General features: G+C 60.8%; 54 protein-coding genes and 3 pseudogenes (1 of these 57 cut by a window edge). 32 read left to right on the top strand and 25 right to left on the bottom strand.

Going from position 1 to position 52,584, the window contains the following annotated elements:
• Nucleotides 1-261: 261 nt before the first annotated feature.
• Complete coding sequence (locus AC0L2C_RS03345) at nucleotides 262-579, bottom strand: hypothetical protein (RefSeq protein WP_027151066.1); 318 nt, start codon at nucleotides 577-579, stop codon at nucleotides 262-264.
• A 145-nt stretch (nucleotides 580-724) separates the two neighbouring features.
• Nucleotides 725-1,618, bottom strand: a complete 894-nt coding sequence (locus AC0L2C_RS03340; RefSeq protein WP_023799875.1) for a branched-chain amino acid aminotransferase — start codon at nucleotides 1,616-1,618, stop codon at nucleotides 725-727.
• A gap of 240 nt (nucleotides 1,619-1,858) precedes the next feature.
• On the opposite strand from AC0L2C_RS03340, the gene AC0L2C_RS03335 reads away from it, so the two are divergent.
• The 4 genes from AC0L2C_RS03335 (at nucleotide 1,859) to AC0L2C_RS03320 (ending at nucleotide 5,801) form a co-directional block, all read left to right on the top strand.
• Complete coding sequence (locus tag AC0L2C_RS03335) at nucleotides 1,859-2,392, top strand: MarR family winged helix-turn-helix transcriptional regulator (RefSeq protein WP_031255243.1); 534 nt, start codon at nucleotides 1,859-1,861, stop codon at nucleotides 2,390-2,392.
• Nucleotides 2,379-3,098 carry a response regulator gene (locus AC0L2C_RS03330; protein ID WP_023799877.1) on the top strand — a complete coding sequence of 240 codons (720 nt, stop codon included), beginning with the start codon at nucleotides 2,379-2,381 and terminating at the stop codon, nucleotides 3,096-3,098. Before AC0L2C_RS03335 ends, AC0L2C_RS03330 begins: the two co-directional genes overlap by 14 nt.
• A gap of 52 nt (nucleotides 3,099-3,150) precedes the next feature.
• Complete coding sequence (locus AC0L2C_RS03325; RefSeq protein WP_091598380.1) at nucleotides 3,151-4,563, top strand: ATP-binding protein; 1,413 nt, start codon at nucleotides 3,151-3,153, stop codon at nucleotides 4,561-4,563.
• 152 nt (nucleotides 4,564-4,715) lie between these two features.
• Nucleotides 4,716-5,801, top strand: coding sequence for a glycosyltransferase family 4 protein (locus tag AC0L2C_RS03320; protein ID WP_473522684.1), 1,086 nt, complete (start codon nucleotides 4,716-4,718; stop codon nucleotides 5,799-5,801).
• Between the two features lie 230 nt (nucleotides 5,802-6,031).
• On the opposite strand, the gene AC0L2C_RS03315 is transcribed toward AC0L2C_RS03320, so the two are convergent.
• The 4 genes from AC0L2C_RS03315 to AC0L2C_RS03300 all read right to left on the bottom strand — a co-directional run bounded on the left by AC0L2C_RS03315 (nucleotide 6,032) and on the right by AC0L2C_RS03300 (nucleotide 8,303).
• Nucleotides 6,032-6,475: a YybH family protein gene (locus tag AC0L2C_RS03315; protein ID WP_023799881.1), complete on the bottom strand. Its 444-nt coding sequence runs from the start codon at nucleotides 6,473-6,475 to the stop codon at nucleotides 6,032-6,034.
• Nucleotides 6,476-6,810: 335 nt separating this feature from the next.
• Complete coding sequence (locus AC0L2C_RS03310) at nucleotides 6,811-7,170, bottom strand: tRNA-binding protein (protein ID WP_023799882.1); 360 nt, start codon at nucleotides 7,168-7,170, stop codon at nucleotides 6,811-6,813.
• A gap of 18 nt (nucleotides 7,171-7,188) precedes the next feature.
• Entirely contained in the window at nucleotides 7,189-7,689 is a 501-nt protein-coding gene (locus tag AC0L2C_RS03305) for a type III secretion system chaperone family protein (RefSeq protein ID WP_006202532.1), read from the bottom strand.
• 311 nt (nucleotides 7,690-8,000) lie between these two features.
• Complete coding sequence (locus AC0L2C_RS03300; protein ID WP_027151060.1) at nucleotides 8,001-8,303, bottom strand: accessory factor UbiK family protein; 303 nt, start codon at nucleotides 8,301-8,303, stop codon at nucleotides 8,001-8,003.
• Between the two features lie 175 nt (nucleotides 8,304-8,478).
• On the opposite strand from AC0L2C_RS03300, the pseudogene AC0L2C_RS03295 reads away from it, so the two are divergent.
• The 7 genes and pseudogenes from AC0L2C_RS03295 to AC0L2C_RS03265 form a co-directional block, all read left to right on the top strand.
• Nucleotides 8,479-8,616, top strand: a pseudogene (locus tag AC0L2C_RS03295) (type II toxin-antitoxin system ParD family antitoxin); the annotation flags it as partial.
• 126 nt (nucleotides 8,617-8,742) lie between these two features.
• Nucleotides 8,743-9,618 carry a prolipoprotein diacylglyceryl transferase gene (gene lgt / locus AC0L2C_RS03290; RefSeq protein ID WP_473522683.1) on the top strand — a complete coding sequence of 292 codons (876 nt, stop codon included), beginning with the start codon at nucleotides 8,743-8,745 and terminating at the stop codon, nucleotides 9,616-9,618.
• A gap of 72 nt (nucleotides 9,619-9,690) precedes the next feature.
• Nucleotides 9,691-10,779 carry a class I SAM-dependent methyltransferase gene (locus AC0L2C_RS03285; RefSeq protein WP_473522682.1) on the top strand — a complete coding sequence of 363 codons (1,089 nt, stop codon included), beginning with the start codon at nucleotides 9,691-9,693 and terminating at the stop codon, nucleotides 10,777-10,779.
• Between the two features lie 97 nt (nucleotides 10,780-10,876).
• Complete coding sequence (gene pgeF / locus AC0L2C_RS03280; protein ID WP_473522681.1) at nucleotides 10,877-11,671, top strand: peptidoglycan editing factor PgeF; 795 nt, start codon at nucleotides 10,877-10,879, stop codon at nucleotides 11,669-11,671.
• Nucleotides 11,671-12,822 (top strand): M24 family metallopeptidase, encoded by a 1,152-nt coding sequence (locus AC0L2C_RS03275; RefSeq protein WP_023799888.1) that lies wholly within the window; start codon nucleotides 11,671-11,673, stop codon nucleotides 12,820-12,822. Before pgeF ends, AC0L2C_RS03275 begins: the two co-directional genes overlap by 1 nt.
• Nucleotides 12,823-12,876: 54 nt before the next feature.
• Complete coding sequence (locus AC0L2C_RS03270; protein WP_023799889.1) at nucleotides 12,877-13,506, top strand: hypothetical protein; 630 nt, start codon at nucleotides 12,877-12,879, stop codon at nucleotides 13,504-13,506.
• Nucleotides 13,507-13,673: 167 nt separating this feature from the next.
• Nucleotides 13,674-14,609 carry a ribose-phosphate pyrophosphokinase gene (locus tag AC0L2C_RS03265; RefSeq protein WP_023799890.1) on the top strand — a complete coding sequence of 312 codons (936 nt, stop codon included), beginning with the start codon at nucleotides 13,674-13,676 and terminating at the stop codon, nucleotides 14,607-14,609.
• Nucleotides 14,610-14,705: 96 nt separating this feature from the next.
• On the opposite strand, the gene AC0L2C_RS03260 is transcribed toward AC0L2C_RS03265, so the two are convergent.
• Nucleotides 14,706-15,572 (bottom strand): AraC family transcriptional regulator, encoded by an 867-nt coding sequence (locus AC0L2C_RS03260; protein WP_473522680.1) that lies wholly within the window; start codon nucleotides 15,570-15,572, stop codon nucleotides 14,706-14,708.
• Nucleotides 15,573-15,691: 119 nt separating this feature from the next.
• Between AC0L2C_RS03260 and AC0L2C_RS03255 the strand changes: the two genes are divergently transcribed.
• Entirely contained in the window at nucleotides 15,692-16,954 is a 1,263-nt protein-coding gene (locus AC0L2C_RS03255) for an MFS transporter (protein WP_473522679.1), read from the top strand.
• Nucleotides 16,955-17,033: 79 nt separating this feature from the next.
• On the opposite strand, the gene AC0L2C_RS03250 is transcribed toward AC0L2C_RS03255, so the two are convergent.
• On the bottom strand, nucleotides 17,034-17,459 hold the full coding sequence (locus AC0L2C_RS03250) for a TetR/AcrR family transcriptional regulator C-terminal domain-containing protein (RefSeq protein WP_473522678.1): 426 nt from the start codon (nucleotides 17,457-17,459) through the stop codon (nucleotides 17,034-17,036).
• 245 nt (nucleotides 17,460-17,704) lie between these two features.
• Entirely contained in the window at nucleotides 17,705-18,295 is a 591-nt protein-coding gene (locus AC0L2C_RS03245; protein ID WP_473522787.1) for an ArsR/SmtB family transcription factor, read from the bottom strand.
• Here AC0L2C_RS03245 and AC0L2C_RS03240 point away from each other — a divergent pair.
• The 6 genes from AC0L2C_RS03240 to AC0L2C_RS03215 all read left to right on the top strand — a co-directional run bounded on the left by AC0L2C_RS03240 (nucleotide 18,248) and on the right by AC0L2C_RS03215 (nucleotide 22,755).
• Nucleotides 18,248-18,424 carry a hypothetical protein gene (locus tag AC0L2C_RS03240; RefSeq protein ID WP_287171660.1) on the top strand — a complete coding sequence of 59 codons (177 nt, stop codon included), beginning with the start codon at nucleotides 18,248-18,250 and terminating at the stop codon, nucleotides 18,422-18,424. The genes AC0L2C_RS03245 and AC0L2C_RS03240 overlap by 48 nt on opposite strands.
• A 68-nt stretch (nucleotides 18,425-18,492) precedes the next feature.
• Nucleotides 18,493-18,996: a DUF2938 domain-containing protein gene (locus AC0L2C_RS03235; RefSeq protein ID WP_473522677.1), complete on the top strand. Its 504-nt coding sequence runs from the start codon at nucleotides 18,493-18,495 to the stop codon at nucleotides 18,994-18,996.
• Nucleotides 18,997-19,314: 318 nt separating this feature from the next.
• The gene (locus tag AC0L2C_RS03230) at nucleotides 19,315-19,956 is read left to right on the top strand and encodes a 50S ribosomal protein L25/general stress protein Ctc (protein WP_287246385.1); all 642 of its coding nucleotides are present in this window, start codon (nucleotides 19,315-19,317) and stop codon (nucleotides 19,954-19,956) included.
• Nucleotides 19,957-19,978: 22 nt separating this feature from the next.
• Complete coding sequence (gene pth / locus AC0L2C_RS03225) at nucleotides 19,979-20,704, top strand: aminoacyl-tRNA hydrolase (RefSeq protein WP_473522676.1); 726 nt, start codon at nucleotides 19,979-19,981, stop codon at nucleotides 20,702-20,704.
• 97 nt (nucleotides 20,705-20,801) lie between these two features.
• A complete protein-coding gene (gene ychF / locus AC0L2C_RS03220) occupies nucleotides 20,802-21,905 on the top strand; it encodes a redox-regulated ATPase YchF (protein WP_128177042.1) in 1,104 nt (367 codons plus the stop codon).
• 97 nt (nucleotides 21,906-22,002) lie between these two features.
• The gene (locus tag AC0L2C_RS03215; protein ID WP_128169723.1) at nucleotides 22,003-22,755 is read left to right on the top strand and encodes a DUF5131 family protein; all 753 of its coding nucleotides are present in this window, start codon (nucleotides 22,003-22,005) and stop codon (nucleotides 22,753-22,755) included.
• Here AC0L2C_RS03215 and AC0L2C_RS03210 read toward each other — a convergent pair.
• On the bottom strand, nucleotides 22,710-23,627 hold the full coding sequence (locus tag AC0L2C_RS03210; RefSeq protein WP_287171585.1) for a three-Cys-motif partner protein TcmP: 918 nt from the start codon (nucleotides 23,625-23,627) through the stop codon (nucleotides 22,710-22,712). The two genes, AC0L2C_RS03215 and AC0L2C_RS03210, sit on opposite strands and share 46 nt — an antisense overlap.
• A gap of 314 nt (nucleotides 23,628-23,941) precedes the next feature.
• Between AC0L2C_RS03210 and corA the strand changes: the two genes are divergently transcribed.
• The 3 genes from corA (at nucleotide 23,942) to AC0L2C_RS03195 (ending at nucleotide 26,008) form a co-directional block, all read left to right on the top strand.
• On the top strand, nucleotides 23,942-24,916 hold the full coding sequence (gene corA, locus AC0L2C_RS03205; RefSeq protein ID WP_287073469.1) for a magnesium/cobalt transporter CorA: 975 nt from the start codon (nucleotides 23,942-23,944) through the stop codon (nucleotides 24,914-24,916).
• Between the two features lie 127 nt (nucleotides 24,917-25,043).
• Nucleotides 25,044-25,541, top strand: a complete 498-nt coding sequence (locus tag AC0L2C_RS03200; RefSeq protein WP_128177047.1) for a MaoC family dehydratase — start codon at nucleotides 25,044-25,046, stop codon at nucleotides 25,539-25,541.
• Entirely contained in the window at nucleotides 25,538-26,008 is a 471-nt protein-coding gene (locus tag AC0L2C_RS03195; RefSeq protein ID WP_287260236.1) for a MaoC family dehydratase, read from the top strand. Before AC0L2C_RS03200 ends, AC0L2C_RS03195 begins: the two co-directional genes overlap by 4 nt.
• Before the next feature lie 161 nt (nucleotides 26,009-26,169).
• Here AC0L2C_RS03195 and AC0L2C_RS03190 read toward each other — a convergent pair whose 3' ends face one another.
• From AC0L2C_RS03190 to petA, 4 genes are all read right to left on the bottom strand, one after another.
• Entirely contained in the window at nucleotides 26,170-26,715 is a 546-nt protein-coding gene (locus AC0L2C_RS03190) for an adenine phosphoribosyltransferase (RefSeq protein WP_419694439.1), read from the bottom strand.
• 228 nt (nucleotides 26,716-26,943) lie between these two features.
• Nucleotides 26,944-27,816 (bottom strand): cytochrome c1, encoded by an 873-nt coding sequence (locus tag AC0L2C_RS03185; protein ID WP_287137019.1) that lies wholly within the window; start codon nucleotides 27,814-27,816, stop codon nucleotides 26,944-26,946.
• An 89-nt stretch (nucleotides 27,817-27,905) separates the two neighbouring features.
• Nucleotides 27,906-29,210 (bottom strand): cytochrome b, encoded by a 1,305-nt coding sequence (locus tag AC0L2C_RS03180; protein ID WP_128177051.1) that lies wholly within the window; start codon nucleotides 29,208-29,210, stop codon nucleotides 27,906-27,908.
• 17 nt (nucleotides 29,211-29,227) lie between these two features.
• Entirely contained in the window at nucleotides 29,228-29,788 is a 561-nt protein-coding gene (gene petA, locus AC0L2C_RS03175; protein WP_027151039.1) for a ubiquinol-cytochrome c reductase iron-sulfur subunit, read from the bottom strand.
• A gap of 348 nt (nucleotides 29,789-30,136) precedes the next feature.
• Between petA and AC0L2C_RS03170 the strand changes: the two genes are divergently transcribed.
• From AC0L2C_RS03170 to AC0L2C_RS03150, 5 genes are all read left to right on the top strand, one after another.
• Entirely contained in the window at nucleotides 30,137-30,907 is a 771-nt protein-coding gene (locus tag AC0L2C_RS03170) for a DUF2189 domain-containing protein (protein ID WP_473522675.1), read from the top strand.
• A gap of 37 nt (nucleotides 30,908-30,944) precedes the next feature.
• Nucleotides 30,945-32,108 carry an HAD-IC family P-type ATPase gene (locus AC0L2C_RS03165; protein WP_473522674.1) on the top strand — a complete coding sequence of 388 codons (1,164 nt, stop codon included), beginning with the start codon at nucleotides 30,945-30,947 and terminating at the stop codon, nucleotides 32,106-32,108.
• On the top strand, nucleotides 32,105-32,371 hold the full coding sequence (ccoS, locus tag AC0L2C_RS03160; RefSeq protein WP_123148495.1) for a cbb3-type cytochrome oxidase assembly protein CcoS: 267 nt from the start codon (nucleotides 32,105-32,107) through the stop codon (nucleotides 32,369-32,371). Before AC0L2C_RS03165 ends, ccoS begins: the two co-directional genes overlap by 4 nt.
• Before the next feature lie 287 nt (nucleotides 32,372-32,658).
• Nucleotides 32,659-33,213, top strand: coding sequence for a hypothetical protein (locus AC0L2C_RS03155; protein ID WP_473522673.1), 555 nt, complete (start codon nucleotides 32,659-32,661; stop codon nucleotides 33,211-33,213).
• On the top strand, nucleotides 33,210-34,445 hold the full coding sequence (locus AC0L2C_RS03150) for an HlyD family secretion protein (RefSeq protein ID WP_473522672.1): 1,236 nt from the start codon (nucleotides 33,210-33,212) through the stop codon (nucleotides 34,443-34,445). The genes AC0L2C_RS03155 and AC0L2C_RS03150 overlap by 4 nt, the downstream gene beginning before the upstream one ends.
• A gap of 146 nt (nucleotides 34,446-34,591) precedes the next feature.
• Here the strand turns inward: AC0L2C_RS03150 and AC0L2C_RS03145 are convergent, their stop codons facing one another.
• The 5 genes from AC0L2C_RS03145 to AC0L2C_RS03125 form a co-directional block, all read right to left on the bottom strand.
• Nucleotides 34,592-34,945, bottom strand: a complete 354-nt coding sequence (locus AC0L2C_RS03145) for a hypothetical protein (protein WP_473522671.1) — start codon at nucleotides 34,943-34,945, stop codon at nucleotides 34,592-34,594.
• Nucleotides 34,946-35,092: 147 nt separating this feature from the next.
• On the bottom strand, nucleotides 35,093-35,929 hold the full coding sequence (locus AC0L2C_RS03140; protein ID WP_473522670.1) for a universal stress protein: 837 nt from the start codon (nucleotides 35,927-35,929) through the stop codon (nucleotides 35,093-35,095).
• Between the two features lie 79 nt (nucleotides 35,930-36,008).
• Nucleotides 36,009-36,959, bottom strand: a complete 951-nt coding sequence (locus AC0L2C_RS03135) for a DUF2950 domain-containing protein (RefSeq protein ID WP_473522669.1) — start codon at nucleotides 36,957-36,959, stop codon at nucleotides 36,009-36,011.
• A 48-nt stretch (nucleotides 36,960-37,007) separates the two neighbouring features.
• Entirely contained in the window at nucleotides 37,008-38,420 is a 1,413-nt protein-coding gene (locus tag AC0L2C_RS03130; RefSeq protein WP_473522668.1) for a DUF3300 domain-containing protein, read from the bottom strand.
• A 30-nt stretch (nucleotides 38,421-38,450) separates the two neighbouring features.
• The gene (locus AC0L2C_RS03125) at nucleotides 38,451-38,678 is read right to left on the bottom strand and encodes a hypothetical protein (protein WP_287288737.1); all 228 of its coding nucleotides are present in this window, start codon (nucleotides 38,676-38,678) and stop codon (nucleotides 38,451-38,453) included.
• Nucleotides 38,679-39,602: 924 nt separating this feature from the next.
• On the opposite strand from AC0L2C_RS03125, the gene AC0L2C_RS03120 reads away from it, so the two are divergent.
• The 4 genes from AC0L2C_RS03120 (at nucleotide 39,603) to ydiK (ending at nucleotide 42,502) form a co-directional block, all read left to right on the top strand.
• Nucleotides 39,603-39,761, top strand: coding sequence for an aspartate-alanine antiporter-like transporter (locus AC0L2C_RS03120; RefSeq protein WP_473522667.1), 159 nt, complete (start codon nucleotides 39,603-39,605; stop codon nucleotides 39,759-39,761).
• 87 nt (nucleotides 39,762-39,848) lie between these two features.
• The gene (locus AC0L2C_RS03115) at nucleotides 39,849-40,196 is read left to right on the top strand and encodes a potassium channel family protein (RefSeq protein WP_287064218.1); all 348 of its coding nucleotides are present in this window, start codon (nucleotides 39,849-39,851) and stop codon (nucleotides 40,194-40,196) included.
• Nucleotides 40,168-41,256 (top strand): calcium/proton exchanger, encoded by a 1,089-nt coding sequence (gene cax / locus AC0L2C_RS03110; protein WP_128177060.1) that lies wholly within the window; start codon nucleotides 40,168-40,170, stop codon nucleotides 41,254-41,256. Before AC0L2C_RS03115 ends, cax begins: the two co-directional genes overlap by 29 nt.
• Nucleotides 41,257-41,401: 145 nt before the next feature.
• The gene (gene ydiK, locus AC0L2C_RS03105; protein WP_128169712.1) at nucleotides 41,402-42,502 is read left to right on the top strand and encodes an AI-2E family transporter YdiK; all 1,101 of its coding nucleotides are present in this window, start codon (nucleotides 41,402-41,404) and stop codon (nucleotides 42,500-42,502) included.
• Between the two features lie 90 nt (nucleotides 42,503-42,592).
• Here the strand turns inward: ydiK and AC0L2C_RS03100 are convergent, their stop codons facing one another.
• The 4 genes and pseudogenes from AC0L2C_RS03100 to AC0L2C_RS03085 form a co-directional block, all read right to left on the bottom strand.
• Nucleotides 42,593-43,246 carry a VIT1/CCC1 transporter family protein gene (locus tag AC0L2C_RS03100; RefSeq protein ID WP_473522666.1) on the bottom strand — a complete coding sequence of 218 codons (654 nt, stop codon included), beginning with the start codon at nucleotides 43,244-43,246 and terminating at the stop codon, nucleotides 42,593-42,595.
• A gap of 271 nt (nucleotides 43,247-43,517) precedes the next feature.
• Nucleotides 43,518-43,691: pseudogene (locus tag AC0L2C_RS03095) on the bottom strand (protein-S-isoprenylcysteine O-methyltransferase); the annotation flags it as partial.
• 79 nt (nucleotides 43,692-43,770) lie between these two features.
• Entirely contained in the window at nucleotides 43,771-44,442 is a 672-nt protein-coding gene (locus tag AC0L2C_RS03090) for a hypothetical protein (RefSeq protein ID WP_287288741.1), read from the bottom strand.
• A gap of 148 nt (nucleotides 44,443-44,590) precedes the next feature.
• The gene (locus tag AC0L2C_RS03085; RefSeq protein ID WP_077380058.1) at nucleotides 44,591-44,737 is read right to left on the bottom strand and encodes an ABC transporter; all 147 of its coding nucleotides are present in this window, start codon (nucleotides 44,735-44,737) and stop codon (nucleotides 44,591-44,593) included.
• A 220-nt stretch (nucleotides 44,738-44,957) separates the two neighbouring features.
• On the opposite strand from AC0L2C_RS03085, the pseudogene AC0L2C_RS03080 reads away from it, so the two are divergent.
• Nucleotides 44,958-45,116: pseudogene (locus tag AC0L2C_RS03080) on the top strand (IS6 family transposase); the annotation flags it as partial.
• A 225-nt stretch (nucleotides 45,117-45,341) separates the two neighbouring features.
• Here AC0L2C_RS03080 and eutB read toward each other — a convergent pair.
• Complete coding sequence (eutB, locus tag AC0L2C_RS03075; RefSeq protein WP_473522665.1) at nucleotides 45,342-47,696, bottom strand: ethanolamine ammonia-lyase subunit EutB; 2,355 nt, start codon at nucleotides 47,694-47,696, stop codon at nucleotides 45,342-45,344.
• A 402-nt stretch (nucleotides 47,697-48,098) separates the two neighbouring features.
• Between eutB and adhP the strand changes: the two genes are divergently transcribed.
• Nucleotides 48,099-49,124 carry an alcohol dehydrogenase AdhP gene (gene adhP / locus AC0L2C_RS03070; RefSeq protein WP_077380032.1) on the top strand — a complete coding sequence of 342 codons (1,026 nt, stop codon included), beginning with the start codon at nucleotides 48,099-48,101 and terminating at the stop codon, nucleotides 49,122-49,124.
• A gap of 211 nt (nucleotides 49,125-49,335) precedes the next feature.
• Here adhP and AC0L2C_RS03065 read toward each other — a convergent pair whose 3' ends face one another.
• Nucleotides 49,336-52,584: the 3' portion of a GH36-type glycosyl hydrolase domain-containing protein gene (locus tag AC0L2C_RS03065; RefSeq protein ID WP_473522664.1), read on the bottom strand. It continues 669 nt past the right edge of the window; 3,249 of the gene's 3,918 nt are visible here — the last part of the coding sequence; its start codon lies off the right edge, out of view; it ends in the stop codon at nucleotides 49,336-49,338.

The raw sequence follows: 52,584 nt of genomic DNA, 5'->3' as shown, positions 1-52,584 counted from the left end.
TCCGCGCCTTTCCGGGGGGCGTTTTTTTTTTTACACACACCCGACACGGGCCCCCCCCCCCCCGGGCTCCCCCAAAAACAAAAAATCCCGGGGGCCCCCCCCCCCCCCCCACGCAAACCTGAAACCGCTAAAGCGCGTCGCGGCTGAATGGATTCATGCGACGCGCTTTAAGTTATTGTTTTTATGCATGTCGTTATCGCAAAACCGCTACGCACCCTCGGGTCAAGCCCGGGGCATGCTTTTGCGCGACTTGCATTAAGCTTACTTCTTCGTCGCGTTCATGACCGCGCCGATGATGGCCGTCAGAATGGCGCCACCACCGGCACCGCCGAGGATGTTCTGCACATTCAGCGCGCTGCCCAATCCGCCCGTTGCCGCTGCGGCCGCAGCCGGATCGATCGTGCCGCCGCCGAGCAGGCTGCCGAGGATGGCCGCACCGCCGACGCCGCCAAGGGCGCCGCCGAGGATTTTGGTAAGCTGCCCCATTGCCGCTGTCTTGAGCGCGGCGCCCACCGCCTGGCCACCAATGACACCCATAATCACCTGAACAATGATCTGAAGAAGCGTGTTCATGTCCATATTGCCAGTCCCTCCATAGCTGCCAGCCTCCCGGGCCGACAGCATCATGAGACGCCGAACTGGACGAAAGTCAAATGCCGAGGTGCTTAAATAAAAGGGGCAGTCCGAAAACCGCCCCTACTTGTTAAAAAAGTTGTGACTTTCGTTATTCTGCGGCAATCGCATGCTTGGGTTGAACGGCTGCAGAATAGTCGTTCATCAGAGTCTTGGCGATTTCGCCCACCTCGAATCGGTATGGACCGATCTCTGAAACGGGGGTCACCTCGGCCGCCGTTCCGGTGAGGAAGCACTGCTGGAAGCCTTCGAGTTCTTCCGGCATGATGGTGCGCTCGATCACCTCGAAGCCGCGATCCTTGGCAAGACCAATGACTGTACGGCGGGTGATGCCGTCGAGGAAGCAATCGGGGGTGGGTGTGTGGATCTTGCCGTCCTTGACGAAGAAGATGTTGGCGCCGGTTGCTTCCGCAACCTGGCCGCGCCAGTCGAGCATCATGGCGTCGGCATAGCCTTTGGCTTCGGCGGCATGCTTGGACATGGTGCAGATCATGTAGAGGCCGGCGGCCTTCGATTTCGACGGCGCGGTGCGCGGATCGGGGCGGCGCCATTCGGCCAGATCGAGGCGGATGCCCTTCAGCTTCTGTGCCGGATCGAAATAGCTGGGCCACTGCCAGATGGCGATGGCGCAGTTGATCCGGCTGTTTTGCGCCGAGACGCCCATCTGTTCGCTGCCGCGCCAGGCGATCGGCCGGACATAGGCATCCCGAAAACCCTGCTTCTTCAACAGCGTGCGGCAGGCGTCGTCGATCTCGGCAACCGAATAGGGAATCTTGAAGCCGAGCAGGCGTGCCGATTCGTGCAGGCGCTCGCTGTGATCGGTCAGCTTGAAAATCTCGCCGCCATAGGCGCGTTCGCCCTCGAACACCGCGCTGGCGTAGTGCAGGCCATGGGTCAGCACGTGGATCTTGGCGTCGGCCCATTGGACGAACTCGCCGTTCATCCAGATAAAGCCGTCCATTTGGTCAAAGGGAACGGATGCCATGGTAACCTCCCGCGGGCGGCCGCCCGCACATCGTTGCGCGTTTCTTGTCAGCCGCACCGGGCGGCCGCTATCTCGAAGCGTAGGCGGATATATAAGGTCTGGCAAACACAGGAAGTTCCGGAAAAACGGCTTTCCCTTGCCTTTTCGTTCGCAATCCGCCGAAAAGCTTGTCAAAAATTACCATTGCCGGGAAATTACGTCAATAGTACTGACATAATTTCCCTTTCCCACGGAGAAATGATGACGGATCGCAGCCACCCAGCCGGAAAACCGATCAGGACGGCGATCACCGACGAGGACGGCATCGACTTTGCCATCATCGAACTGTTCTTCTTCGCCTATCGCGATTTTACCTCCGATCCGGACCAGATCCTGTCCGACTATGGTTTCGGCCGCGCCCATCACCGGGTTCTGCATTTCGTCAATCGCAGGCCGGGCCTGACGGTCGCCGAACTCCTCGACGTGCTGAAGATCACCAAGCAGAGCCTGGCGCGCGTGCTCAAGCAACTGATCGACACCGACCACATCGTCCAGTTGCAGGGTCCGCGCGACCGCCGCCAGCGCGAGCTCTATCCGACAGCCAAGGGCCGCGCCCTGGCGCTGGCGCTGGCACGGCCACAGTCACGCCGCATCCATGCTGCATTGGAAGATTCCGGAGCCACCGAACGCGCCTTGATCGAGCGCTTCCTGGAAGCGATGGTCAATCCGGAACTAAGGGCGCAGATCGACATTGTGCCCGCAAAAACGTCAGGGAAAAGCCATGGAGACCATTGAAAAGGTTGATCAACCGGCAGCACCGGACGACGATGCGCCGCATTTGCTGGTGATTGATGACGATACCCGTATCCGCAATCTTCTCAAACAATATCTGACCGAAAACGGCTTTCGTGTCACCGTTGCCGGAAATTCCGGCGAAGCGCGGCGCAAGCTCGCCGGCCTCGATTTCGATCTGCTGGTGCTCGATATCATGATGCCGGGCGAAACCGGCGTCGATCTCGCCAAGGCATTGCGGGCAACCAAGAACGTGCCGATCCTGATGCTTACCGCGCTGTCCGAGACCGACAGCCGGATCACCGGGCTCGAGGCCGGCGCCGACGACTATCTGCCGAAGCCTTTCGATCCCCGCGAATTGATCCTGCGCATCAACAACATCCTGCGCCGCGGCGGTCCGGCAACGACGCCCAAGGTCGAGCAGCTGGTCTTCGGGCCTTACACGTTCCAGATCGCCCGGCGCGAGCTCAAGCGCGGCGGCGAGGCTCTGAAGCTGACCGACCGCGAGCAGGAGATCCTGGCGATCTTCGCGGCCCGTGCCGGCGAAACGATACCGCGTCATGAACTTGTCGGCGACGAATCCGAAGTCGGCGAGCGCACCATCGACGTCCAGATCAACAGGCTGCGCCGCAAGATCGAGCGCGATCCGTCCAATCCGGTCTGGCTGCAGACCGTGCGCGGTATTGGGTATCGGCTCAGCGTGGAATAGACTGCCGCCCGCAGCCCCTTGTCGAGCGGCTGCGGATGCGCAAAAAGGGCGAATGGCGACCACGCAACTGGAACGGCCGGGAGATCGCGGCTTGAGCGCTCGCGCCAGGCGGGCACTGAAGGCCGTGCCGCTTGCCTGGAAACGGTTCTGGCGCCTCGTTTCGCTTTACATGCCGAAGCGGCTCTATGCCCGCTCGCTGATCATCGTCATCGCGCCGATGATCCTGCTGCAATCGGTCCTCGCCTTTGTCTTTATGGAACGCCACTGGCAGACCGTGACGCAGCGCCTGTCGCAGGCCACGGTTCGCGACATTGCCGCGATCGTCGACCTGGTGGAAACCTATCCGCACGACGCCGACTACGCCAACATCATCCGCATCGCGCAGGATCGCATGCAGCTGAAGATCGACTTGCTGCCGCCCGATCCTCTGCCGGCGCCCGGTCCAAAGCCGTTCTTCTCGATCCTCGACGAAATTCTCTCGTCCGAGATCACCCATCAGATCAACCGTCCGTTCTGGATCGATACGGTCGGCAATTCCAATATCATCGAGGTCCGCGTCCAGCTCGAAGGCAAGGTGCTGCGCGCCTTCGTGCGCCGCAGCCAGGCCTATGCCTCGAACACGCACATTTTCCTGATCTGGATGGTCGGCACCTCGCTGGTGCTGCTGATGATCGCCATCCCGTTCCTGCGCAACCAGATCCGGCCGATCCTGACGCTGGCCGAGGCCGCCGAAAGTTTCGGCAAGGGCCGGCCGATGCCGCTCGATTTCCGTCCGCGCGGTGCCGAGGAGGTTCGCCGCGCCGGCTTTGCCTTCATCCAGATGCGCGAACGCATCGAACGCCAGCTCGAACAGCGCACCGCCATGCTGAGCGGCGTCAGTCACGATTTGAGGACCATCCTCACGCGCTTCAAGCTGCAGCTTGCGCTGACCGGGACCAAGGCCGACACCGAGGCGCTCGGCCAGGACATCGACGACATGCAGTCGATGCTGGAAGGCTATCTCGCCTTTGCCCGCGGCGAGGCAACGGAAGACGCCGGCCGTTTCAACCTTGAAGCCTATTTCGACAAGCTCGGCGAGGAGGCGACGCTGCGCAAGCGCAAACTGTCGACCTCGCTCGCCGGCGATCCAAATGTGCATGTGCGGCCGCACGCCTTTGCCCGGCTGTTGTCCAATGTCGTCGGCAACGCCTTCCGTTATGCCAAGACGGTTGAGATCAACGCAAACCACGGCCGCGGCTCGCTGCTCGTCACCATCGACGACGACGGTCCGGGCATTCCGCCTGAAAAGCGCGAGCACGTGTTCAAGCCTTTCGTGCGGCTTGACGAAGCCCGCAACCTCGATGCCAGCGGCACCGGCCTTGGCCTTGCCATCGCACGCGACATTGCCCGCAGCCATGGCGGCGACATCATGCTCGACAAGAGCCCGCTCGGCGGCTTGCGCGCCGTCATCAAGGTTCCGGCCTGATTAGAGCGAGGTGCGCCCAATTGGACGTACTGCCTTCATCGGCCCGTCATGAAACCATGCTGAAGAGCGCGCATGAAGCGCGTGATCCCGATTGATTCGGCCTTGCGGCCCCGCATCAAGGAAACCGACGACCTTTCAAGCAAAGGCCTGCTATGCGCATCCTGATGGTCACCGACGCCTGGCGCCCGCAAGTCAACGGCGTTGTCCATACGCTGGAACGGCTTTCAGAAACCCTGAAATCCTTCGACGTCGAGACGGACTTCCTGACCCCGAATATCTTTCGCACCTTGCCGCTGCCGACCTACCCGGACATCCGGCTGGCGCTGACCACGCCGGGCCGCGTCGCGCGCCTGATCGAAGCGCGCAATGCCGATCATATCCATATCGTCACCGAAGGCCCGCTCGGCATCATGGCGCGGCGCTATTGCCGCAAGGCAGGCCGGCCGTTCACGACTAGTTATCACACGCGCTTTCCGGAATATCTGAGCGCACGGCTGCCTATACCGGAAGCCTGGGCCTATCGCTGGCTTCGCGATTTCCACAATTCCGGACAAGGCACGCTGGTCGCCACCCAGTCGCTGGCGGACGATCTGGCGGCGCGCGGCTTCACCAAGCTCAGGCCATGGACGCGCGGCGTCGATACCGACCATTTCCGGCCGGACAAGAAAAAGGATCTGGGGCTCGAGCGACCGATCTTCCTCTGCGTTGGCCGCGTCGCGATCGAAAAGAACCTGGCTGCCTTCCTCGACCTGGATTTGCCCGGCAGCAAGGTGATCGTCGGCGAGGGGCCGGAGTTGGCCAGGCTCAAGGCCAGATACAACGATGCCCATTTTCTTGGCCACCGCCCGAACGACGAACTGGCCGAAATCTACGCCTCGGCCGATGTCTTCGTCTTTCCCAGCCGCACCGACACGTTCGGCAATGTCATCATCGAGGCGCTGGCCAGCGGCACGCCGGTCGCAGCCTATCCGGTGACCGGGCCGATCGACATTGTCGGCGACGGCGTCGGCGGAGCGGTGTCGAACGATTTGCGTGAGGCCGCGCTCGCCGCGCTCGACGTCGACCGCGAAGAGGCGCGCCAACGGGCCATGCGCTACAGCTGGAAGGCCTGCGCGGAGATGTTCCTGGAAACGGTTGGAGAGGCGCTGGGCAGCCAGCGAAAACTGACACCACCTTTCGTCATCCACGGGCGAAGCGGCGGCAACGCCGGCGCGCAGACCCGAGGATCCATTTCGTGACCTGCGAGCGGCCCCTTCGGTGAAGAACTTGTTGGGTTGAGGCGGCGGCGGCTCCACAGGTCCATCCGGAACGCTTTGCCGAAACCAGGGAAGCGGAGGCGCTGATCGATCTCAATTACTTGCGCGAGCCAGGGTGCAGCTCTTGGCGTCCGACTGGATCGTGACTGCGCTAGCTGGGGCAGCGGCCCGGTAACGGACCCCTCCCGTCGGAAAGCAGAGAACGCCGTCGATCAGTTGAAGGTGTGCAGCCGGAGTTTCAGGCTGCCATCTGCCTGCTTTTCGAAGACGTGGGTTGCCACCCCGGCCCACGGCTGATCCGCACCATTGGCGTCTTTACCCTTGGCCGACCATTTCGCCGTGCCAAACAGCAGGTTGCCGTCACCTCCTGCTTCGATCAGTTCGAGCTTGTGGCCTGTCACTCCCATGCCGAAGAGGCCGCCAAAGAATTTCTCGACCCCGTCCGGTGCCTTGATGACGTCATGGGTGGCGGGCAAGAAAATCGCGTCGTCGGTGTAGAACGCCGCAACCGCCTTTGCGTCTGCTTTGTTGAACGCAGCGTCCCAGGCCACGTAAGCGGCTTTCACCTGATCGTCGACGGGGTCAGCGTTGGCGGGCGACCACGAAAAGAGGCAAAGGGAAAGCACAGCGAAAATCGCAGTCAGCAGTCGAACCATCGTATCCTCCCGAGAATTGGCGGCACAGCCCGACAGATGCCGCGTCAAAACAATACGCCTGGGCCGTTGGGCTGTCGACTAATCCGTTTTGGGTGGCCGCCCACAACGAAAACTCAATCGATGTAGTCGCCGAGAACGGCAATCACGTGCAGGTCAAGCCTGTGGGCACCCTTGGTTCATTCGCGGGCATTCGGCGTGGTCGCGATACTGCGGCCGAGGTTTCTGGTGATCACGACTTTTGGGGAAACCACGCGCTTCTTGAGATCAAACCCCTGGAGCGGCCAAGGAAAGTCTGCGCGTCGGCTTCGCTCCCGCTCCGCCCGTGGATGACGAAGCTAGAACAGTCGGCCGCCGTCAGGCACCCTGCGTTCGATCGCACCGAGGACGACCGCACCCTCCTCGTCGGGAAAGCCAAGCGTCAGCACTTCCGACATGAAGGGGCCGATCTGCCGCGGCGGAAAATTGACCACCGCGAACACCTGCCGGCCGAGCAGCGTCTCGGGCGCATAGTATTTGGTGATCTGCGCCGACGATTTCTTCACCCCGATGTCAGCGCCGAAATCGATCTTCAGCTTGATCGACGGCTTGCGCGCCTCCGGAAACGGCTCGGCCTCGACGATCGTGCCGGCGCGAATGTCGACACGGTCGAAATCGGCGAAGCTGATCTCGGGCTTGCGCTGGCTGCTCGAACTCATGGCGGTTCAGGACCTGGCTCAGGCGTTTCCGTAGGTCTCGAACAGAACGCCGGCCAGCGCATCCTTGGCCGAGGTTCCCGACCAGACGACGAACTGGAACGCCTGGAAGTAGCATTCGCAGGCTTCCAGCGCCGACGACAACAGCACCTCGACCTGCTGGCTCGAGGGCTCGACCCCGCCGGCGAGCAGCAGCGACTGGCGGAACATGATTGCGCCCTCCTGCTCCCAGAGGTCGAAATGGCCGAACAGCATCTGCTCGTTGATCAGCGAAAGCAGCCGCATCACTTCGAGCGCGCGCGCCTCCGGCACCTTGATGTCGAAAGCGCAGGCCAGATGCAGCGCCTCGAAATCCTCCATCCAGGAAAATGAGACGTGGTAGTCGGTCCAGCTTCCGGCAACCGAAATCGAAATCTCGTCGTCGCCGGCCCGTTCGAAGGACCAGTCGTTGTTGTGCGCCACCTGCTCGATAACATCCACCGGATGGATTTCGCGCGAGAATTCGAGTTCGAGAAGTTCCATGAATGCTTCCTGTCGTTCCTTCGCCTCGGCCGGCGGGGCACCCACAACGAACAATTTTGTCTAGAACTCGGACGGCCGGGACTTCGTCAACGCACAAAGACCCCAGACCGGACCCCACCGCCCGGCGCATGACCCTGCTCCGAATCATGCAACAAATTCAGTCTATTGATCGGGAGTCGCGTGACCAGCCCAATTTTTCGCACTGCGTCATTCGCATGTGGAAAGCCGCTGTCACAAAGATTCACGCAATGCCGGTAAGCGATTCACGACAAAGCGCTTTTTGCGATTGTGCTTTGTGGAAAAGTTTAACGTTATTTTTTTGGTCTGGGCTTTGCCGCAGCCGCAGGCGCGGCCTGCCCGGTCAGATCGGCGAGCTTTGCCTCAAGCGTCTCGATGCGCGCAGCGAGACGGGTGTTTTCTTCCCTGGCTTTTACCGCCATGTCGCGGGCGGCCTCGAATTCTTCGCGCTGCACCAGGTCCATCGAGTTGAGAACACGCTCGGCCTGCCCCTTGAAGGCTGTTTCCACTTCGCGGCGCACGCCTTGCGCGGCACCCGCAGCGTCGGTCATCAGCTTGGCGAACTCATCGAGAATGCGGTTCGGTCCGGTCGACATGGCAAATCCTCGCTTGCTCGATTTGACGTAGTGGCGCGCGACGCGGAATGCAAGGACGTTGAGGCTGCTGCGTCATCAAGTCGATGCAATTTGACCTAGTCTCGCAAGCCATAGCTGGTACCATCCAAGGAAGAGCATTCTGACGGGGACTGCAATGGCTTTCAGTGCGAATTTGGACCAGCGTCTTGCCGCACGCGACGCCGCGCTCGCCAAGGGCCTCGGCGATGCCGACGCAGGGCGGGTGAAGCCTGCGGAAGAGGTGCTTGACCGCCTGGAGGCCAAATATAGGGCATTGGCCGGGACCAAGCTGTGAGGCGGCAGTACCGGCACGATCAGCCTGCTTCCCGAAGCCGTATTTGCCGCGCCAGCGTCGCCTTGACCGGGCCAAAACCCTGCCGCATGGTCCGCGCCCGAACGTGATCGCAACCGGGAGATCCTGTTGAGCGAATATCTTATGCTGCCGTTGGCCGCCCTGCCCTTCCCCAACATCGACCCGGTCATCGTCCAGATCGGACCGCTGGCGGTGCATTGGTATGGCGTCGGCTATATCGTCGGCATTCTCTTCGCCTGGTGGTATGCCAAGCGGCTCGTCACCAATGCAAGGCTCTGGCCCGACGGCACCGTGCCCATGAAGCCCGAGGATCTCGACGACTTCATCGTCTGGGCGGCTATCGGCGTGGTGCTTGGCGGGCGTGTCGGCTACGTGCTGTTTTACGACCTGCCGCGCTACATCGCTCAACCCTTTGATATCCTTGCTGTCTGGCAGGGCGGCATGTCGTTCCATGGCGGGCTGCTCGGCGTCATTCTCGCCATGACGCTGTTTTCCTGGTCGCGCGGCATCCGCACCTGGTCGCTGTTCGACGTGGTGGCGGCCGGCGTGCCGGTCGGCCTTGGCCTCGTCCGCATGGCGAATTTCATCAACTCCGAACTCTGGGGCAGGCCGACCGACGTGCCATGGGCGGTCGAATTCCCCAATGGCGGGCCATTTGCGCGCCATCCGAGCCAGCTCTACGAGGCGCTGCTCGAAGGCCTGGTGCTGTTCCTGGTCCTGCGCTTCTTCACCCATTCCAGGCTCAAGCTGAAGACGCCGCGCTTCGTCGGCGGCGCCTTCATCGCCGGTTACGGTCTCTCGCGCATCTTTGTCGAATTCTTCCGCGAGCCCGACCAGCAGCTCGGCTACCTCCTCGGCACCAACTGGCTGACGATGGGCATGGTGCTGTCGCTGCCGATGCTGCTGGCCGGCATCTGGGCGATGGTGACTGCTACCGCATCGGCCCAAAAATCGGAATCGATTTTGGGGAAGCACGATGCGTAGAATCAAAGTGCCAGGGCGTACTTTCCAAATGGACGCACGTCGCCCTAGGGCGGTAACACAGCCACAGCCGGTATGACCCGGCTGAAAACCCGCATTGTCGAGCTGATCGGTGCGGCGGGGCCGATCCCCGTCAACCACTACATGGCGCTTTGCCTATTCGATCCGCTGGACGGCTACTATACGACGCGCGAGCCGTTCGGGGCTGCCGGCGACTTCGTCACCGCACCGGAGATCAGCCAGATGTTCGGCGAGCTGATCGCCGTCTGGCTCTACGAAGCCTGGCTGGCGACCGGCCGGCCGATGCCGGCCACCATCGCCGAGATCGGCCCCGGCCGCGGCACGCTGATGAAGGACATGCTGCGCACGCTTGCGCGGCTCGATCCGGCGCTGACCGCCGGTGCATCGTTCGCCATGATCGAGACCAGCCCGCGGCTGGCCGATGTCCAGAAACAAACGCTTGCCGCCACGCCGGCCGCGATCGGCTGGCACGAAAGCATCGACACGTTGCCGCAAACCCCGCTTTTCATCGTTGGCAACGAATTGTTCGACGCGGTGCCGATCCGCCAGTTCGTCCGCGCCGGAACAGGCTGGCGCGAACGGATGATCGGCCTCGACGGCGCCGACGAATTGCACGTCTTCGCCGGCGCCGGCTCGGTCGATCCAACGCTGTTGCCGGACGATGCCGAAAACGCGCCACAGGGCGCGATCGTCGAGGTCGCGCCGGCCCGAGCCGCGCTGATGGCGACCATCGCCGAGCGATTGGCCGGGCTCGGCGGCGCCGGCCTGTTCCTCGACTATGGCTACCTCCAGCCGGGGATCGGCGACACCTTGCAGGCCTTGCGCAAGCACGATCACGAAGATGTGCTGGCCAATCCGGGCGAAGCCGACCTCACCGCCCATGTCGATTTCGCCGCCCTTGCCGCGATAGTGCGGGCGCATGGCCTCGATGCCCATCTCTCCACGCAAGGCGAATTCCTGGTGGAAATGGGGCTTCTCGAACGCGCCGGTCAGCTCGGCGCCAATGCCAATGAGGCGGCGCGCGAAAAGATTGCGGGCGAGGTGGAACGCCTCGCCGGCCCGCAAGCCATGGGCGACCTGTTCAAGGTGCTTGCTGTCCTGCCTGACGGCATCGCCGTTCCGCCCTTTGCAACGGCGGATTGACTTTTCACTGCCGCCTCTCCCACTCTCCCGCCTTCCGACTGTCGCCGTCTTTCGACTGTCGCTTGACGAAATCGCTCTCACGGACAACAACGCAGCCATGCTGAATCAGTCCAAACCGGATCCCGTTCGGTCGCCCTTGCTGGAGAAAGCGCGGGCGCAAGGCATTCGCCACGGCTATTTCACCCGCGTCGGCGGCGTCTCCAGCGGCATCTATCAGGGCCTCAACATCGGCACCGGCTCGAGCGACGACCAGACGCAGGTCGCCGAGAACCGCCGCCGCGTCGCCGACTGGATGGGCGTGCCATCAAGCCATCTGTTGACCGCCCACCAAATCCATTCGCCCGACGTCGTCATCGCCAGGGAGCCCTTTCCCGGCGAGCGGCCGAAGGCCGACGCCGTCGTCACCGACCGGCCGGGGATTGCGGTGGGCGCCTCGACGGCCGATTGTGGACCGGTGCTGTTCGCCGATGCCGAGTCGCGAATCGTCGGCGCAGCCCATGCCGGCTGGAAGGGCGCCTTGTCAGGCGTGCTGGAAAACACCATTGCGGCAATGGAAAGCCTCGGCGCCCGGCGCGAGCGCATCGTTGCGGTTCTCGGCCCGTCCATCGGCCCGGAAAACTATGAAGTCGGCCCGGAATTCATCGCTCGTTTCGTCGAGGCCGATGCCGACAATATCAGCTATTTCGCGCCATCGGCGAAGCCGGGACATGCAATGTTCGACCTCAACCGCTATACGGTCGATCGGCTGACCCGGGCCGGCGTCACCGCCGATGGGCTCGGCCGCTGCACCTACGCCGAGGAGGATCTGTTCTATTCCTACCGGCGCAGCACCCATCGCAAGGAGCCGGATTACGGGCGGCAGATTTCGGCAATCGTTTTGGAGACAGAATAATGGCGCTGCATTTCGAACGGTCGGAATTTGACGCGCGGCGCGATCGGCTGATGATCGAGATCGCCGAGAAGAAGCTCGATGCCGTCCTTTTGTTTGCGCAGGAGAGCATGTACTGGCTGACCGGCTACGATACGTTCGGCTTCTGCTTCTTCCAGTGCCTGGTGGTGAAGGCGGACGGCTCGATGATCCTGCTCACGCGCTCGGCCGATCTGCGCCAGGCGCGCCACACCTCGATCATCGACAACATCGTGCTGTGGACCGACCGCGACGGCGCCAATCCGGCGATCGACCTGCGCAATTTGCTCAACGACCTCGACCTGCTCGGCGCCCGCATCGGCGTCGAATACGACACCCACGGCCTGACCGCCTACAATGGCCGGCGCCTGGACGAGCAATTGCAGACCTTTGGCCAGATCGCCGACGCGTCCGGCATCATCAGCCGGCTGCGCCTGTTCAAGAGCCCGGCCGAGATCGCCAAGGTGGAAAAGGCCGCAAATCTCGCCGACGACGCTCTGGACGCGGCCCTGCCGCTGATCAAGCAGGGTGGCGACGAAGCCTTGATCCTCGCCGCCATGCAGGGCGCGATCTTTGCCGGCGGCGGCGACTATCCGGCCAACGAGTTCATCATCGGCTCTGGCGTGGACGCACTGCTTTGCCGATACAAGGCTGGCCGTCGCAAGCTGAGCAAGAACGACCAGTTGACGCTCGAATGGGCCGGCGTCTTCCACCATTACCATGCGGCGATGATGCGCACCGTGCTGACCGGCAAGGTGTCGAAACGTCACCAGGAGCTGTTCGATGCTGCGCGCGCCGCACTTCTGGCGGTCGAAAAGGCGATGACGCCCGGAAATACCTTCGGCGACGTGTTCGACGCGCATGCCCGCACGCTCGAAACCCACAATTTGACCAAGCACCGGCTCAACGCCTGCGGCTATTCGCTCGGCGCCCGCTTCACCCCATCATGGATGGACATGCCGATGTTCTATCAGGGCAATCCCGAACCGATCGCGCCGAACATGACGCTGTTCGCCCATATGATCATCATGGACTCCGAAACCGAGACGGCAATGACGCTTGGCCGCACCTATCTGACGACTGAATCGCAGCCGAAGCCGCTGTCCCGCCATGATCTCGACTTGATTGTGCAATGAATCCATAATGGTAAGAATGCAAGAGGCGTTCATCGCCAGGGAGTTTTGAGGCAAATGAGGCGATCGCATGCGACGACCGTGTCATTGCTCGCGGCGCTGGCGCTGGCCGCCTGCACCAACGCGAAGGACGTTCTCGAACCCTCGGCCATCGCCCCGCAGTCGACACAGACCGTGCCAACGGCCGGAAGCGGCACGGCTGCAACACCCACCGCACCTGCGACGACCGCGCAGCCTCCCGCAGCAACACAGCCTTCCGCCCCTGCGCAGCCTGCAACCACGACCGCGCCGCCCGCAAAGAGCGCCGCCGTCATCGCACGAACCCGCCTGCAGGTAGCGCCGATCGTCGGCGCCTCGGTGGAAGCCGCGACACCGCTGACCGCGGCGCTTCAGACGCGAGCCAAGCAGCGCGGCATCACCTTGGCAGGCAGCGCCGGCCAGACCCCGACGCACGTGCTGAAAGGCTATTTCTCGACGATGTCGGAAGGCAAGGATACCACCGTCATCTATGTCTGGGACGTCTATGACCCGGCAGGCAACCGGCTGCATCGCATCAACGGCCAGCAGAAGGCGGCCTCGGTCAATGGTGGCGAAGGGTGGGCTGCGGTCGCGCCGGAAACCATGCAGGCGATCGCCGACCAGACGATCGACCAGTTCGCCACATGGCTTGGCGGCCAAGCGGGCTGACCGGCGGGCTGACATGTTGCCGGCTTCCCTCGCCGTCGACGTTTATTGAGATTAGCCGGCGGATTCCCGATCACGACGCTTGCAATACCGGCACGGGCCGCTAAAAGCCCCGACTAAGGGGCTCAAGAGAGTCTGCCAGAGTCTCCATCCTTCACCAGGAACGGTGCATGAAGCTTTTCGCGGGCAATTCCAACAGGGTGCTGGCCGAAGCGGTCGCCCGCTATCTCAACATCCCGCTGGGCAAAGCCAGCGTCAGGCGCTTCGCCGATCAGGAAATCTTCGTTGAGATCCAGGAGAATGTGCGTGGCGAGGATGTCTTCATCCTGCAGTCCACCTCGTTCCCGACCAACGATCACCTGATGGAACTGCTCATCATGATCGATGCCTTCATGCGCTCGTCGGCCAAGCGCATCACGGCGGTCATTCCCTATTTCGGCTATGCAAGGCAAGACCGCCGCGCCTCGGGCCGCACGCCGATCTCGGCCAAGCTGGTCGCCAACATGATCACGCGGGCCGGGGTCGATCGCGTCTTGACGCTGGATCTCCACGCCGGCCAGATCCAGGGCTTTTTCGACATCCCGACCGACAATCTGTTTTCGGTGCCGGTCATGGCCCGCGATGTGAAGGCGAAATACAAGCGGCTTGCCAATGTCATGGTCGTGTCGCCGGATGTCGGCGGCGTGGTCCGCGCCCGCGCTCTCGCCAAGCGCATCGACGCCCAGCTTGCCATCGTCGACAAGCGTCGCGAGCGCCCTGGCGAATCGGAAGTCATGAACGTCATCGGCGACGTGCGCGGCAAGGATTGCCTGCTGATCGACGACATCATCGATTCGGGCGGTACCTTGTGCAATGCGGCCGATGCGCTGCTTGCCGCCGGCGCCACCAGCGTCACCGCCTACACCACCCATGGCGTTCTGTCCGGCGGCGCCATCGCACGCATCGGCGCCTCGAAGCTGCAGGAACTGGTCATCACCGATTCCATCCAGCCGACCCAGGCGGTGCTCGACGCCAGCAACATCCGCGTCGTCTCCATCGCCGACCTGATGGGCGAGGCGATCTCGCGCACGGCGACCGAAGAGTCGGTGTCGAGCCTGTTCGACTGAAATCTGCCCGCGATACAACGCCGCGCGTCCAGAGACGCGCCAAGGACGCTGTAGCACCTTGATTTTGCGCATGATCCTCTCCGAAAAGGTTCGGGGTCATGCGCTAGCGTTCGACACCCTGATGTTGTCCCTTGAGCCGCGCATATAGCCGCGTGGCGACGCCCCCAGCATGCGCTTGAACATGGTGATGAAGGCCGGCACGCTGTCATAGCCGAGATCGAGCGCCACCCTTGTGATCGGCTCGCCGTCCGCCAGCCTCGGCAAGGCCGCGAACAGGCAGGCCTGCTGGCGCCATGTCGACAACGACAATCCGGTCTGGCGATGAAAGGCGCGGGTGAAGGAACGCCGGCTCATGCCGACGATATCGGCCCATTCGTCGATCGTCGCGTGCGGCGAGGGCGCTGCGACGAAGCGCCGGCACAGTGCCGCAAGCCTCGGATCCGAAGGAAAAGGCAGGCCAAGCGGCCGTTCCGGCAGGTTCGGGATTTCATGCAGCAGGAGGCTCATGATTAGCCCGCCGCGCCCCTCCAACTCGGCGCCCTGCGGCAGCTTTTCCGATTCCACGATCAGGCTGTGCATCAGATCGGTGATGCCGACGACGCGCAAGCCATCCGGCAGCCCGGCGATGGCGTCCGGCATCACATAGACCGAGCGCATGCTGACGTCGCCAAGCATCTCGACGGAATGCTCGGTGCCGGCAGGTATCCACATCGCATGATCGGGCGGCACCATCCAGCGCCCATGCCGCGTCGTCACCAGCACGACGCCGATAAGCGCATGCAGCAATTGACTGCGGCTGTGACGGTGCTGCGGAACGTGGTAGCCGTCGGGAAATTCGGTCGGCAGGGCCACCGCCGGCCCGACAGCCTGCTCCAGCCATTGCCAGCGGCGCAACAGCCCGAGATCGGTGAACTGGCCGAGATCGGTGTCGCCCGCTTTGAAGATTTCTTTGCCATGCGGCATTGGCTATTGGCCCACTCGCGAAACTATTGGACCAAACCACGAAAGAAGTCGCCCGGCAAGTAACTTATAAGGCAGCGGGCCCATAAGGGCCGCCTGCGGGAGCGTCCGCCGAAAAGACCATGGAGCCTGCGTTGACCGATACGACAGCCACCTCCGCCGCCACGCCGGCGACGGCCAGCCACACTTCTTCGCAAGCGACGGCCTTCACCGTCATCCTTGCGGTGAGCTTCTGCCATTGTGTCAACGACATCATGCAGTCGCTGCTGTCGGCCATCTATCCGCTGCTGAAGGACAATTACCATCTCGATTTCTGGCAGATCGGTCTTTTGACCTTCACCTTCCAAGTGACGGCGTCATTGCTGCAGCCGCTGATCGGCATGGTCACCGACAAGCGGCCGATGCCCTATTCGCTGCCCTATGGCATGGCGTCCTCGCTGATCGGCCTGGTCGTGCTGGCCTATGCCGGACACTATTGGCTGCTGCTGATCGGCGCGTCGCTGATCGGCATCGGCTCGGCGATCTTCCACCCGGAATCCTCGCGCATCGCCCGCTTCGCCTCGGGCGGCAGGTTCGGCCTGGCGCAATCGCTGTTCCAGGTCGGCGGCAATCTCGGCCAGGCCATCGGGCCGCTGCTCGCCGCCTTCATCGTCGTGCCGTTCGGCCAGACCAGCATAGCCTGGTTCGCCGCCGGATCGCTGATCGGCATCATCGTGCTGTGGCGGGTCGGCGGCTGGTACAGCCGGCTGCGCGCCTCGCTCGCCAACCGCAAGGCGGCAGGCTTCGTCTCGCCCTTCCCGCGCCGCAAGGTGATGAGCGCGCTGGCGGTGCTGACCTTGCTGGTGCTGACAAAAAACGCCTATGTTGCCAGCCTCGCCAGTTACTACACCTTCTACGCCATCGATAAATTCGGCGTTTCGGTGCAGATGTCGCAGGTCATGCTGTTCCTGTTCCTCGGCGCCTCGGCGCTGGGCATCCTGCTCGGCGGCCCGTTCGGCGACCGCTACGGACAAAAGCCGATGATCTGGTTCTCGATCGTCGGCGTGCTCCCCTTTACGCTGGCCCTGCCCTACGCCAATTTCGAATGGACCATGATCCTGACCGTGCTGATCGGCCTGATCCTGTCCTCGGCCTTCTCGAACATCGTCGTCTTCGCCCAGGAACTGGTGCCCGGCCGCGTCGGCATGATCGCCGGCATCTTCTTCGGCTTCGCCTTCGGCATGGGCGGCATCGCCGCCGCCGTGCTCGGCGTCGTCGCCGATATGAAAGGCATCGACTTCGTCTTTCAGGTCTGCTCGTATTTGCCGCTGCTTGGGCTGCTGACGGTTTTTTTGCCAAACATGAAGGAGGCGAGGAAGCTCGAGGAAGAGCCCACGATCGAGTGAGGTTGAGTTGGATTTCGGCCTTAAGCCACGCTTCCAACTCACCCAACGCATGAGAACAGGCACAGATCGATTTTTGCCATCACGTGCCGCAAAGCTTTTTAAATGCACTGATCGCGGCAACCACTCTTGAATGGACATCCCTGTCTGAAGGAACCGACAGAGCGTGAATGGCCCGCCGAATCTGCAGATCACCAATCAGCAGGTTCAAGAACCAATCGGCCGCCATCCGCGCAGATGGCGCGGCCAGCGCACTGCTCTCCAAGCCGCGCTGGATCAATTTCTCGATCAGCGGAAATACCGAATCGCGCCCGGCTGCGGCAATCGTCGCACCCAATTCGCCACTTTCGTCAGATGCAGCCGCGCGGTTCAGGGAAATTGCCCGCTCGCCAAGCAACATCGAAAGCAGGACCGGAGCAACATCTTCCAGGGTTGCCAGGGGATCGGCCTCGTCCCTGATTGCCTCATCCAGTGCCGCCTTCGTCGCCCTTGCATTGTTTTCGATCATCGTCTTGAACAGCCCCTTCTTGTCGCTATACCAGCGGTAGAGGGTTTCGTTTGACGCCTTGCCTCTTTGGCTATGCCAAGCATGGAAGTCCCGCCGTAGCCTTTCTCCTTGAGAAGCTTGTAGGCTGCCCGCTCGATCTGTGCCCGACGCGCAGCCTTGGTGGCCGGCTTCGGTCTGGCGAGATTGTGACCGGGAGTGCCCAGCGATACTCGGGCGTGCCCCGGCGACGCCGGCTTCGGCTTCTGTCAGCCGCTTTCGTAGTTCATCCCGTCGACATCAAGGTCTGAGGCCAGCCACTCGGGAAAGCCACCTTCGAACCGACGTGATGCCCAGCCTCGCGCCCTCAGGATTGCCAGCGCGTCGGCAGAGAGAACGCACTGGACACCACGGCAATAGGCGACGATGACCTTCTCTCGTGGAAGCTCCGCAAGTCGTTCTTCCAGCTCACCCACGGGGATGTTGATCGCACCCGGCAAATGCCCGGCCGCGTATTCCTCTTGCGGCCGGACGTCGAGCAGCACGATTTCGTCGTCCCGTATGCGGCGCACCAGTTCCTCGCGTGAGATGTTCTCCAGCCTGTCCGGCCGGCTCATTGTGTCATCGATAAGCTCGCGGATTTGCTCGCGCCTGTGGTTCGCAAGGCTGCGCAGGGCCCCAAGCACGTTTTCGATCGGACCATCGGCCAGACGATAAAGCACGCGTTTCCCGTCTCGCCGGGTCTGCACCAAGCCGGCCCGCTTGAGCTGTTGAAGATGCTGCGACGTGTTGGCCAAGGCGATCCCGGAAAGTTGCGTCAGCTGCTCCACGGCCAGTTCGCCGTCGGCAATGTGGCGCAGAAGAACCAGCCGGTGTGCATGCCCCAGCGTGCGGGCGAGATCGGCTATCTCGTCAAAGATCGGATGATGGACATCTGCGTTTTTCATATCGCATGGTACAATCAATCAAACGATCAATCAATACATTGAATATCTTATTTCAACCGGCTAGTGTCGAACGCCCAAGACAGGAGCATGGACCAGACAGGAGCATGGAAATGAACGAGCAGTTGGAGTTCGTTGTCCGCGCAGCCGCGATCGGAACGGGGGCGACGGCGGTGATGGATCTTTGGGGATTGTTTCTGAAACGAGCGTTCGCGATTCCGCCGCTTGATTATGCCTGGGTCGGCCGCTGGATCGGCCACTTTCCGCGAGGACGTTTCGCACATGCGAATATCGCGCAGGCGCCCCGAATTCGCGGCGAATCGCCGATTGGATGGGTCGCGCATTACGCGATCGGCATCGTCTTTGCTGCCTTGCTGATGGCAGTATGGGGCCTCGACTGGGCACGACACCCGATATTGCTTCCCGCCCTTGTTGTCGGCATGTCCACTGCCGTCGCCCCGTTCTTCGTAATGCAGCCAGCCTTCGGAGCCGGAATTGCAGCCTCGAAGACGCCCCAACCGAACACTGCGCGTCTGCGCGGCCTCATCACTCACCTGTCCTTCGGGGTCGGGCTGTACGGCGCTGCGTTGCTTTCCGCACACCTGTTCCCGATCTGACACTGGTCGATCGCGGTCGGCTTTCAGGACACAACCCCAAATTTTGAAAATGGAGAGCAAGCACGAAATTCAAAAGCTTGACACTGCCGATCCGCCTTTGGCCACCCGCCTTTGGCTTGCACCCCGCCCCACCTTCCGCTATAGAGCCGCCACCCGCGTAGACACCCTTGGAGGCAACGCGGCGGAAGGCTGTCCGGCCTCACGTGATCCCAAAAAGATTTTGGACCAGATCATGTAGGGCCATGACGGCTTTCGACGTTTACGGCCCAGGCATCTCGCCGGCCGCGAACGCTCCAGAACAACGCGAAAGGAAATGCCATGAGCCAAGCTTCTTACGAGCTCAAGGCCGAAGCGCGCGAACAGGTCGGTAAGGGGTCCGCCCGTGCAGTTCGCCGCAACGGTAAAGTGCCTGCAGTAATCTACGGCGACAAGCAGCCTCCCCTGGCGATTGCGCTGACCTACAAGGACATCTACTACAAGATCCATGGCGGCGGGTTCCTGACCACGATCGCCACGATCGATGTCGACGGCAAGAAGATCCAGGTCCTGCCGAAGGACTACCAGCTCGACCCGGTCAAGGATTTTCCGGTCCATGTCGACTTCCTGCGCATCGGCAGGGACACCGAAGTCAATGTCGACGTGCCGGTCCACTTCATCAACGAGGACAAGTCGCCCGGCCTCAAGCGCGGCGGCGTGCTCAACATCGTGCGCCACGAAGTCGAGTTCCACTGCCCGGCCAATGCGATCCCGGAATTCATCACCGTCGATCTCACCGGCACCGATATCGGCGATTCGATCCACATCTCGGCGGTCAAGCTGCCGGCCGGCGTCAAGCCGGTGATCTCCGACCGCGACTTCACCGTCGCGACCATTGCCGGCTCCTCGGCGATGAAGCCGGAGGCTGAAGAGACGGTCGAAGCGGCTGAACCCGAAGCGGCTCCTGCCGACGAAGAGAAGTAATCCTTTCCGCCCGGAGGTGACGATGCTGCTGTTTGCAGGCCTCGGCAATCCGGGCGCGAAATACGCCAACCACCGGCACAATGTCGGCTTCATGGCGGCGGACGCAATCGCCCGCCGCCATTCCTTTTCGCCCTGGTCGAAAAAGTTCCAGGGCCTGATCGCCGACGGCACGCTTGCCGGCGAAAAAATCATCCTGATCAAGCCGCAGACCTTCATGAACCTGTCTGGCCAGTCGGTCGGCGAAGCCCTGCGCTTTTACAAGCTCGACGCTTCGGCGCTGACCGTCCTTTATGACGAGATCGACCTTGCCGCCGGCAAGGTGCGGGTCAAGGTCGGCGGCGGTTCCGGTGGCCACAACGGTATCCGCTCGCTCGAGCAGCATGTCGGCAAGGATTTCCGCCGTGTGCGCATTGGCGTCGGCCGCCCCGGCGTCAAGGAAATGGTGCATGGCCATGTGCTTGGCGATTTCGCCAAAAGCGACCGCGAGTGGCTGGACGTGCTGCTCGACACCATCGCCGACGCTGCCGGACTGCTTGCCAAGGGCGACGACAATTCCTTCATGAATCGCGTGACGCTAGCCTTGCGCGACAAGCTCACACCGACGGGCGACGACGACCGCCCGCCACCCAAGGCGCCGAAAGCACAAAGCCACGTTCGCCAGGCGCGGCCGCAGCAGCCGGCGGCCAAGCTGCCCGAAACCGGCCCGATGGCCGCCATGCTGAAGAAGCTGTTTGGCGGCAAGGGTTGAGCCTGGCCACGGATCGGGGCTGCAGGGCTTGACGTTCGTCACCCGTTTCGCCCATAGCCCTCATCAAATTTCGATTTCCCGATAGGACCGGATAAAAATGGGTTTCAAATGCGGCATCGTTGGCTTGCCCAACGTCGGCAAGTCGACGCTTTTCAACGCGCTGACCAGGACGGCGGCGGCGCAGGCCGCCAACTATCCGTTCTGCACCATCGAACCGAACACCGGCGAAGTCGCGGTGCCCGACCCGCGCCTGCAAAAAATCGCGGCGATCGGCAAGTCGAAGGAGATCATCCCGACCCGCATCTCGTTCGTCGACATCGCCGGCCTGGTGCGCGGCGCCTCGAAAGGCGAAGGGCTGGGCAACCAGTTCCTGGCCAATATCCGCGAGGTCGACGCCATCGTCCATGTGCTGCGCTGCTTCGAGGATGACGACATCACCCATGTCGAGGGCCGCATCGATCCCGTCGCCGACGCCGAAACCGTCGAGACCGAACTGATGCTCGCCGATCTCGACAGCCTCGAGCGCCGCATCGTGCAGTTCCGCAAGCGCGCTTCCGGCAAGGACAAGGAGGCGCTGACCGTGCTTCCGATGATGGAAGCCGCCCTTGAACTCCTGCAGGCCGGCAAGCCGGCCCGCATCCTGCTCAAAAATATCTCCGCGGAGGATCTGCGCATCCTGCAGGGGCTGAACCTGCTGACATCGCACCCCGTGCTCTATGTCTGCAATGTCGCCGAGGCCGATGCTGCCACCGGCAACGCACACACCAAAGCGGTCGAACAGATGGCTGCCGCGCAGGGCGCCCGCACCGTGGTGATTTCAGCGGCGATCGAGGCCGAGGTCGCGCAGCTTAGCGACGAAGAGGAAATGGAATTTTTGGCGACGCTGGGGCTCGACGAGCCCGGCCTGAACAAGGTCATCCGCGCCGGCTACGAGCTGCTGCAGCTCATCACCTATTTCACCGTCGGGCCGAAGGAGACGCGCGCCTGGACCGTGCACAAGGGCGCCAAGGCGCCGCAGGCAGCAGGCGTCATCCACACCGATTTCGAGCGCGGCTTCATCCGCGCCCAGACCATCGCCTACAACGACTTCGTCACGCTGGGCGGCGAAGTGCCGGCCAAGGAAGCCGGCAAGGCGCGCGACGAAGGCAAGGAGTATGTCGTCCAGGACGGCGACATCATGCTGTTCAAGTTCAATACTTGAGCTGACATCGCTTGATATGAAAAAATTCCTATGGTGAACTTATTGGGGTATTTACGATCTTCAGGCAGTCTTAAAGTGGACGAAGAGAAGAGCGGAAATGGCCGAGACATCAATCGAATGGACTGACGCAACTTGGAACCCGGTCGCAGGATGCACAATCCTCACGGCGGGGTGCACCAACTGCTACGCTATGCGCATGGCAGCCCGCCTTGAAGCGATGGGCGTCGAGAAATACGTCGGACTGACACGGAAAAGCGGTGGACGGGCGAAGTGGACCGGCAAGATAAAGCTTGATCGCGCTTCTCTGGACATTCCCGCTTCGTGGAAGAAGCCGCGCCGCGTCTTCGTCAATTCGATGTCCGATCTTTTCCACGCCGATGTGCCGGCGGACTTTATCCACGAGGTTTGGGGTGTCATGGGCGCAACCTCGCGCCACACCTTTCAAATCCTCACCAAGCGGCCGGATAGGATGGCGGAAATCCTGTCAAACGACGGCTTTAAAGTATTGCCGAACGTCTGGCTTGGAACAAGCGTCGAGGACAGCCGGGTACTTCACAGATTGGATGAACTTCGAGCCGTTCCAGCGGCCATAAGGTTTGTCTCATATGAGCCGCTGATCGGCTCTGTGGCGGGCGCAAGCCTGGCAGGCATTCATTGGGCGATAGTCGGCGGAGAGAGCGGACCCAACGCACGTCCGATGGACCCGCAGTGGATCGATGATATTTTCGATCAGTGCACCGATGCCGATGCAACTTTCTTTTTCAAACAATGGGGCGGGAAGAACAAGAAAGCGACGGGTCGAACCTATCGCGAGCGCTTGTGGGATGGCCTACCAGAATTGAGAATGTGAGATGCCATGTCTGTCGCCAGCTTCACTGCTGCCGAGCTGGTATTCGATACGGCAAAGAAAAGGGACGCCAGCGGCGCACCATTCTTGTGGTGGAGCCGGACTGGATCAAGGACGGCGCCCTTAAAGGCTGTTTCGAGCCGCCCCTTCACATAGGCCTCGATTGCGTTTACGTCAGCTCGGCGCACAGCCTGCCCTTGCGTCTCGAAAATGTCTTCCCGCGCAACTTCGTGACTGTACCAACGGGAACGCCAGTCGGTCGCGCCTAAGACGCGATCTAGACTTGCTTGCTTGCCAGGATCGAGTTTCGCCGGATCGTGCGGAGCATTCCTGTATAGGCCCGACAACGGAAAGAAGTACCAGCAATCCAACGCCTTGGTCTTGGCGATCGCTTCCACTGTTTGCCACGATACCTCCATTCCGTAGGGGTCAAGAAAGATGACCCCGCGTATTCCATGACCAACGGTGTCAGGACCTCGCCAGTGGATGTTCGTGCACAGACGCTGCACGAGTTGGTTAGCGTCGCCATTTCGTAGGATAATCTTGCGATCTGGATACTCGTCAACCAAAGCTTGAAGTTCTGAAAATCGAGAGGCGTCTTGCTCGATCAGAACGACCGAGTGCATAGGTGGGTCGATCTCGATCGCGATCCGCGCCGATCCTGGTGTCGTGACTTCCTCCGGCTCGGCGAAATCTGGTCCGAACAATGGCAAACCAGGGCGCACCTCCGTGCGGGTACCAGAACCAGCAAAGGCATCAATGTAGATGCAGGCGAACTGCTGCTTTCGAAGCGCAACGGAAAATGACTGTAAATACTCTTGCAAACACCGAAGTTTTTTAGACGTATCGGGTCCACCAAAGACATGCTTTGCCAATTTTCGATACCCCAATCCCCAGCGTATATCCAAGCCGAGAATTAAACGGGTGTCTAGATCGTTTAGAACAGGCGAAAAATGAACAAAGCCAAGCGTTGTTCGGCTTCATAAAGGCCGCCCGCGCCTTCATGGCCGCCAGCGCGATCACAGCCTCGTGTACGGCCGCACGGGCCCTTTCCGCCCGGCTTGACTGCCCGCAACGCCCGGTCTAAGGGGCGTCTGCACCGGCCCTGCTTTCGTCGAAAGCGCGTGCAATCCTAAACGACGCGCCCGCTCCAACCTATCCTTTTGGCCTCAGCAAGGGAGACCCGGCGATGATCAAGGCATTCGTCGTCGACAATGATCGCCTGCGCCTTGCCGACGATCTCCTAGCAAACAGCGACCAGGTCGTCTGGGCCGATCTTGTGAGCCCGACAAAGGAAGAGGAAGTGGCGATCGAGGCGTGGCTCGGTGTTGCCATTCCGACGCGCGAGGAGATGGAGGAGATCGAGATTTCGAGCCGCCTTTATGTCGAGGACGGCGCCTATTTCATGACCGCCATTCTGCCGGCCCAGACCGAGGCCGACGATCCCCTGATGTCGCCGGTCACCTTCGTGCTGGCCGGCAACAGGCTGATCACCGTGCGCTACCACGAACCGAAGGCCTTCAAGACCTTTCCGCAGCGTGCCGAGAAGGTGGCGACCGGCTGCACCAGCGGCGACACCATCCTGATCGGTCTGCTGGAGGCGATCGTCGACCGCCTCGCCGACATTCTGGAGCGTGCCGGCCGCGACATCGAGGCGATCTCGCGCGACATCTTCCAGCCAAGCTCGACCAAGGCGTCGAAGCGCAATCGCGATTTTCAGGAATTGCTGAAGGCGATCGGCCGCAAGGAGGACATCGCCTCCTCGATCCGCGACAGCCTGATCTCGCTGCAGCGGCTCGCCGGCTTCCTCACCCACGCCTCGACCCAGACCAAGATGAGCAAGGACATCCGCGCCCGCATCAAGACCTTGTCGCGCGATGTGCTGTCGCTCGCCGACCACGCCACCTTCCTGTCGCAGAAGATCAACTTCCTGCTCGACGCGACGCTCGGCATGATCTCGATCGAGCAGAACGCCATCATCAAGATCTTCTCCGTCGCCGCGGTCATCTTCCTGCCGCCGACGCTGGTCGCCTCGATCTACGGCATGAATTTCAATGTCATGCCCGAACTGACCTGGAACTTCGGCTATCCTTTCGCCATCGGCTTGATGATCCTCTCGGCGATCCTGCCCTTCTGGTATTTCCGCCGCCGCGGCTGGCTGTAGAGGCTTCGGAGCTTCTATTGGGTTGAGCGTGATGGCCTGGCGCACCAGAAATGACTTGACCGCCCCGCCTGCATCCGGGAAACCACGATCCGTGGCGATCGTACAATCTTGAACCGGATTCCAGACCATGACCGGAAAGAACGCAAAGACCTCGGCCCATGAAAAGACCTGGGCCTATGAGGATTTCATCGAGGGCGCCTCGCTCGACCTCGGCACGAAACTGGTGAGTGCGGCCGAGATCATTGAATTCGCGCAAGAGTTCGATGCGCAGCCGATGCATCTCGACGAGGCGGCGGGCAGGGCCAGCATCCTTGGCGGGCTGGCGGCCTCCGGCTGGCACACCTGCGCGATGTTCATGCGCATGCTGTGCGACGCCTTCCTGCTGGACTCGACCTCGCAAGGCGCCCCCGGGGTCGACCAGGTCCGGTGGAAGAGGCCGGTGCTGGCCGGCGACATCTTGAAAGGCAGCACCACCGTCCTTGCCAAGCGTCTGTCCAGGTCCAAGCCGCAGCTCGGTCTCGTCACTTTGCGCAGCGAGCTTTTCAACCAGCGTGGCGAAGGCGTCTTCGAACTCGAGAACACGGTCATGTTCCTCGCCCGTGATGCCGCACAGGGCCGCTCATGACATTGGACGAGTTCTTCTGCATCGGCGTCACCGTCACCCTCGGGTCGCATAGATTCGAGCCCGAGGCGATCAAGGCGTTCGCCAGGAAATACGATCCGCAGATATTCCATCTCGACGAAGAGGCGGCGAAGAACAGCGTGTTCGGCGGCCTGTGCGCCTCCGGCTGGCACACAGCTGCAACCTGGATGAAGCTGAACCTCGAGACCGGCGTGGAGGCCGAAGGCATCAGCTGGGCCGGCGCTGGGCCCGCCCCCGAATTCGGGCCATCGCCCGGCTTCAAGAACCTCAAATGGCTAAAACCCGTCTATGCCGGAGAAACCGTGACCTTCACCCGCACCGCGCTTGCCCACCGCCCCATCGCATCGCGGCCGGGCTGGCGAGTGCTGACGCTGCGCTCGGAAGCTTTCGATTCGACCGGCGACAAGGTCATCGAGTTCGAAAGCGCCGTGCTGGTGAAGGCGGAATAGTTTCTTCCTTCTCCCCTTGTGGGAGAAGGTCGATCGGCGCGTAGCGCCGAGACGGATGAGGGGTGCTCCAGCTTGGCACTGCGGCACTCCGTGCAGCACCCCTCGTCCGACCTCGCTTCGCGAGGCCACCTTCTCCCACAAGGGGAGAAGGAAAAAGCACTTCAATGCCCTTCGAACCCGATCAGCGTCCTGACCGGCACGCCGAGCGCCTCGAGCTTCTCGCGACCACCGAGGTCCGGCAGGTCGATGACGAAGCAGGCGGCGAGGATGTCGGCGCCGATCTGCCGCAGCAGCTTGACCGCTGCCTCTGCCGTGCCGCCGGTGGCGATCAGGTCGTCGACGAGGATCACCTTCTCACCCGGAGACACGCCATCCCTGTGCATCTCCATCTCGTCCAGCCCGTATTCGAGGCTGTAGGCGACGCGCACCGTCTCGTAAGGCAGCTTGCCCTTCTTGCGGATCGGCACGAAGCCGGCCGAGAGCTGGTGGGCGACGGCGCCGCCAAGGATGAAACCGCGCGCCTCGATGCCGGCGATCTTGTCGACCTTCTGGCCGGCATAGGGATGCACCAGCTCGTCGATGGCGCGGCGGAAGGTACGCGCATTGCTTAGCAGCGTGGTGATGTCGCGAAACAGGATGCCCGGCTTCGGATAGTCTGGAATGGTGCGGATCGCGGCAAGCAGCGTGTCTTCGAGCGAAGGTTTCATGGGGCGGCTCTCCGGGCGTTCGTCCGACTTGAAGACGTGAGGGGGAATTTCGGCCGATCGTAACCCGGCGCGGCCGGCGACGGCTACCGCGATGTGGCGCCTGGAACAAAATTGTCCGGCAAAGGACTGGAGCCGGCTACCTTCGGAGGCGTCTTCGGAGGCAGTCCTCAGAACATGCAAAAAGGGCGCCCCTTCGACGCCCTTTTCGATTTCGTGGTTTTCCGTAGCTCAGTGCGCCACGCCGGCCCACACCTTGCGCTTGGTCAAGTAGACCAGCGCACCGAACAGCAACAGGAAAACCAGCACGCGAAAGCCGGTCTTCTTGCGGGCTTCCAGATGCGGCTCGGCTGCCCACATCAGGAAGGCCGACACGTCGCGGGAATACTGGTCGACCGTCTGCGGCGAGCCGTCGTCATAGGTCACCTGATCGTCGGAAAGCGGGTTGGGCATCTTCAGCGAGACGCCGGCTATGAAGTACGGATTGTAGTGGGTGCCTTCCGGTATCTCCATGCCCGCCGGCGGCTGCTCGTCATAGCCGGTCAGCAGCGAGTGGATGTAGTCGGGACCGCCTTGGGCGTATTGCGTGAAGATGTCGAAGACGAAACGCGGAAAACCGCGTGTGACGCCGCGCGCCTTGGCCAGCAGCGACATATCGGGCGGCGCAGCCCCGCCATTGGCGGCCGCTGCTGCCTGATCGTTGGGGAACGGCGCCGGGAAATGGTCGGACGGTATGCCGGGACGCTCGAACATGTCGCCGGCATCGTTGGGACCATCGTTGATCGTGTACTCGGCGGCCAGCGCCTTGACCTGCGCTTCCGAATAGCCAAGATCTTCCAGCGTGCGAAACGCCACCAATTTCATCGAATGGCAGGTGGCGCAAACTTCCTTGAAGACCTTCAGCCCGCGCTGCAACTGCGCCTTGTCGTAGGTGCCGAAAGGTCCGGCGAAGCTCCAGTCCATCTCCTTCGGTTGGTGTATCGGGAAATGCGTCGGCGCGGCTTCGCTGTGCGCCTCCTCCTGGGCGATCGCCCCGGTGGTCGCGGCCGCAGTGCCTGCCAGCACAAGGCCGAGCAGCGCCAGCGAGGTGAGAATCGTCTTCATACCAAATCCCCTTGAGATTCTCTGGCGCGCTGTCGTCGTCTCGAGCATGATCTTGTCCGAAAACCGGTCTCCACTTTTCGGGGTCATGCTCAGCCCTTGGTTTCCGGCGCGGCTGTCGCGCGAGCCGGATGCCCGCCACCGCCAGCCTTGTTCTTCTCGAGAACTGCCTCGGTGATCGAGTTCGGCAATCGCCGCGGCTTCTCGACCAGGCCCAGCACCGGCAGCACGACCAGGAAGAAGGCGAAGTAGAACAATGTCGCCATCTGCGCCATGAAGACATAGCTGCCCTCGGCCGGCTGCGAGCCCAGCCAACCAAGCAGGACGGCATCAATCACGAACAGCCAGAAGAACAGCTTGTACCAGGGCCGGTAGACCGCCGAGCGCACTTTCGAGGTGTCGAGCCACGGCACCAGGAACAGCATGGCGATGGAGCCGAACATCGCGAGCACGCCACCGAGCTTGGAGTTGATCGGCCCGATATTGAAGGTGATGGCGCGCAGGATCGCGTAGAACGGCAGGAAGTACCATTCCGGCACGATGTGGGCCGGCGTCTTCAGCGGGTCGGCGACGACGTAGTTGTCCGGATGGCCGAGAAAGTTCGGCAGGTAGAAGACGAAATAGGCGAAGATGAACAGGAACACCAGCATCCCGAACGCGTCCTTGATGGTCGCGTAAGGGGTGAAGGCGACGGTATCGGTCTTCGATTTGACCTCGATGCCGGTCGGGTTCGACTGGCCGACCACATGCAGCGCCCATATATGCAGCACGACGACGCCGGCGATCATGAACGGCAGCAGATAGTGCAGTGAAAAGAAGCGGTTCAGCGTCGGGTTGTCGACGGCGAAGCCGCCGAGCAGAAGCTGCTGGATCCATTCGCCGACCAGCGGGATGGCGGTGAAGAAGCCGGTGATGACGGTCGCGCCCCAGAACGACATCTGTCCCCAGGGCAGCACATAGCCCATGAAGCCTGTCGCCATCATCAGGAGATAGATGATGCAGCCGAGGATCCACAGAAGCTCGCGCGGCGCCTTGTAGGAGCCGTAATAGAGGCCGCGGAAGATGTGGATGTAGACGGCGACGAAGAAGAACGACGCGCCGTTCGAATGCAGATAGCGCAACAGCCAGCCCGAATTCACGTCGCGCATGATCTTCTCGACCGAATCGAAGGCGAGACTGCTGTCCGCCGCGTAGTGCATGGCCAGCACGATGCCGGTCAGCATCTGCGCCCCCAGCATGAGAGCCAGGATACCGCCGAAGGTCCACGCATAATTGAGGTTGCGCGGCACCGGATAGGCGACGAAGCTGTCATAGACCAGCCGCGGCAGCGGCATGCGGGCGTCGACCCAGCGTCCGATACCGGTCTTGGGCGTATAGGTCGAGTGTCCCTCGCTCATCGAAATGTCCCCTCGCCTCAGCCGATACGGATCTTGGTGTCGGAAATGAACTGGAATACCGGCACCGACATGTTCTCCGGCGCCGGTCCGCCGCGGACGCGGCCGGCGGTATCGTATGTCGAACCGTGGCACGGGCAGAACCAGCCGCCGAACTCGCCTTCCTGGCCGAGCGGAATGCAGCCGAGATGGGTGCAGACCTGGACCATCACCATCCAGGCCTCCTTGCCCGGCATGGTGCGGTTGGCGTCGGTCGCCGGCGCATCGGCCGGCAGATTGGCGTTGCGAGCGAGCGGATCCTTGAGCTCGGCCAGATTGACCGCCTCGCCGTCCTTCATCTCTTGTTCGGTGCGATTGCGCACCACCACCGGCTTGCCGCGCCATTTCACGACAAGCGACGTTCCCGGAGTCAGCGAGGAGACGTCGACCTCTACCGAGGCCAGCGCCAGCGTCGAGGCATCCGGGCGCATCTGGTCGATGAACGGCCAAGCGACGGCACCCGCGCCGACCACCGCGGCCATGCCCGTGGCGACGTAGAGAAAATCACGACGGTTGGGATCCTGGATGTCGGTTGCGCTCACGGGTGCCTGATCCTTTCGCCTCTTCCGTGCCGGTGGCCGAGGCTTGTTCCCCGCTCTTTCACGCCAACCCGACAGCGCATGGCGAACAGGCTAGCGAATTCCTCCGGCAATTGGCCTTCGGTTTATGCGTGAAGCCCGTTTTTGTCCAGACGGGTGAAGGCACAAGGGCAGATTGTCGCGGGGACGCAATTCGACGGCGGACGGCGTGGCGACGGGCACATGTCGAACACGGCGAAAACGAGCGAAATCAACCCGCGAAGCAGCGCCGGCGTTTGTCTCGACAGGAGAGGAGGAGTGAGATGAGCGAGACCGACAAGTCGTATTGGCTGCTCAGCGAGACCTCGGGCATTGGCGAAACGCGCGACCGGCGCCTCGACCGGGGACTGCCGCTTTTCGAGGGGACTCCGCTGGCTCTCTGCGGGCTGGCGGGATTTCTGGATCCGGCCCGCGCCGAGCCTGCCCTATGGGATTGTCGTCTTTCTCCGGTCCGTCGCCTTCGTTTGGACGCTTGTCGGATTCGGTCGTGACTACATTCTGTTTCCGGCGCTTGCCGGGTTCATGATCGTGGCCCCCTTTTTGGCGCTAGGCCCGTATGAAAAGAGCCGGGCAATAGAGGAAGGACGCGCCATCGGCCTCGCCTCGATGCTCCTGGTGCGCCCCACCGGCGGCGCACAGGTCTTCTTCACGGGCCTACTACTGTGTTTGCTCCTGCTTCTGTGGACGCGTGCGGCGGTGCTCCTCTGGGCGCTCTTCTCCAGCGTGACGCCCTTTCCCGGATTCGACCGCATAGTCGAAGTGCTCTTCGGCACCGCATATGGGTGGGCGATGATTGCTATCGGGACGGCGATAGGAGGCCTCTTCGCGGCCTTCGCTTTCGCCATCAACGTCTTTGCAGTGCCGATGCTGCTCGACCGGCGCGTGGACGCGCTGACGGCTATGGCTATCAGCGCGAAACTGGTGTGGAACAACCTTCCGCCGATGCTGGCCTGGGGCGCCTTGGTGCTCCTGCTCTTCGCAGTCTGCGTGGTCACAGGGCTTATCGGGATGATCGTCATCTTTCCTCTGCTGGGGCACGCAACCTGGCATGCGTACAGGGCGGTCGCACGTCCAGAAGGGTGAGACCATGAGTTGTTGCGCGCCGGGAGCCGAAGCCGCATTGCTGCTGGCGCCAGGGCGGGAGATTGCCGAGCGCGAAATCGTGCTCGCCAGCCGCGACATGGGGGATGGCGCTTTCCAGATCCAGTTTTCGGTACCGCAAGCGATTGCGATTTCCGTCCTCATCATCACCTGCCCGTGCGCGCTCGGCCTTGCCGTGCCGATGGTCCAGGTCGTGGCGGCGCGCCGGCTGTTCGATCTCGGCGTCACCCTCAAGGATGGTAGCGCGCTAGAGCGCCTTGCCGAGACCGACACCGTGGTCTTCGACAAGACGGGCACGCTCACGACGGGCGCCGCCCGCGTCGAACGGCACACGGTAGCTCCGCAAGATGTTGCGGCCGCCGCAGCACTCGCCTCCTTTTCCAGGCACCCGGTGGGGCGCGCGGTGGCCGCGATGACAGTCGCAAGAGTGGCTATTGAAGGGTTCCGCGAAGTTGCCGGGTACGGGATCGAAGGGCGCGTTGGCGAAGCGTTTTACAGGCTAGGAAGGAAGGATTGGGTCTCCGCAAGCGTGGCCAACGTTCCGGGTGAAGCCGCCACGTGGCTTTCGAAAGACGGAAAGCTTGCGGGTTCATTTGCGATTGCCGACGAAATCCGTCCTGGCGCGACGCGTGCCATCCGAAAGCTAGCTGACCTCGGGTTGGCGACAGAGGTGCTGTCCGGCGATCGAGTGGAGGAGGCTTGCAGGGTGGCGGCTGCGTTGGGCATCTCGGAAATCCGCCACGGTGCGCTTCCCGAGGACAAGGTCGAGCGTCTGGAGGAGCTGGCGCGGCCCGGCCGCCGCATCCTTATGGTTGGAGACGGGCTGAACGATTCCCCCGCGCTCGCCACCGCGCATGTCTCAATGGCGCCCTCGTCGGCGGCAGACATCGGGCGGAATGCTGCCGACCTTGTCTTCCTGGGCACGAGCCTGGAGGCCGTACCACATGCCATAAGAGTCGCCCGGAACGCATCCCGGCTGGTGCGGCAGAACCTCGCCCTTGCCATCGCCTACAACGTTCTGGTCGTGCCCCTCGCTGTGATGGGCCATACGCCCCTTATGGCCGCTGTCGCCATGTCGACGTCATCGATTCTCGTGGTCGGCAACGCATTGCGCCTTCCGGGAAAGCCTCCGCCCGCAGGATCTCCGGCTCTTCGCAGGCTCGACTTGGCGGAGGCGGCATGAACTATCTCGTCTGGCTTGTTCCAATTGCCTTGGGCATGGGCGTCGCGGGTCTCGCGGCGTTCCTGTGGTCGATGCGCAGCGGCCAATATGAAGATCTCGACGGAGCCGCCGAAAGGGTGCTGGTTTCAGACGCCGCGGACGTTCCCCTTCGTCAGTATGGATGGAAAAGCGAGGCGGCCGCTCATGAGGCTCGCCCCAAGGGCGGGAAGGCGCCGACCGCCGACGGCGTTTTCTCAAGGAGCAGAACGGACGGAAGGGTTTGACAATGTCTCAAGCTGGTGACAGGCCGTACGACTGGGTGGCGGCGTTGGCTTTCTACTCGGGAGCCGCCGTGCTTGTCCCAAGCCTCGCCGCCTTGGTCGTTAGCCTTCTGGCGGTCGCCTTGGCATTGCTACAGCAACGAGATGGCTGTCCTGCGTAGGGCGGCGGCTCCGAGACTGCTGGCCTCTTCAGTTGCATTCGGATGCGGACGGAGTATCCTTAGTTTGGGCGCGTTGCTGCGCCTAGTGCTCGGGCGTCCTCGCACGAGCGAAATTGGGGAGTGGCAGGCATGTCCGAGGCAATGCATTCGGCGGCGCCGCATCATCTTCCGCCTTTCATAACGGCCCCCGGCGAGACCGATGTGTTGTTCACGGGGTCGGTCATCTTCCTTGTGCTGGCCGTGATGGGGATTGGAAGTTTGTACTTCTGGCTCCATTCCTTGCCGGAGCGCATGTCCCACGGCGGCAGTCAGATCCAGTTCCAGCTTGTGGCGGTGCTGTCGCTGCTGGCGTTGTTCACCCACATCCATGCGTTCTGGATTGCCGCGCTGTTTCTGGCGCTGATTCCTGTGCCCGACTTCTGGACGCCCCTGGCCAGCATGGCCGACTCGCTCGCCAGGATGGCGACGGGGCGGTTTCGATCCCCCGCCGCGGAGGCGCCGTTTGAGCCGGCTCCCGAGGTGCTTGCCAACTATACGCCGGTCAAAGTGGAGGCTGTACCTCCTCCGACCCCCTTGGAGAAAGCCCGAAGCGACCCGCGCGACGAAATCGCCAAGACGCATGCGCCGGAGCCGTCCGACCGCCATCAGCGCCAGCCGGTGTCAGTGGGAGGTCATGAACGATGATCGAGGTTCTGCTTTGTTCGGTCCTGACCGTCCTGCCCGATTTTCTCGTCCGCCGCTTCGTACAGGGAAAGAGGATTGGTCACGAGATCACGCTCTATTCTGTATGGTATGAGCTGCGATACGGAATAACGGCGTGCATAGCTCTGACAGTGATTCTGCTGACGCTCATTCTCTACTATCATCCGTCGACGTCGAGTGCGATTTCGTTCTTTCGCACCATTCCCATCCTCCCCGAAGGCTCCGGCCGCGTCGAGGAAGTCTATGTGGGCATAAGGGACAAGGTCGAGGCTGGCCAGCGCATCTTCAGGCTTGACAGCTCGGAGCAGGAAGCGGCGCTCGAGACCGCGCGACGGCGCATATCGGAGATAGACGCTGGTTTCGAATTGGCCAAGACCGAACTGGTTGGGGCCGACGCCCGCATTCAGGAAGCGCAGAGCGCCTATCAGCAGGCCCTGGACGAATTCGAAACCAAGAGCGAGCTTCAACGACGAAACGCCAGCACTGTCGCGCAGCGCGAGATCGAAAGGCTCGCCAATATCGTGGAAGGGCGGCAGGCCGCCGTTTCCGCCATCGTGGCGAGCAAGCAGTCAGTCGAATCACAGATTTCGTCCGTGCTGCCGGCGCAGAAAAAGAGCGCCGAGGCGGCGCTTGCCCAGGCCCAGGTCGAACTGGACAAGACCGTCGTCTACGCCGGGGTCGCCGGCACTTTGGAGCAATTCACCCTGCGCAAGGGAGACATCGTCAATCCCTTTATGCGGCCCGCCGGCGTTCTGATACCGGCGGAAGCCGGACGGAAGGCTCTTATAGGGGGCTTCAGCCAGCTCGAAGCCCAGGTGATGAAGGTCGGCATGGTTGCCGAAGCGACTTGTATTTCGATGCCTCTGACGATCATTCCGATGGTGGTCACCGAGGTTCAGGATCTCATCGCGACCGGTCAGGTTCGGGCGTCGGATCAGTTGATCGACGCCCAACAGGTGGTCCGGCCCGGAACGATCACCGTCTTTCTGGAGCCGCTGTTCGCGGGAGGGTTCGATGGCGTGCCTCCAGGCAGCAGTTGCATCGCCAACGCCTACACCAACAATCACGACCGACTTGCCGAGGAAGATTTGGGCACAGCGCACTGGCTGTTCCTGCACGTCATAGATACGGTCGGGCTGGTGCATGCGATCATATTGAGATTCCAGGCGCTCCTTCTTCCGGTGCAAACACTCGTCTTTTCGGGCGGGCATTGAGGAACCGACGCGCCGTCGAACATGCGGCCAAAGGAAATACCGTCATGTGCACCGTAGTGCGATCTAAGCTCGCTATGGCCGTTTGTGCTTAAATGGAACGGGATTTGAACCGACATAACGCGGAGCAACAACGACGTCTCAAGGGATCAATGCGGCAAGTCATACGCTTGGCCTGCCGACCTTAGTTGCTCAAGTGTTTTTCCGGCGCAACTTCCCGACCAATCTCCGCCAACTGGCTCGGCCTTGCCTGTTATGGTGATTGTGCCGGCCTGATTGTCTGGGGTTATATAAACGGCAACCCCGTCTGGACCAATTTTGGACAAGTAGTAAGCACGAACGACGCCGCTTAATTCACAACGCACCAATAAAGGAAAGTCCTCGAACGATCCCTCTTGGGCATGTGCTTCAGGGCTATACATGCAGGCAAGCGACAATTGCGCAATGACAGCGAAAGCTGCCCCTGTAATCAGCCAACGCGCCTTCCGGCAAATATTTTCCATTGATTACCGTCCCTTGAGCACCCGGTTGCAATTAAGCCCCGACAACCGCACCTGCTCAATAGCGATCGTCAACTCAACTTCATTCATTTGATCCCGACAAGGCAATACGCCATAGCTCCGTTTCTCTCAGTTAAATCACCGACACGATCAATGCGAAAGCATTATCGGCAGCCGGACGTCCGACAGGATGCCTTTCGTGGCCCCACCGAGCACGAAATCCCTCAGTCTGGTGTGACCGAACGCTCCCATGATCATCAGGTCGGCGCCGATTTCGATCGCTCGCTCCTGAAGCGACACCTCGACCGGGCAATCCTCGGATACGAATGGCATGGCCTCGGCTGACAGCCCGCGTAGGTTCAGCCCTTGAGCCAAGCGTTGGGCGGCGTCCGTCTCCTGCAGGGACTTCTCGCCCGTCACGGTGAGCACCGTAATCTTGGAAGCGCGGCGCAACACCTGATGTGCATCCGCCACGGCGCGAGCCGCAACACGGCTGCCGTCCCAGGCAATAGCAACGCTGTGCAGCTTCGTGACAGGCTCGACCTCTGGCAGAAGGATCGTCGGCCTTCCCGACCCGAAGATAATGGCCTGCGCGGTCGTCCTGCTCGTGGGGTTGTTCGCCTCCCAGGCGCAGAGAACGAGATCATAGTAACGCGCTTGAATTGCAGCGGTGTCATTCAGCAAGGGAGCGTTCGACGCGACCGCGCCGGTGGTTGTGTCGACACCTGCCCGTTTCGCTTCCAGCACAACCTTTGCTAGAAACGCTTCGCCGCGATCCCGGCACAGCGCTTCGGCCTCCCGCGTCATTTTGGGGACGTCGACCAGCCTCCGCGACAGCGCATTCGAGATGTTTCGGATCTCTACGTTGATGGCCAACGCATGCAGTTGCGCACCGAGCGCCGCCGCCATCGCGACCGCCCTGGGCACTACCATTTCAGGGTTGGGTTCGGGATAGGTGATAACAGGCAGCAGGGCTATCGTTTTCACTAGGGGCCCCCTTCTGAATGCAGGGTACGCGACAGCCGTCTAGTCCCAAGGCACGCATCCGCGATGTGCATGGGCCTGCTCACTCGCCCGGATCGTTGACCACGGCCCAACTGTCGTCGGGATCGAACGCCGTGATCTTTTCGGCGAGCGCCGCCGTATCGGGCCCCAGGTCCTTTTCGTAGACTGTGCCGTACTGGTTTACGACGAAGGTCATGATGCCTGTGCGGTCGTATTCGGCAGGCATCGCGATCAGCCCAAAGCCGGCGATCATGTTGCCGTTGATGACGTAGTCGTACTGGCCGCCGGCGACGTTCGCGCCTTGGCCGTTCAATATGCGGTAGCGGTATCCGAAATAGCCGTCCTCGGCGGCCGTCGCCAACTCGGCCTGGCTGATCAGCGAACCGAACGGGCTTTCCGGCACGCCGTCGCCGGGTTCCCAGTAGAGCCCGTCATATGTCCCGGGCGTACTGATCAGCTTCTGAGCATATTCGCCGACGCCATCCTCATCCCAGTCGGTTTCCTTGTAATCCTCCTGGGCGTCGACATAGGCGCGCAGGTTGGCGACGGTGGTCAGCTCGTTCTCGCCGATCCTGCGGTTGATGACTTCTTCCAGCCCGGCGATGGTATCGAACGCCCATTTGCCCTCTGTCTGCACGACAGGGAATGGAAACGGCCATACCTGGTTACCAAGAAGAAGCGAGCGGCGGTCGGGTGCCAGTTCCTTGACGGCGATGCCCTTCGCCGCCTCTTCGCGGATTTCCGGAAAGCTCGCCTCCACTTCCTTCGACTTCAGCACTTCGCTGGGCGACAGTCCGAGAAGCGAGGCGACGGCCTCCTTGTCATCTTCCTCCAGCGCTTTGCGGAACGCCTCGACGAGTTCGTCGACTGTTGCGAACGGCGTGGGCGTCTCGCCGATGAAGGCATCGAAATCCTGCGTGGTGCTGGTCTGTGCTTCCTGGGCGCCGCCGGCCGAAAGTGCGGGAACGCCGAGCGAAAGTGCGAGAGTTGCGGTAATGAGGTATCGGATCATGATCATGTTCCTGAAATAAGCCGGATGTCGCACACGATACGGCAGTTGCTACCGGCGTCCTCCGCCTCGTCCGCCTCCGCCTCGTCCGCCTCCGCCTCGTCCGCCTCCGCCCCCTCCTCTTCCACCTCTGCTCTGCACCTGGCGATGGCCGCCACCCCGGCTATAGGCACCGCGGTTCGAATGGTTGGTCGCAACCCTGCCAGGTCGCGGATTCCCCATCGCCGACGGCTTGCGCGGACGATTGTCGGCGCGCGCAGCCGGCTTTTTCCTGGAGGACTTCTTCTGAGCGACTTTCTTGGCCGCAGGTTTGTTGGCCGCCGGTTTCGCCTTCCTGTGCTGGTCCGAGACGCGTTTTGCATCGGGTCGCTTGGTCCCCGACTTCGGCAGCTTGGCCTGCGGCCGGTCCTTCAAACCTTCGGCGACATTCTTGCGGACATCCTTCCCCTTGAGGTCATGCGCCCGCGCCTGCTTGCCCTTGCCCGACTCCCGGCGGTCCTTGGCCTTGCTGGCAATGTTGTTGAAGTCCTTGCTCTTCAGGTTCTGCTTGAGCTTGTCGCGGTCGATGTTCGCGTTCTTGAGATTGATCTTGTCGCGGTCGATGTTCTTGAGGTCGAGGTCCTTCAGCCTGTCGATGTCGATATTGTCGATGTCGATATTGTCGAAATCGATATCGATGTTGTCGCCGATATCGACGTCGAGATCCACGTCGCCGCCCCAGGTTCCCCAGTCGTCCCAGTCGACCACTGCGGCCCACATCGCACCGGTAGCAAGCGCGGCCCAGTAGGGCGCTGTCGGATAGTAATAGGAGGGGTACGGGTCGTACGCGATCGGGTCGCCCGCTATGACGTAGTCGGGCTCGTACAGCATTTCGGGGGGATAGGTCGGGATATAGACGGTCTGCGGATCGGCAGACCTGATCACGACATTGTCGCCTTCGTTGACAACCTGCACCTGCTCCGTCGTCTTCAGGTAGTCCTTGGCGACCGCCTCGTCGCGCAACTGCTGGATGGCGACGAGCAAATCCTTCTGCTGGTTGGCGGCCGCATTGCCCAACTGTTCGGTCCACTCCAGATCGTCGTTCATCATCTTCACGATCTTGGGATAATTGAGCAGCGAGATCACGCTGCCATCCCATTTGTCGTTCGGCTCGAGGTCGGGAGACTTCGCCTTTTCGTCGAGAAAGCGGGCCGCCTGCACGATCTGTAGCGGATAGAGCGAAGCCGCGATGGTGAGCGCGACGACATCGTCGGGATAAAGCGCGATCGGCGCGGTCAGGACCTTCAGTTCGTCGAGCGTGAGAGGAGCAGGCTCCTCAGTGACGGCGGCCGGTTCGCTGTCGGCCGCCGGCCGCGGAGTCGGAGTGGGGGTCTGGCCGTAGGCAGGCGCACCGAACGGCGCGGAAAGAAGCAGAAGGGCCGCAAGGCCGACTGAAACGAGGCCGAACCTGGACCAATGGGTCATCTGGCTGCTCCTACAGTTGCGATCGCCAAGCTATTTCTTTTGCGCGGCGTCGAAAGGGTCGACGTAGCTCCGCCCAACCGCGCGGACGGCGCGACCTATGTCGTCATGGATATCGTCCTGGAGATTGACGATGGAGACACGCACGCTCCAGTTGGGAGCATCGAAACCCCCGCCATTGAGCAGCACGATCGAGTGGTCCTTCGCCAGGCGATAGACCAGGTCCAGTGGATGAACGTTCTTCTCCAGCCATGTAACCATTTCCTCGCCTTGGTATTTGCGCAGCCAGAATTCGAAATCGAGGGGTTCCGATAGTAAGCCGCAAAATTCGCGTTGGGCTGAACATCCAGAGGCGGTCCTTGCGCGTCCGATCTGCATCTGTCCAGCATTCCGCCCGCGCCACCGCTGTTGGAGACGCGAATATGGCTTGCACTGGAAACCGTTTGCGCGGCATCGGTATGGTTTAACCGGTCACACGGGGTGAGCCGTCCCTTCAAGCTCGGAACAGAGCCAAACTCACTGGAAAATTGATGCGCCACAGGAACATCCCTTCAATGGCCCTCAACTCTCTATTGTCAAACTACTTTCTCGCGCAGTTCTTAGACACACCATAATTAAAATAAGCTTTGAATTATCGTCCCTCAGCGCTCGCTCACGTCTGCTGTTAAAATGTAACCATAGCAGTAGTCTACGTCAAAAAATCGAGACTTCAATAGCATAGCGATGCAGTCATGATAACACCTTGAAATAAGGCACGCAAGGGTGTATTGTACGACTTCAAATTAACTGACATTGCAATCAGCGGTTTCATAGATAATTATCATACAATTTACCTTATCGGCGGAAGCAATCGGAGAACTTCTGGCCGCGTCTTTTAGTATTGAACCTGCAACAGGAGGGTATCATGGTTGAATGGGTTCGTGAGCACAGCTTCGCAGCTGTCCTGAAATCGCGACCTTCATGTCTCTAGCCATTTGCTATTATTTCTGCCCCTTTATGGATGAAGATCTCGGCTTAGGAGCGGTGACAGCGACCCCATTGCAGCCGTCATCGTTAGGCAGCTTGGGATCACGATTTCTCCGTCGCTGAGGGCGCTGCTGGCAGGACTGGTCGTCGGGCATCTGCGTATGCGCTTCCCTCTCTTCGGTGGGACCGGGACTGTACCTCGGGCACGACCTGCTCCGTATGAACCCCATACTGCTCCTGGGAGGACTGGCTGGGGCGCAGACCAATCCCGCCGGCATGGCGGCGGTGCAGGACCGCTCGGGCAGTCCGGTTGCCGTCCTTGGCTATACGCCGGCGGTTCCGATCGGCCACATCCTGCTCACAACCTGGGGACGGTGATCGTGGGCGTGATGGCGAACTGAAATCCGACCTGAGAAAGGGACTTCGGTGGCAGTAGGATTACCCGGCAAGCCCCGATCGCGGCAAATGAGGCGCATGTTCCTTTATGCGCTCGTGCAGCAGTTTCGTGTGGTCTGGCCGATCTTCTCCGGAATCCTTCTCGCCATGGTGGGAGCGGGACTAGTCATCGGACGCATAGAGGATTGGCGCGTCGACGAAGCTCTTTACTTCACCTTCGTGACCGGTCTTACGATCGGCTACGGCGATTTCTCGCCGCAGCACCTTCTGACGCGGTTACTGGCGATAGCAATCGGTTTTGCCGGCATAGTGATGACAGGCCTCGTTGCGGCGGTCGCCGTGCAGGCGCTGAGGGCGGCTGACCGCAATCTCCTGAATGAGGCTGGAAATGGGCCCCTTGATCAAAGAGATCCGTAGCAACGTCGTTCTCTGGCTTTTGGCGTTTGTTCCGGTGGTATTCGTCGTCCGGCAATTGGAGCCGGAAGCGCACACGCTGCTCTTTGTGCTCTCTGTGCTGGCGATTGTACCGCTGGCCACCTTGCTGAGCGCGGCTACCGAGTCGGTCGCGTCCAAGACGGGCGATACGGTCGGCGGGCTGCTGAATGCCACGTTGGGAAACCTGACGGAACTGGTCATTGCGCTGGCTGCGCTGCAAGCCGGCCAGTACACGTTGGTGAAGGCTTCTATCGCCGGAGCAATCGTCGCCAATACTCTGTTCATGTTGGGCGCCTCGTTCCTGCTAGGCGGTATCAAGTATCATGTGCAGGAGTACAACAGGGTCAGCGCCAGGCTGCAAACCAGCCTGCTGTTCCTCGCTACGATCGCGATGGTGACCCCGTCCATGGTGGCGCAAGTCGATTCCGTTGCCACGTCCGCGTTCACCCAGCAGTTGAGCGTTGGATTGTCGGTGCTGCTCATCAGCGCCTACGCGATGGGCCTGATCTTCTCACTGAAGACCCATCGAGAACTTTTCAGCGGAACAGCCCATGCGGAAGAAGGCGAAGCGTGGCCGATGGGCCTGGCTCTCGGAACTTTGGCAGCGGTGACAGTGCTTGTTGCTCTGGTAAGCGAAGTGTTCGTCGAGTCGGTGCAGGAGGCTGCGGTGGCGTTCGGCATGACGCCGGCCTTCGTGGGTTTCATCGTCGTTGCGTTGGTAGGCGGTGCTGCCGAGATGGCGGCGGCGTTTGCCGGCGCGCGAAGGGACCGGCTGGACCTGAGCGTGGGCATCGCGCTTGGGGCCGCATCACAGATCGCGCTTTTCGTCGCCCCGATGATGGTACTCCTCAGCTATGTTATCGGCCCCGCTCCGATGGACCTGCTGTTCTGGCCGGGCGCGGTCGTCATGGTGCTTATCGCGACGATCACGGCATTTCTGATGACCAATAGCGGACGTTCCGCATGGTTCGTCGGAGTGCTGCTGCTAATGGTCTATCTGATCTTCGCCATGACGATCTACCTTCTGCCACCGCAAATCTAGGCAGGTAGGCGGGCCGTGGTTCCGTCAGGGCGAATACCATAGGTGAACACCAAGGATGGGCTGACCGCAGGTTTGGGCGCGCCAGGAGCGGACTTGGAGAACATGACGTGAGAAAGATAGGCGAGCGGCGTTGGGAGGGCAGATAATGGATTCGGACGGTTCGCGTCCCCTCGTCCATCCTCGTCAGGATCTCACCCGCGTGACGCTGGCGGTGCTGTTCATCGGCAGTCTTCTCATCGCCAGCATCTGGGTGATGCAGCCGTTTCTGCCGGCGATCGTATGGGCCACGACGTTGGTGCTTGCCACCTGGCCGCTCATGCTCTGGTTGCAGCGCCATACCGGCAACCGCCGCGGCCTTGCCGTCCTGATCATGACGCTGACCTTGCTGCTGCTTGTGATCGTGCCCTTCTGGCTGGCGCTCAGCACGGTCATCGCGAACATCGACAAGGTTGGCGACCTGGTCCGGACTATCCTGTCGATGCGACTGCCACCGCCACCCAGCTGGCTGGAGGGAGTGCCCCTGGTTGGAGCACGCGCTGCCGAAGCATGGCAGAAACTGAACTCGGCGGGCGCTCAGGAACTGGTCCAAAGACTGACCCCTTATGCCGGAACGCTGACCTACTGGTTCGCGTCAGCCACCGGAAATTTGGGTGGCATGTTCATACATTTCCTGCTGACGACCGCGATTGCCGCGATCATGTATTCGGGCGGTGAACGGGCCGCCGCCACCGCAATTCTCTTCGGTCGCCGGCTGGGCGGCGTTCGTGGAGAGACCGCGGTAAAGCTGGCCGGCCAGGCGATCCGAAGTGTGGCCTTAGGCGTAGTGGTTACCGCCGTTGCGCAAAGCGCTGTAGCGGGTATCGGGCTGGCCGTAGCCGGCGTGCCCTATGCCGCCGTGCTCATGGCATTGATCTTCATTTTGTGTCTGATCCAGCTCGGTCCGGTCCTGGTAATGGCTCCGGCAGTGATCTGGATGTATTATTCGGGCGACACGCTTTGGGCGACGGTGTTGCTGGCCTTTACCATCGTCGCCGCGACGATGGATCAATTTATTCGCCCTGTTCTCATCCGCAGAGGCGCCGACTTGCCTATGCTGCTTATCCTGGCCGGGGTCATCGGCGGCCTGGTAGCGTTTGGCATACTGGGCATTTTCATTGGCCCTACGGTGCTCGCGGTCGCCTACACGCTGCTCAATGCGTGGATGGCGGATGGCGATGATAGAGAACCTCCTGGGGAAACGCGATGAAGCCGGCAGGCGTTGCTGCTTTTAAGCTAGGCGGCAGCGCCGCGAGCCAAATCGGCTAGTAGGGTGGACTCAATGCGCACGCCCGGCAGTTCACCCTCCAAGCGCTATAGTCGTAACTACCAAGACGCTACCGATTGCCGCCATGGCCAGAGCCATCGGCCAAGGGCTTCTGCCCATATATTTGCCGAGCCGTGCGCCGATCAAAAACAGCATGGCGACGGCTACCGCGTTCGACGCGCGCATCGCCGTCGGCAGATCGTCGATGAACAGGAACGGCATGCTGGGTGGAAGCGTCGATAGGATGACCAGCAAGCAGATTGAAACTGCAGCTCTGACATCCCGAATGTTCACAATGCGCCGATTGTCGGATACTGGAAGAGATCTGATGCGCGTGACGATACTTTCGGCGTCGGCCTCGGATGTGACCAGGCGGACGTCCTTCGGCAACTCGGAGAGGAAGACGCGCCGCGCCTCTGCCAGGGGCATCACGCGGATGGCCTCAAAGAAATTTAGGCGCTTCACCCGCTCCACAGCTGTCGTCAAGGCAAACATGACGCCGTCGACAATTCCCCAAGCGAGGTTGCAGCCCAGGGCAGCCATCAGCACGGCCCCCACCTTGTCGCCTTCGCCAACCGCGACGCTCATGGTGCCTGTGAAGGAAAGCGCCATCAATAGTCCGAAAATTACCTCCGACAGACGGTCGATGGGGTCGAGCACGGGTCTAACGGGATCGGGACCGTTCATGGCAGGACAACCGCCACATGACAACACTTGAGCAATCGCACCTTACAGCAAGCGATTTCCGTTTGGAGTCTAATTCCGCTTGCCGAGTTCCCGTGCTTTGGGCAGAGCCGAACGAGTGGCTCCGCTTCAGCATGGTGGCGCGGCGGTGTAGAACCTGTCCCATAGCGCATCCCTTTGATTCGGATGGCAATGATGCGCCATTAAAGTCCGGGAGGCCCATGCCGCGCGCGGACAGGGCGAAGATGATAGCCCCGAGCGCGACCGCCCATCATCTCGCCGTAAAGTCGGCTGACTCGGGGATTCCGGTCGCGACATAGAAGCCGGGCAGAATCGCCAGGCCGAAGAGCAGCACGCGCTTGGCCCGGTGCTCGAAAGGATATCGAATCACATACCAGCCGACGATCCCGAACACCCATACGATCTCGCCGACTGAACTCGCTTCCATGCTCAATCTAGCTCACCGGCGCCCTTACGGCGGTATGGACGTCTTGAGGAGCCGCGGCCGCCTCGACATTCTCGATCTGCTAACGGGGGGCCGTTGCGGCGGCGGCATTTCCGGATTCAACCCCCGGCGGGCCGGTATAGCCGATCGCATTCGGCCCGCCATTCATCTGTCGAAGCTTTGTGATGAAATCACGCGGCATAAGCCAGATACCTGGCGTCTTGTAGCCCATGAAGCTTGCGATGTCGGCCACGAAGGCGTTGCAATTGTAGAGCGACGCGTGCCAGAGCGGCGACTTGGCCTGCAGCTTGCGTATATATGCCACGACCCTCCTGTATTCAGGTTCGGTAAGCGGAACTGTCCAGCTCGCCGACCGGTAGGCGATTTCCAGATCGCCGTCGGTCCATCCGGTCGAGGCCGGCACCGGCGCGAGATGGCCGAGCATATAGATATTGGGATCGTTGGATTTCGGCGCGAGCCCGGCGACTTCGGCATTGATCATCTTTCCCGATTTGTCCATGCGCCCGAAAATCACGAAGGAGTGCCCGTATGTATAGGCGTAGCGGGAGCGAAACTCGATGAAGTACCGGCCCTCTGCTGAATTCACCGTGCTCGTCGGCGCCCCGGCAGCCGCTAGGGTCCGTTCATCGGACGTGAAATTCAGTTGAGGTTTATCCTGCGATTGCGATTGGCATGATGCCGCCGCGAGCGCGAGCAGGGCCACGGACAGTGAACGGCCACTTACAAGCGTCATTTCATTCCCGAACTCCGAGGAGCGCAGATCAAAAGCGGGTCCTGCCCGCCACTGGTGACCTCACGACCGAGCCGAAGAGTCGCCCGATCCGTATTGCTGGCTGATGGGGAAAGACCAGCGGCCCTTCCCCATCCCGACCTAGGCCGGTTTACTTGTACACGGGCGCCGGTGCAGGCTCTTCGACGACGACAGGCGGCGGAGCCTTCCCCTTCCCTTTGCCGATGTCCATATTTGCGCAGCCGCTTAGGCTGGCGACGGCGAGCGCCGCGACCACTGCGATTAGAATTCTGCTCATCACATATTCCCCTCGGGCGAATCGGTTCAAGCTACAACACGCAAACTAACGGGGGACTACACCGCAGCTAGTGCAGGAAAGACACACCTAGCCAATTTAACTGTCGGTTGATGGTTGGGAGAGGCATTCTGTCGGGTTCCGTTGCAAAATTGGGCTGTGTTGCAAAGCTTTCGGTACCAGGCGCATGGCATGGCCTCTGGTGTTTCGCCGGAGAGTTCAGATGTTCAAGGGCCGCCATTTCGACCAGTCCGTCATTCTGCTTTGCGTTCGCTGGTATCTGGCCTACGGCTTGAGCCTTCGCGATTTGAAGGAAATGATGGCCGAGCGCGGCATCAGTATCGATCATTCGACGATCCACCGCTGGGTCGTTCACTTCTCGCGAAGCGCGTCCAATGGCTGTGCCGTCGCAGCGTTTCCCTTCCGAAGTCTACTGCATACTCACCCAATAGCTTGCCTCTGCTACTCCATTGGCGGATTTCGCCGCGTTGCCGCAATTGGCCCTTCTGAAAGGGTGCCGGGATCGACGAGTTCGATCATGATGGCATCCGGACCCCTAACGTAGATCACACCTCGTTCCGCCCAAGGACATCACCAAGGCAGCAAACTATGTCCCAAAACGTCGGCTGCCGCTCACACCCTTGCCAACGACTTCCCTGATAATCGTTAGGGTTTCCCGTGCAGCCTCCCTGGGCGGCAGGGCTGTATCTGCAATATTACTCACCAGTCTTGTAATGTCATGGTCTATTTTCTTTTCGGACCATTGAATGCCGTTGGCTACAGTAATGTATACCGAGTAGGCATGATGTGTAGTTCCCGGCCGTTCGCCGATGATGTGAAGAATCCCTCTGAAACTCTTGGGATCTGCGTTCTGAAAGAGCACCTCGCCGATCCGATAACCGGCCCGGACCCTTCCGCTTGTAACCAGGATGTTCTTGTTGCTCATCGGGACATTGGCGTCGGCAAGCAACCTGCGCATCTCTTCGAGATAGGGTGCTAGATGTCCCTCGTCCATGATGGCTTTGGCGTTTAGGCCATCCGAGATAACGATCTGGCCTTTCGGCAAGTCGTCGCCCCAAGAATCCCTTATTCTTTCAATTTCTGCAATCGCTTCCGGGCTTAGTGTTTCACCTGTATTCGGGTGAGCTATATAGTCATTGCGGTCTTTGGATAGCGTGCGGACCGGCACCACATCGGGTATGGCAGCGACAAACTCGGGCGTTAATTCGGCCCAGAGAGACTGCTTGGCGTCATCGTATAATCCCTTCACTTTGGCTGCGAGCTTTGGGTTCAGATCCCAGATATTCTCGCCGTGCCCAATAGCGAGGTCGACGCCTCTCCCTTCAACCTCCTCAATCTTCTGCCTGCCTTCCGCGTAGACGACGTCTTTAGGCCGCTTTTCGCCCTTCGCGAGGCGGTACTGGTAGTACACCCAGAGAGGATCGCCATAGTTCGTGGTGTAATTGTTGTTCTGATCAACAATCCCGATCCGCTTGTAGAAATCCCACATCGCGTCATTGACTTTGAAGCCGAATTTTTCCCTCAACCGGACGTGATCCTGGAAGGACGTCGTGAGATAGCTCAACATCGGGTCGTTTTTGGTGGGCAGCGCAATCAGGTAAACAGGATTGGCAGGCATTATCTGGTCCTGGCACCAATCCAAGTCTTCAAGGCTGACCGTCATGTGTAGGGTCGTGCAGATATCCAGGCCGATCGTCAATCCGTGGAGTTTGCCCATGACCATATCTTCGAGGCAGCACCTCACCAGTTGTTCGCGGTTCTTGAATACCTCCGGACCAATGAATCCGGCAACATCGTTGACATGAAGCCACGGCCCCCTGGGCTGCACCTTTGCGAGTTCAATTCCAACCGCCCTGCTGAAGCCGTATTTTCGGGACTCCAGTACCATCATATCGACGCCGTTTGCCGCGCCATTTGTAAATTCGGAGCCCTGCCCAGTTTCGAAGTAGAGGCCATATCTTTCCCCTTTCTTCGCGCTTGCATACTTCAGTATTGTCTCATTCGTGATATCAAAGATCTTGTTGCAGTCATCTGTTCCAGAAAGGCTCTGGAACATCGTGGCAACTGTTCCAGGATACATTTCGCTTACCTCTGCCTGCACGTCGATATGCGCAAGCACACACCAAGGGATCACGTCGTCCAGCTTGAAGGTATTGACGATGTCTCTAAGCGCCCCTTCAACGCCCACGACGCTGTTGACCGTGCTGTCGACGGGGTTTGTCCCGATGACAATGTCGCCCGTTGCATAGGAGAACGCATCGAAGACCTGCCAAACCACGTCATCGGGATGATCTGTAGGAGAATTGGGCTGGATTCGTGCACCCATGTATCCCTTTGCGCCCATGTTGGTGCCCGGCAACACATTGAAGATTTTCTGACTCAGGGCGATCAGCTCTTCATTACTCATCAGTTTCGGGACACAGCCGATCGTGTCGCTGGTGAGTCCGTGCATTACGCCCTTAATCGTCGCCTCTGGCTCAGTCAGGAGAAAATCTTTCAAATGGCCCATGGTCCAATCTTTGACCTTTGCGTACTGGGCCTGGTCGGTGGTCTGCCATATCAATCGTTGAAGGTCGTCCTCGAGCAATGGGTACTGGTGGAGATCCCCGATCTTCGTATTTGTCAAAAGGGCGCGTGCATTTTTCCGTGTTGCCTCATCCACAGCGCCCACTCCAATGGTCTGATCTCCTTCCTTAAAGTCATTCGCAGCGCCAATCACTTGCTGGTAAACTGTTTGATCAAAGTCTCCTTTGACCCTGTTGATATACGCAAAGACGTCTTCTCCCGGCTGGACCTGGTCGATCGCAATGTTTGCTTGGCCGGGTGCCGCCTTGGCAGCATCGCTGTAGCTTGCAAGGGCCCCAGCAGCTGCTCCCACCATTAAGAGCAGTTCTCTTCTCGAAACTCCTTCATTCTCCTTCGAGGGTAAGCTCTTGTTCATGGCTATCTCCTTGTTGCAAAGGACCAGGGCGATCAGCGGTTTCGCGCGCGCGGCGACCGCGTCAATGGCTGACTGAGGTCTGGAACTGAAAGCATTCTTGGATTCTAGCTTCGGAACGGCAGTCTTCGGAAAGATGGATTGCATAGCTTCACCAATTCGGCTCGGGCGATGTTCCAGGGCTGCAGCGTGGGGTCGAACTCTGCAACCGCGCCAACGCTCGATAAGTGCCTCGCACCTCATCACGCCAATCCCAGTTGTCCAACCAGCCCAACCGGTTTATCGTACCTTAAAGACCTATAAAGTTCGATCCATTTTGGAAGCTTGAGCCTAATCGAGCATGATGCCCGTCGCGGGACGAAACCTTGGCTGCATTCCCTTCAAAGACACAACGGGAGAAGCAACATGGCACGTCATATGAAAGCAGCGATCGTTCGGGAATTTCGGGCGCCTCTGGTCATTGAGGAGATGGAGATCCCAACTCCTGGCCCGGGTCAAATCCTGGTGAAATACGAAGCGACGGGCGTCTGTCACACGGACCTTCATGCCGCAAGCGGCGACTGGCCGGTGAAGCCGACACTACCATTCATACCAGGACATGAAGGGGTCGGTTTTGTCTCCGCGGTCGGACAGGGTGTCAAGCGAGTCAAGGAAGGTGATCGGGTTGGAGTTCCGTGGCTTCACACCGCGTGCGGCTACTGCCCCTATTGTCGCACCGGCTGGGAAACCCTCTGTGCATCTCAGTCCAACACTGGATATTCGGTGAACGGAACCTTCGCCGAGTTCGGCCTGGCAGATCCCGACTTCGTCGGAAGCTTGCCGGACAGCCTCGAATTCGGGCCGGCGGCGCCTCTGCTTTGTGCCGGGGTGACCGTCTATAAGGGTCTCAAGGAAACCGAGGTTCGTCCTGGCGAGTGGGTCGCAGTCTCAGGCGTAGGCGGGTTGGGACATATGGCGGTCCAATACGCCAAGGCGATGGGCATGCATGTCGTTGCGGCGGATATTTTCGACGACAAGCTGGCCTTGGCGAAACAGCTTGGCGCCGACGTTACCGTCAACGGAAAGGACAAGGATGCCGTCGAGCAGGTTCAGAAGGCGACAGGCGGTGTTCACGGAACCCTCGTCACGGCGGTTTCTCCGCAGGCGATGGAACAGGCGTTCGGGTTCATGAGGTCGAAGGGAACGATGTCTCTCGTCGGCCTCCCGCCAGGGAAGATCGCGCTGCCGGTCTTCGAAACCGTCCTGAAACGCATCACGGTGCGCGGTTCGATCGTTGGTACGCGTCAAGATCTGGAAGAGTCGCTGCAGTTTGCGGCGGACGGCAAGGTGGCATCCCATTTCTCATGGGAAGATCTTGAGAACATCAACGATATCTTCCACCGGATGGAACAGGGCAAGATAGACGGCAGGATAGTGATGCGGCTTCACTGATCGGATATACACGCGCCGCAAACGCTTCGAAATTATTTCAACTGGGAACGCATCTGTTCGAAGCGGCGGTAGCTTCTTCTAGGTATCGACGAGGCCAGACGCTTTATCGGCGGAAGGGTGATCTTTTCATCGGCATCAAAGCCGACAATGTGAAAGACCTCCTTGCCGATATCGACGCCAATCGATTGTAGCTGGCCTGACTTGTAATAATCTAACCAATTACGACGCGGACGTCGTGCGTGAGCCCGTCGTCAGTGAGTGGCACATTTCCGTCAGTCAAAAGAGTCCCGTCCATCATTACGGATTGCACTCCCCGGCCGACACTCTTTGAGTTGTCGAAACGGATCCGGTACGACGCCGATCCGTACCTGTAGCTTAACCCATAATACGGCCAGCGTGTAGGAACGCACGGCTCAAACCGAAGGATGGGACCGTCCCGTCGAAGGCCAAGAATAGCCTCCAGCCCTGCTCGATATAACCAGCTGGCTGAACCCGTGTACCATGTCCAACCACCACGTCCCGTATGCGGCGGCGCGCCATACACGTCGGCGCTGACCACAAATGGCTCTACCATGTAGCGTTCGACCTGATCTCTCGTCGCTCCGTGGCAAATCGGATTGATCAAGTTCCACAGATGCATGGCGCGATCACCATCGCCCTGCAAGGCTGTCGCCCAAACAACCCACGCGGCTGCATGGGTGTACTGGCCGCCATTCTCGCGGATACCGGGAACATAACCCTTGATGTAGCCAGGTTGCAGTGGGCCATTGTCAAATGGGGGCTCGAATAGCGCAATCAGCTTGTCCTCCTGTCGCACAAGCCTTTCGTGAACCGCGTGCATTGCCGTTGAAGCACGTTCCACATCGGCCTCGCCGGAAATGACAGCCCAAGCCTGTGGAATGGCATCGATCTGACATTCATCGTTGAGCGACGACCCGAGCGGAGTGCCATCGTCGAAATAGGCTCGGCGATACCAAGTACCGTCCCAGGCGTTGGCTTCCAAGGCCACGCGCAAGGTTTCGGCTCTTTCGCGGCACCACGCGGCGCAGCTCTCATCCCCACGAGCGGCCGAAATCGTGGCAAACGACTTCAGGACTGTAAGAAAGAACCACCCGTTCCAGACGCTTTCACCCCTGCCCTCCGCGCCGACCTTGTTCATGCCGTCGTTCCAGTCGCCCGTTCCCATGAGCGGCAAGCCGTGGCGGCCTAGACGGAACCCGTGTTCCAGGGCTCGAATGCAGTGCTCATAGATTGCAGCGATTTGTTCGCTGGTGTCCGGCCGGTTGAAGTCCTCGTCCTGGTCCTTCTTCAGGAGGGGGGACCTAATGAACGGAATCTGTTCATCGAGCAAACCGATGTCGCCGGTTGTCGAAACATAGTGGTGAACGACAAAGGGAAGGAAATATAGATCGTCGGTCATGCGCGTGCGCACGCCAATGCCGGACGGAGGATGCCACCAGTGCTGAACGTCACCTTCCTCAAACTGCCGTGCCGCCGCTCGCAGGATGTGTGAGCGGGTTTCGTTCGGCGCGCAGTGGACCAACGCCATGACGTCCTGAAGTTGGTCGCGAAAGCCGTACGCGCCCCCCGACTGGTAAAAGCCAGAGCGCGCCCAAACGCGACAAGACAGGACCTGATAAAGCAGCCACCGGTTCATCATCAGATTGAAGCCAATGTCCGGCGTTGAGACCTGCGTTGCATTTAGGATGTCGTCCCACTGACGAGATAAAGCGGCGAAACTTTCGCGAGCGCGGTCGACGTCTGCATGTTCGCGAACAAGTCGGCGGACCTGCTCGAGGCCGGCAGCTTGTCCAAGAACAAAAATAACGTCCTTGGTGTCGCCAGGCTCTAACAAAATGTCCACCATCAGCGCGGCGCAGGGATCTTCCAGGGTTCCGAATCTTTCTGCCAGACTGGTCCGCTGCAATGCAGCGGGCCGAGACACCGAGCCGTATTTGCCAAGAAACTCCGCGCGATCGGAAGTGGCTGAACTCGCAACCTGACTGGCGGCCACGAACGCCAGTTTCCCGGCAAAATCACCGCCCCATGCGTTGTGCGCCACGATGGCTCCCGATTCGACATCGCGTTCGCAGACGACTTGCATCGCAGCGTCTTCGCGATGTGTCCCCAGAACCCACTCGGCGAAATATGTTGCCGATATTTGGCGAGGTCGAGAGTCATCGTTCGTCAATTCGAGATGCACGATCTTGATCTCACCGTTAGGCGGGACATACACCGTCAACCTGTGATCCAAAGCTCGGCTGATACTTTCATACCGGCTGTAGCCTTGGCCATGGTGAACGGTCACAACGGCTCGATGTCCCAGTGGCAAGGGCGTTGGCGTCCAGATCTCTCCGGTTTCTTCGTCCCGCAAGTAGACGACCTCACCAGGTGTATCTGAAACCGGGTCATTCGACCAAGGCGTCAGCCGGTTCATCTGGCTGTTGCCCGACCAAGTGTACCCAAGCCCGGCTTCAGTCGTCAGGCAGCCAAAACTCGGGTTTGCGATGACGTTGCTCCAAGGCGCCGGCGGCAGGGACGGCGCTCGCGAATTGACGCCGTCGACCACAATGACGTACTCGCGCCCGTCAGGGGCGAAGCCCCCGAAACCGTTCCAATACAACAAATCCTTGGGCGGGATCGCAGCAGGGCGCGTGAGTGTCTCGCCCGCTCGAGCCGCGGATATTCGACCCGGAGGCGTTTCAACTTCAACTGCGTATGGTCGATCAAGCTGATTGGCCAGTGAACCAGAGTTGCTTGAAAGGATGACGCGCGCAGCGGCGGCGATCGCTGTGATTTGATCGTCTGAGGCCGTGCCCGCCGACAAGACGAAGATTCCTCCTGGTTTGCCTAGCGTTTCGGCTGCCTTTCCGGCTTGCAGTCTCTTGACCAATTGCTTTGCGCTACTGGCGCCACGTGTATCAAGCAACACAAGGTCAAATTGCAAACTTCTGCGGCGGATAAACCCGTGCCCCTTTGTCACTTCGCGAACGAGAGTCTTATCCCCGTTGCCTTCGATGCGAACCAGCACGATCGGAAGGTCACCGGATATCCCGTGCGACCAAAGAGCTGCGCGATCGAAGAAGTGATTTTTCTTGAACGCCGTCGCCTGCCGCAAAGCCGGATTTGCAAATGCGATACTTCCAACCAGGCGATTAAACAAAGAGACCTTGTCGCGAGTCAGCTTTAGGTCGTGAAGCTCAGCTTGATAAGTTTCCGATGCCTCGCGGAACGTCTTATCGACGGCATCGATACTTGAGAATCGCTCTGCGATCGCGCGGACCGCCTGATGGTTGTCGCCGGCGCCCGTCACAAAGGCTACGCGCGCCGTATCACCCGCTTCCAGATGGACCGTCCTTCGCAGGCAGAAGACGGGATCGAGAACCGGGCCGGTCGTGCCGGATAGAGCTGCCCCCGCGTCAAATATGGTGGGATTTTCTGCCGTGCGGCCGCGTCCAAG

It is taken from the genome of Mesorhizobium sp. WSM4845 (genome assembly GCF_055811455.1).
The sequence above is the reverse complement of the archived record's forward strand: the minus strand, read 5'-3'. Positions and strand labels throughout refer to the sequence as shown.

Excerpts from the sequence above, each read along its gene's own strand:
- AC0L2C_RS03120 (WP_473522667.1), top strand. The coding sequence starts at position 39,603 with ATGAACCCCATACTGCTCCTGGGAGGACTGGCTGGGGCGCAGACCAAT.
- AC0L2C_RS03340 (WP_023799875.1), bottom strand. The coding sequence starts at position 1,618 with ATGGCATCCGTTCCCTTTGACCAAATGGACGGCTTTATCTGGATGAAC.
- AC0L2C_RS03200 (WP_128177047.1), top strand. The coding sequence starts at position 25,044 with ATGACCGGAAAGAACGCAAAGACCTCGGCCCATGAAAAGACCTGGGCC.
- AC0L2C_RS03195 (WP_287260236.1), top strand. The coding sequence starts at position 25,538 with ATGACATTGGACGAGTTCTTCTGCATCGGCGTCACCGTCACCCTCGGG.
- AC0L2C_RS03310 (WP_023799882.1), bottom strand. The coding sequence starts at position 7,170 with ATGAGTTCGAGCAGCCAGCGCAAGCCCGAGATCAGCTTCGCCGATTTC.
- AC0L2C_RS03115 (WP_287064218.1), top strand. The coding sequence starts at position 39,849 with ATGAGGCGCATGTTCCTTTATGCGCTCGTGCAGCAGTTTCGTGTGGTC.
- AC0L2C_RS03330 (WP_023799877.1), top strand. The coding sequence starts at position 2,379 with ATGGAGACCATTGAAAAGGTTGATCAACCGGCAGCACCGGACGACGAT.
- AC0L2C_RS03100 (WP_473522666.1), bottom strand. The coding sequence starts at position 43,246 with ATGAACGGTCCCGATCCCGTTAGACCCGTGCTCGACCCCATCGACCGT.
- AC0L2C_RS03270 (WP_023799889.1), top strand. The coding sequence starts at position 12,877 with ATGAGGCGATCGCATGCGACGACCGTGTCATTGCTCGCGGCGCTGGCG.
- AC0L2C_RS03130 (WP_473522668.1), bottom strand. The coding sequence starts at position 38,420 with ATGACCCATTGGTCCAGGTTCGGCCTCGTTTCAGTCGGCCTTGCGGCC.
- AC0L2C_RS03345 (WP_027151066.1), bottom strand. The coding sequence starts at position 579 with ATGGACATGAACACGCTTCTTCAGATCATTGTTCAGGTGATTATGGGT.
- eutB (WP_473522665.1), bottom strand. The coding sequence starts at position 47,696 with ATGAACAAGAGCTTACCCTCGAAGGAGAATGAAGGAGTTTCGAGAAGA.
- AC0L2C_RS03285 (WP_473522682.1), top strand. The coding sequence starts at position 9,691 with ATGACCCGGCTGAAAACCCGCATTGTCGAGCTGATCGGTGCGGCGGGG.
- ccoS (WP_123148495.1), top strand. The coding sequence starts at position 32,105 with ATGAACTATCTCGTCTGGCTTGTTCCAATTGCCTTGGGCATGGGCGTC.
- AC0L2C_RS03305 (WP_006202532.1), bottom strand. The coding sequence starts at position 7,689 with ATGGAACTTCTCGAACTCGAATTCTCGCGCGAAATCCATCCGGTGGAT.
- AC0L2C_RS03185 (WP_287137019.1), bottom strand. The coding sequence starts at position 27,816 with ATGAAGACGATTCTCACCTCGCTGGCGCTGCTCGGCCTTGTGCTGGCA.
- AC0L2C_RS03135 (WP_473522669.1), bottom strand. The coding sequence starts at position 36,959 with ATGATCCGATACCTCATTACCGCAACTCTCGCACTTTCGCTCGGCGTT.
- AC0L2C_RS03300 (WP_027151060.1), bottom strand. The coding sequence starts at position 8,303 with ATGTCGACCGGACCGAACCGCATTCTCGATGAGTTCGCCAAGCTGATG.
- AC0L2C_RS03235 (WP_473522677.1), top strand. The coding sequence starts at position 18,493 with ATGAACGAGCAGTTGGAGTTCGTTGTCCGCGCAGCCGCGATCGGAACG.
- AC0L2C_RS03275 (WP_023799888.1), top strand. The coding sequence starts at position 11,671 with ATGGCGCTGCATTTCGAACGGTCGGAATTTGACGCGCGGCGCGATCGG.
- AC0L2C_RS03090 (WP_287288741.1), bottom strand. The coding sequence starts at position 44,442 with ATGACGCTTGTAAGTGGCCGTTCACTGTCCGTGGCCCTGCTCGCGCTC.
- AC0L2C_RS03230 (WP_287246385.1), top strand. The coding sequence starts at position 19,315 with ATGAGCCAAGCTTCTTACGAGCTCAAGGCCGAAGCGCGCGAACAGGTC.
- AC0L2C_RS03250 (WP_473522678.1), bottom strand. The coding sequence starts at position 17,459 with ATGATCGAAAACAATGCAAGGGCGACGAAGGCGGCACTGGATGAGGCA.
- AC0L2C_RS03180 (WP_128177051.1), bottom strand. The coding sequence starts at position 29,210 with ATGAGCGAGGGACACTCGACCTATACGCCCAAGACCGGTATCGGACGC.
- AC0L2C_RS03125 (WP_287288737.1), bottom strand. The coding sequence starts at position 38,678 with ATGGTTACATGGCTGGAGAAGAACGTTCATCCACTGGACCTGGTCTAT.
- AC0L2C_RS03215 (WP_128169723.1), top strand. The coding sequence starts at position 22,003 with ATGGCCGAGACATCAATCGAATGGACTGACGCAACTTGGAACCCGGTC.
- AC0L2C_RS03335 (WP_031255243.1), top strand. The coding sequence starts at position 1,859 with ATGACGGATCGCAGCCACCCAGCCGGAAAACCGATCAGGACGGCGATC.
- ydiK (WP_128169712.1), top strand. The coding sequence starts at position 41,402 with ATGGATTCGGACGGTTCGCGTCCCCTCGTCCATCCTCGTCAGGATCTC.
- AC0L2C_RS03145 (WP_473522671.1), bottom strand. The coding sequence starts at position 34,945 with ATGGAAAATATTTGCCGGAAGGCGCGTTGGCTGATTACAGGGGCAGCT.
- AC0L2C_RS03320 (WP_473522684.1), top strand. The coding sequence starts at position 4,716 with ATGCGCATCCTGATGGTCACCGACGCCTGGCGCCCGCAAGTCAACGGC.
- AC0L2C_RS03150 (WP_473522672.1), top strand. The coding sequence starts at position 33,210 with ATGATCGAGGTTCTGCTTTGTTCGGTCCTGACCGTCCTGCCCGATTTT.
- corA (WP_287073469.1), top strand. The coding sequence starts at position 23,942 with ATGATCAAGGCATTCGTCGTCGACAATGATCGCCTGCGCCTTGCCGAC.
- cax (WP_128177060.1), top strand. The coding sequence starts at position 40,168 with ATGGGCCCCTTGATCAAAGAGATCCGTAGCAACGTCGTTCTCTGGCTT.
- adhP (WP_077380032.1), top strand. The coding sequence starts at position 48,099 with ATGGCACGTCATATGAAAGCAGCGATCGTTCGGGAATTTCGGGCGCCT.
- AC0L2C_RS03255 (WP_473522679.1), top strand. The coding sequence starts at position 15,692 with ATGGAGCCTGCGTTGACCGATACGACAGCCACCTCCGCCGCCACGCCG.
- AC0L2C_RS03325 (WP_091598380.1), top strand. The coding sequence starts at position 3,151 with ATGGCGACCACGCAACTGGAACGGCCGGGAGATCGCGGCTTGAGCGCT.
- AC0L2C_RS03190 (WP_419694439.1), bottom strand. The coding sequence starts at position 26,715 with ATGAAACCTTCGCTCGAAGACACGCTGCTTGCCGCGATCCGCACCATT.
- pth (WP_473522676.1), top strand. The coding sequence starts at position 19,979 with ATGCTGCTGTTTGCAGGCCTCGGCAATCCGGGCGCGAAATACGCCAAC.
- AC0L2C_RS03155 (WP_473522673.1), top strand. The coding sequence starts at position 32,659 with ATGTCCGAGGCAATGCATTCGGCGGCGCCGCATCATCTTCCGCCTTTC.
- AC0L2C_RS03265 (WP_023799890.1), top strand. The coding sequence starts at position 13,674 with ATGAAGCTTTTCGCGGGCAATTCCAACAGGGTGCTGGCCGAAGCGGTC.
- ychF (WP_128177042.1), top strand. The coding sequence starts at position 20,802 with ATGGGTTTCAAATGCGGCATCGTTGGCTTGCCCAACGTCGGCAAGTCG.
- AC0L2C_RS03260 (WP_473522680.1), bottom strand. The coding sequence starts at position 15,572 with ATGCCGCATGGCAAAGAAATCTTCAAAGCGGGCGACACCGATCTCGGC.
- pgeF (WP_473522681.1), top strand. The coding sequence starts at position 10,877 with ATGCTGAATCAGTCCAAACCGGATCCCGTTCGGTCGCCCTTGCTGGAG.
- AC0L2C_RS03315 (WP_023799881.1), bottom strand. The coding sequence starts at position 6,475 with ATGGTTCGACTGCTGACTGCGATTTTCGCTGTGCTTTCCCTTTGCCTC.
- AC0L2C_RS03085 (WP_077380058.1), bottom strand. The coding sequence starts at position 44,737 with ATGAGCAGAATTCTAATCGCAGTGGTCGCGGCGCTCGCCGTCGCCAGC.